This window comes from Burkholderia sp. Ac-20349 (assembly GCF_017104865.1).
Taxonomy (GTDB): domain Bacteria; phylum Pseudomonadota; class Gammaproteobacteria; order Burkholderiales; family Burkholderiaceae; genus Burkholderia; species Burkholderia aenigmatica.
In genome coordinates this window covers 1-55,657 of the sequence record NZ_JAAGPM010000003.1, presented here as the reverse complement: position 1 = coordinate 55,657, position 55,657 = coordinate 1, and the positions used below count along the sequence as shown (strand labels likewise).

The window sequence follows — 55,657 nt, the reverse complement described above, 5'->3', positions numbered from 1 at the left end:
CAGGCCCACGCCCATCGCACGCACACCTGCCGGGAACAATTCTGCCTTGAGCAGCCCGCTGATGGAGGTGTACAGGCTCATGCCGAGCAGGCTCACCAGAACCAGCCCGAATGCCTTCCACGGATCCGCATTCGCGCCGATGACGGTCATCAGCGGGACAGTCGCACCGATGAAGAACAGGCTGAATGCAATCATCTGCGGACGGCGGCCAATGCGGTCGGACAACATGCCGAACAGCGGCTGCACGCACATGAAGATGAAGAGTGCGCCAGTCATGACGCTACTGGCCGTCTTCGGGTTCATATGAGCCGTGTTGACCATGTATTTCTGCATGTACGAGGTGGTCGTGTAAAACAGCAGCGAGCCACCCCCTGTAAAACCCAGCACCATCAGCAACTCCCTGGGATGCTGCAGCATGCCTCGAATCGTGCCGGCCAGCGGATGGGCGCGATGCGCGCTGGAGCTGGATTCGTGCATGGCACGCCGCACGACCATCGCGACGACAGCACCAACGGCGCCGAGCGCAAACGGGACCCGCCAGCCCCAGTGGCGGAGTTCCTCCGTTGTCAGCAGCGACTGAAGAATCGCGACGACGAGCACCGCAAGCAACTGACCTGCGATGATCGTCGCGTAGTGGAAGGAGCCATAGAACCCCCGGCGCCCGGGCGTGGCGACTTCGCTCAGATAGGTCGCGCTGGTTCCGTATTCTCCGCCGACGGACAGGCCTTGGAGCAGACGGGCGAGCAACAGCAGCAGGGATGACCACGCGCCGATCTGCGCATAGGTCGGCAACACGGCGATCATGAGCGAACCGAAGCACATCATGAGCACCGAGATGACCATCGATTTCCTTCGCCCCCGCCGGTCTGCGATCCGGCCAAAGAGCCAGCCGCCGACGGGTCGCATCAGGAACCCGGCTGCGAAAATGCCGGCGGTATTCAGCAACTGCGATGTTGGATCGCCGGCGGGAAAGAACGCCGGCGCGAAATACAGCGCCGTGAACGCGTAGGCGAAGAAGTCGAACCACTCGACCACATTGCCTGAGCAAGCCACGAGGATGGCTTTCAAAGCAGGCTTGCGAGCGGAAATCGCGTCGGAGGGGAGTGGATTGGCCGAATCGGCCACGGTCGTGACGGGCATGCGTTGTCTCCAGGGTCGATCAGAGTCAGCGCTTCAGCGCTTACTCCGATTCCATGCTTCGCGGTCGATCGGAGCCGGCGCGTTAGCGCTGGCCCCGATCCCATGTGCAGCTCTTGAATGGAATGCCGTTCACCCGATGAAGGGTGCGGATTTTTGTTGTAGTAGTGCTGAGAGACGCGCCGATCGGCGCGAGGGTGCTCGTTCAGACCGCGCCGGTTTCGCGCAGCGCGCCAATCTGGTAGTCGTCGTAGCCGAGCTCGCGCAGGACGGCATCGGTATGCTGGCCAAGCGCGGGCACGGGATCCATGCGCGGCTCGTCTGCGAGGTCGAGTCCTGGCGGACAGAGGGCGGGAATGTCGCCCGCCGGCGTGCCGACCGTGGTCCAGCGGTTTCGTGCGATGAGCTGGGTATGCTCCCAGACGGCCTGCATGTCGTTCATGCGGGCGTTCGCGATACCGGCCTGCTCAAGCCGGTCGATCACGTCGGCGGCCGTCAGGGGCGAGAACGCACGAACGATGACGGCCATGAGTGCATCGCGATTCGCGACGCGACGGCTGTTCGAGATGAATCGCTCGTCCGTCGTCACTTCCGGCAGCCGAAGCACGATCTCGCAGAAGCTTTTCCATTCACGCTCGTTCTGCAGACCGAGCATCACGGTCTTGCCGTCGCCGGCCTTGAACGGGCCATAAGGGAAGATCGTCGCGTGCGACGCGCCGGTCTGGCGCGGTGCGGTCTGTCCGTCGATCGCGTAGTAGAGCGGATAGCTCATCCACTCGACCATGCTTTCGAGCATCGACACGTCGATGTGACGGCCTTTGCCGGTCCGCCCGCGTTCGATGAGTGCCGCGAGGATGTTCGTATAGCCGTACATGCCGGCGGCGATATCGGCGATCGAGCAGCCGGCTTTCGCCGGTTCGCCGTCGGAGCCGGTGATGCTCAGGAAGCCCGACTCGCTCTGAATCAGCAGGTCATACGCCTTCTTGTCGCGGAACGGACCGTCGAGCCCGTAACCCGAGATGTCGCAGACGATCAGCCTCGGATATCGATCGCGCAGCGTTTCGTAGCCGAGCCCCAGCCGCTGGGTTGCGCCGGGCGCGAGATTCTGCACGAACACGTCGGCATCGGCGAGCAGCTTGTGCACGACCTCGATCGCCGCGGGCTGCTTCACGTCGAGCGTGATGCTTTCCTTCGAGCGATTGGTCCACACGAAGTGCGACGCGAGCCCCGACACGCGCTCGTCGTAGTTGCGCGCGAAGTCGCCTACGCCCGGCCGCTCGACCTTGATGATGCGCGCGCCGAGATCCGCAAGCTGGCGCGTGCAGAACGGTGCCGCGATCGCGTGTTCGAACGTGACGACCTTGATGCCTTCCAGTGGGCGCATGACCGACGCTCCCCGTCAGAACGAACGCGGCAGGCCGAGGATATGCTCGGCGACATACGACAGGATCAGGTTCGTCGAGATCGGGGCGACCTGATACAGGCGCGTCTCGCGGAACTTGCGCTCGACGTCGTATTCGCTCGCGAAGCCGAAACCGCCGTGGAATTGCAGGCAGGCGTTCGCTGCTTCCCATGACGCATCGGCCGCGAGCAGCTTCGCCATGTTCGCCTGCGCGCCGCACGGCTGGTGCGCATCGAATCGCCGCGCAGCCTCGAAACGCATCAGGCTGGCCGCTTCGACGTTGATGAAGGAGCGGGCGATCGGGAACTGCACGCCCTGGTTCTGGCCGATCGGCCGGCCGAACACGACGCGATCCTTCACATACTGCGAGACCTTGTCGACGAACCAGTAGCCGTCGCCGATACACTCGGCCGCGATCAGCGTGCGCTCTGCGTTCAGGCCATCGAGGATGTACTTGAAGCCCTGGCCTTCCTCGCCGATCAGGTTCTCCGCGGGAATCTCGAGGTTGTCGAAGAACAGCTCGTTCGTCTCGTGGTTGACCATGTTCGGAATCGGGCGGACCGTCATCCCGTTGCCGATCGCGTGATGGAGATCGACGAGGAAGATCGACATGCCTTCGGATTTCTTCTTCACGTCGGACAGCGGTGTCGTGCGCGCGAGCAGGATCATCAGGTCGGAATGCTGGATCCGCGAGATCCATACCTTCTGGCCGTTGATCACGTAACGGTCGCCCTTGCGCACCGCGGTCGTCTTGATCTTCGTCGTGTCGGTGCCCGTCGTCGGCTCGGTGACGCCCATCGACTGCAGGCGCAGCGCGCCGCTCGCGATCTTCGGCAGATAGTGCTGCTTCTGCTCGGCGGAGCCGTGGCGCAGCAGCGTGCCCATGTTGTACATCTGGCCGTGGCAAGCCCCCGAGTTGCCGCCTGCGCGATTGATCTCCTCCATGATGATCGACGCCTCGGTGAGTCCGAGGCCCGAGCCGCCATATTCCTGCGGAATCAGCGCGGCAAGCCAGCCGGCTTTCGTCAGCGCGTCGACGAACGCTTCCGGATAGCCGCGTTCTTCATCGACCTTGCGGAAATATTCGGCGGAAAACTGGCTGCAGAGATCGCGAACGGCTTCGCGAATGTCCTGATAGGCGTCGGCATGGGTCATGGGGTGTCTCTTGGTCAATACGGGGGAGTCAGGCAAGGGTCGCGCGGGCAGACATCGTCAGCCAGCCGTCGTGGTCCTTGGCCCACAGGTCGATCGTGTTGCCGTCCTCCGCGACGCGTCCGCATACGCTGAACGTGTTGCCGAGGAACGTCGGCCGCACCGCGCGGTACGCATATTCGCGAACGGTGGCGCCCGGGAGCGAGCGCGGGACGAGATCCAGCAACAGGGTCGAGATCAGCGGTCCGTGCACGACGAGGTCCGGGTAACCTTCGATTTCGCGTGCGTAGGTGCGGTCGTAGTGGATCCGGTGGCCGTTGAACGTCAATGCCGAATAGCGGAAGAGCAGGACTTCGTCCGGTGTGATGTCGCGCTGCCACTGCGCGCCGTCCGGCGCGGCCTTCGGGGCGGGAGCGGCCGCACCGGGTTCTGCCGCGCCGCGATAGACGATGTCGTGTTCTTCGCGGATCGCGACGGCGCCGCCGCTTTCGATCAGGTGCTCGACCGTCACGAAGCCGAGCGGACCGCTGCGTCCTTCCTTGTGTTCGACGGACAGCACACGCGACGTGCGCACGGCGGTCTCGCCGATCGGCAGCGGGTTTTCGAATACGACGCGTCCGCCCGCCCACATGCGGCGCGGCAGGCCGAGATCGGGGAGAAAGCCGCCCTTGAGCGGATGTCCGTCGTGGCCGAGTTCGGACTGCCGAGCAACCGACCAGAAGTAGAGCCAGTGCCAGAGCGGCGGCAGCGCGTCGCCGGCTACGGGGTGCCGGTCAAGATCGAGTGTGGCGGCGAAGGCCGTGGCGCGATCGAGAGCGATCACATCTGCGGCGATCTGGGTGCCGTCATGGCCGACGCCGGGCTGCATTGCGTTCAATGTCGTCTCCATCGCCGGGGGACCCGGCTGTTCGAAGTGGGATGACGACGACTGTATTGGAAGCGCCTGTCCGGCGGAAATACCGTTTGAATGTACCGGTCATAGGGGTATCCTATGACCTGTCGACCCGATTCGAACCATCATGGACATCCGCCAGCTTCGTTACTTTGTCAGCATCGTCGAATACGGCAGCCTCGGGAAAGCGGCGGAAAAGCTCTACGTTGCGCAGCCGTCGCTCAGCCAGCAGATTGCAAAACTCGAAGACGATCTTGGCGTCGCGCTGCTGGTTCGCAGCCCTCAGGGCGTCAAGCCGACGGCCGCGGGGCAGGCACTTTACCGACACGCGCATCTCGTGCTCAGACAAATGGAGCAGTTGCGCCAGGAAGTGAAGGAGGGGGCGGGCAGCGAATCGGGCACGGTCGCGGTCGGTTTCCCGACGACGATGACATCGATTCTGGCGGTACCGGTGTTCGAACGCGTGCGTGCGCGGTACCCGGGCATTCGGCTGCAGTACGTCGAGAGCATGAGCGGATTCATCAACGAATTGCTTGCGAACGGACGGCTCGATCTCGCGATCCTGTTCCGGGAGTCGAACACGACCGGGATTACCGCCTTGCCGCTCTTCGACGAGATGCTGTGCCTGCTCGGCGAGCCGGGTGGCGCCATAGCGTCGCGTTCACGCACCTGCAGTCTCGCTGCGCTTGCCGGCGTGCCGCTCGTCGCGCCAGGCGCGCCCAATGGTCTGCGCTTGTTGCTCGAGCGTACCTTCGCACGCGAGGAGGTCCCGCTCAACATCATCGCGGATATCGATTCGTTGCCCACCTTGTTGTCGCTTGCGCAGTCGGGCGCTGCATGCACGATTCTGCCTGCGTCGGCGGTTGCGCTGCGTGACCCGTCAGGTCGCCCGAAGATGCGCCGGATCGTCGATCCGGAGATCCAGCGTCCCGCCAGCCTGTGCTGGTCGAATACGTCGCCGGTGAATTCGGCCGCCCTCGCGGTGCGTCAGACGATCGTCGAACTGGTGCAGGAACTGGCCGCCAGCGGTGCGTGGACCGGCATTACGTTGCGCGCGGCCGACGCCCCGCCGGCGTGAGCCCGGTGGGGTCAGTCGGCGAGCCAGTGTGCGGCCGGCCAGTCGCCGCGCTCGACGGCGCGCTTCATTTCGAGCACCAGGATCGACGAGACCGCGCGCACGGCCGTCGCGATCCGGCGCGTATTCGGCAGCGCAAGCACGATCGTTCGCTGCAGTGCCTGGTCGGTGAGCGGCGCCGCACGAAGCTGCTTGCGCGCGACCTCTTCGGTGACGGCGATGCTCGGCAGGATCGTGAAGCCATGCCCACCGGCGACCAGGTTTTTCTGCACGCTCATGGCATTCGTTTCGACGACCACGTTGAGCTTCATCCCGGTACCGGGGCACGCCTGTTCCAGCAGGTTGCGTATGCCATGCGGCGCACTCGGCAGGATCATCGGCCACGATGTGAGGTCGGCAAGCGCGACCGGGCGTTTGGCTGACAACCGCGACGATGGCGGTCCGACGACGCACAGACTCTCGCTGAGCAACGGTTGAACCTGAACGGTCGGTGTGGCCTTCGGGTTGTAAAGCAGCGCCGCGTCGACTTCGCCCGATTCGAGCCAGTCGCGCATATGTCCGGCATAGCCCACGGCAATCCGGAGGTTCACGGCGGGGTAGCGATCCCTGACTTCGCTCAGGAGTGGTCCGGCGAGCAGATCCGATGTGCTCGGCAACAGCCCGATCGTCACGATGCCGGAAATCCTGGCGTCGGACGGCTGGATTTCGGCGCGTGCCCGGTCGAGTTCGAGCAGCGCACGCCGGGCGTGCTCGGCGAGGATCTCGCCCGACTCCGTCAGTTCCATCCCATATCTGCCTCGCTCGAAGAGCGCCATCCCGACGTCTTCCTCGAGCAGCTTCAGTTGCCGGGAGACGGCAGGTTGAACGATGTGCAGCACGTCGGCCGCACGTGTGACGCTGCCCGTTTCAGCGACGGCCAGCAGCGCGCGCAGTTGCTTGAGGTCCATGCCGATTCGTGATCCTTCAATCAGAAATTTCTATTTCTGGATGAGTGAAATCGCATTTTATTATGCCTGAAACCACTTCATGAAGGAGCACGTCACATGAGCACCGCAGCGGGCCAAACGCCGGTCTGGCAGGAGTCCATATTTTCTGTCCTGAAGGCCGGCGGCACCCGGCAAATCGCTTACGTACCGGATGCGGGACATACGGAGGTGATTCGCCGGGCGATTGCCGACGACGAGATCGAGGCGATCGCCCTGACGACCGAGGAAGAAGGCGTCGCACTGACGAGCGGGGCGTGGCTCGGCGGGCAGCGTGCGGTGTTGCTGATGCAGAGCAGCGGTGTCGGCAATTGCGTGAACATGTTTTCGCTGCTGCGCAGCTGCAACTTTCCATTCTTCACGCTCGTGACGATGCGTGGCGAGTATGCGGAGTTCAACCCGTGGCAAGGGCCGATGGGGAAGGCGACCCAGGCTGCGCTCGAGCTGATGGGAATCACGGTGTTGCGCGCCGATCGTCCCGAGGATGTCGAGGAAATCGTCAGTGCGGGCTTCGATGCTGCGTTCGAAGCGGGCGAGCAAGTCGCGGTCCTGCTGTCGCAAAGCCTCATCGGTCGCAAGAAATGGGAGAGACAGCAATGAGCGGGCAGAACACGAAGACGATCGAGCGGCGCGCATTCGTCGCGAGCCTGCTGGCCGGTGTACCGGACGCACTGGTCGTGACGGGCCTCGGATCGGCGTCCTATGACGTATTCGCCGCCGGCGATCGCGTCGGCAACTTCCATTTGTGGGGGGCGATGGGCGGGGCCGCCGCGCTGGGCCTCGGTCTCGCGCTCGCGCAACCGGAAAGGCAGGTCGTCGTCGTCACCGGCGACGGCGAACAGCTGATGGGAATCGGTGTGCTCGGCACGATCGGCGCGAAGCAACCGAAGAACCTCACGATCGTCGTACTCGACAACGGGCACTACGGCGAAACCGGCATGCAGCAAAGCCATTCGAGCCTCGGCACGGATCTCGTCGCGGTCGCGAAGGGTTTTGGCCTGGCCGATTCGTTCGCGATTCACGACGAACGTGAAGTCACCCACGTCGTCGAGCGCGTGAAGGTGGGCAGCGGCCCGGTGTTCGCGCAGGTCCATATCCGTGCTGACGAACCGCCGCGCGCGCTTCCGCCCCGGGACGGCGTCTATATCAAGAACCGCTTCCGAGAAGGTCTCGGTTTCGCGCCGTTCTGACGCACGTCCTCCGCGTGCGCCGGATGCGCGGGTATCCGGCGCACGCTTTTTTGTTCCGTGGGCTGTTGCATGGCTTGATCGTGCGCCGGCACGGAACGCAATCATCGACATCAGCGAGCCGGTCATGCAACGCTACTTTCATTTTGTCGACGGCGAGCGGCGCGAGCCCGCAAGCGGTCAGTGGTTCAACAGCGACAACCCGTTCACCGGCCAGCCGTGGGCCGAAATCGCACGCGGCAATGAAGCCGACGCCGATCTCGCGGTGCGGGCCGCGCATCGTGCGTTCGTTGCCGGCGCGTGGCGAGGCTTGTCCGCCAGCGCGCGTGGGCAGTTGCTCTGCCGGTTCGCCGATCGCCTGGCCGGCGATGCAGCCCGTCTTGCCGAAGTCGAGGTGCGCGACAATGGCAAGCTGTATGCGGAGATGCATGCGCAGCTCCAGTACTTGCCGCAGTGGTACCGCTACTACGGCGGGCTGGCGGACAAGATCCAGGGCGACGTGATACCGCTCGACAAGAAGGACTACTTCAATTTCACGCGGCGCGAACCGCTCGGTGTCGTCGCGATCATCACGCCCTGGAACTCGCCGCTGATGCTGCTGGCATGGAAGCTCGCGCCCGCGCTCGCCGCCGGGTGCACGGCGGTCGTCAAGCCGTCGGAATTCACGTCGGCCTCAACGCTCGAATTCGTCGAACTGCTGCACGAGGTCGGATTCCCGCGTGGTGTCGTGAATGTCGTGACCGGCTTCGGCAACGAAGTCGGCAGCGCACTCGTATCGCATCCGCTCGTGCGCAAGGTCACGTTTACCGGTGCGGATTCGACCGGGCGCCGGATCAACGAGCAGGCCGCTCGCGATTTCAAGCACGTGAGCCTCGAGCTGGGCGGAAAGTCGCCGAACATCGTATTTGACGATGCGAATCTCGACGACGCGGTCAATGGCGCGGTATCCGGCATTTTCGCGGCGACGGGGCAGACCTGTATCGCCGGATCGCGGCTGCTCGTGCAGTCGAAGGTGCATGACGAGGTGGTCGAGCGCGTGGTCGCGCTCGCGCGTACCGCGCGCATGGGCAATCCGATGGATGCCGGCACGCAGGTCGGGCCGATCACGACCCGCCCGCAATACGACAAGGTACTCCACTATATCGACGTCGCACGGCGCGAAGGTGCCAGGCTTGCGCTCGGCGGGCAGGCCGCGACACGCGCCGAGTGCGGCGGCGGCTGGTTCGTCGAGCCGACGATCTTCACCGGCGTCAGCAACGATATGCGAATCGCACAGGAAGAGGTATTCGGTCCCGTGCTCTCCGTGATCCGCTTCGATACGGAGGACGAAGCAGTCGAGATCGCGAACGATGTGCGTTTCGGCCTCGGCGCCGGCGTATGGACGAGCGACATCGGCCGCGCATTCCGGATGGCGGAGCGCATCGAATCGGGCACGGTCTGGGTGAATACCTATCGCGCGGTCAGCTACATGTCCCCGTTCGGCGGGTACAAGGATTCCGGGTTGGGCCGTGAGAACGGCATCGACGCCGTAAGCGAATACCTGCAGACGAAAAGCGTGTGGATCAACACGGGCGCGTCGACCGGCAATCCGTTCGTGCTGCGCTAGTCAACCGAAGCGGGCGCGCTTGCTTGCGCGCCCACCGAGTCGCATGTTCCCGTATGCCGCCAGTATCCGGCCCGAATTCGAGCCACGTCCTGATCGCGCCATTTCATCGTCACGGGGGACATGGAGACGGTCGATCGCCCGCTGCAATGTTCATCGCGATCAACTCATCCGCTCCTTCAGCCACGCCACCGCTTCGTCGACCATCGGGTGATGGCGGCGCGTGTTCCAGAGCAGTGCCGCAGTAACTATCTTCACTTTCTCCGTCAACGGGCGGACGACGACATTCTCTGGCGCCAGCTTCCGCATCGACGCGGGGACGAGCGCAACGCCCTGTTCAGATTTCGTTCGCGATACGCCGCTGGTGGTTGTCTACCGGCGACGTTGTCCTCTATTGTCCACCAAAATGAGACAGCGAATCATATCTAGACAGATTGATGATTCCTGGGGAGACAGTAGACTGCACCCGTGCTTCGCCAGAACCGATCCGGAGCGTGCCAGGAACGGCGCGACCAGACGGATTCTTCGGCGGCGGGCCAGCCGGCTTGCTGTCCGATTGTGCGAGGAGTAGTTCGTTGCCAACCTGGCGCGCCGATTCGGCGCGTATCGGCACCGGATGCATCAAACCGTCAATTCAAGGGTGATTGCTATGCGTTACGTTTCGCTGGAGTCGAAGAAGGACGAGCTGCTGCTGGCGGCTCGCGTATTGTTGATGATCCTGTTCGTGCTGTTCGGCTGGCAGAAGCTGAGCGGCTTCTCGGGCACGGTCGCGTACATGGCGTCGACGGGGAACCCGGCGCCCGAGCTGGCGGCCGCAATTGCGGTGGCGGTCGAGCTGGTCGGCGGCCTGCTGATCGCGGTCGGCTTCTATACGCGTCCGCTGGCACTGGCGTTCGCTGCCTATACGCTCGCGACCGCGCTGATCGGCCATCGCTACTGGGCGCTGCAGGGGATGGATCAATACATGGCGATGATCAACTTCTACAAGAACGTGAGCATCATGGGCGGGCTGCTGTTGCTCGCGCTGACCGGGCCGGGGCGCTATTCGCTCGACCGTAAGTAAGCCGGCACGGCGTGTCCGTTCGGGTTCGCAAGCCCGGTGCACGAAAGTGCACCGGGCTTTGTTTTTGTTGGCGGGGCTGGCCGCGCGGGCAATGCGTTGCCAAACGAACAGGTTCCGGACATGATGGCGCGTGCGCAGCGGCGCGGTTCACGCCGCGTTGCGCGCCGTGCTTGCGCATTGCGTTTCGTTTTCAAGGGTGGCAGACGAGCCAGTTTCAATAGAGAGAATCGGAGAAGACGGTGAAGGTTGCAGCCCATGAGCGGGTGTTGACCGCGGGCGAAATTGAAATGGCCTGGACGGTCTTCAAGGACGGCATCGACTACGACAAGGTGCGGGTGCACAAAGGGAGCTACTTCTGGTTCAACCTGCAAAGCAAGCACACCGCCGTCACGCCGAACGGGAAGATGTATTTCCTTGATGACCTGTACGTCGACGACTTCTCGGCAATGAACGGCCCGCACATCTGGAAAAGAAGCTTTTTCATGCACGAGATGACCCATGTCTGGCAGTACCAGCGTGGGTATGCGGTGCGATGGCATGCGCTGACCGTCACGATTCGCGGACAGCGCGCATACAAATACACCATCGCGCCCGGTGCGGTATTTCACGATTACAACATGGAGCAGCAGGGCAACCTGGTCGCGGATTACTACGCGGTGCAGGTGCTGAAGGCGCCTTTCGCCGTCTTCCATCGTGGCTACGTCGGCACGCCGGACGAGCTCGATCGTGTCCTTGCGCCGTTGCTGGAGGATCCCGGGAATGCAGACAATCTTCCGCGGTAGCGTGTTGGGTATGCTCGCATGCGTGTTGTGCCTGTCGCGTGCGATGGCAACGTCGGAGGCGCCCGTCGAACTGGAAATCAGGCAGGTCGACGGGAACCCTGCCGCGTGCCTGCCCGTGAACGACGAACGGGCCGAGCCCGTCATCCGGATCCGCACGGTCGGTGTCGCCAGGCCAACCGGCCCGGCGAGCCCCGACGTCACTTACTGGTGGTTCGAGATGCCGGCGGAGGCCACGCCTGTCTACCTGAAGCGTGGCGAGTGCCTCGTGTATGGGCAGAGCGTGAAAGGCGCCATCGTCCGCACGCCGCCCAAGCCGCTGGAACTCAACCGGACCTACACCATCTCGATCATTCCGGACGGGGACGCCGGCCCGGTCTACAGTGCGGCGTTCTGTACGCTCGAGCGGCCCGGTGGCGGCATGCAGATCGCAGTGCCGCGGAACGACCGGAATCCCTGTGCGGCCCATCCCTGACCGGCGCATGCCGGACTGGTTGGCATGACTGATTGATTCGTGTGGTGTCGAGGTTGCGATGAATGGAGTCGAAGCATGAGGAGCATGTTGCGAAGCTGTGCAATGGCTTGCCTGTCCTGCTGCCTGTTCGTCTCCCGTGCGGACGCCATGTCGCATGGCCCGATCCGCCTGGACGTCCGGCAGGTCGATGGAAAACCGGCTGCTTGCCTGCCCATGAGCGACGATACCGGCTCGGAGCCGATCCGGATCAGCTCGATCGGTGTGAGCCGACAAACGGGGCCCGTCAGTCCCGTCGTGATGTACTGGGCGCTGGAGATCCCGGAGCGTGCGCCGCCGGTGTATCTGCAGCGAGGCGAATGTCTCGTCTATGGTCAGGCCATCGCCGGTGCAATCGTGCGTACCCCGCCGAGGACGCTGGACCTCGACAAGTTCTACAGCATTTCGATCGTACCGGCGGGGAATGAGGGGCCCGTGTACGGCTCGGCGTTTTGCGTGATCGGGCAAGCGGGCGGCGGTATCCGCATCGCGACGCCGGGGCAGCAGGGGGAACCGTGTGCGGTCGCCGGACACTGAACCGCGCAACGGGCGTGCTCGCGTGGCTGCCGACGTGGCAGGGGAGTCGACATCGGCTGCCTGTTCTTGTATAGATTGGGGGATTCCCGTTCCCTTTCATAGATGGCTACCGTGCCGCACTCGACCGTCCTCCTCATCGGCGCCGCCGGCCTGCTCGGCCGCGCGGTTGCCGCGTCCCTGTCCCGCGAATCGTCGTTGAATCTCGTCGCGACCATTCGAACCCCGCAAAGCGCAGGCGCAAAACGCCTGGCGCTGCCCCCGGAAAACATCGCCGAACTCGACGTCCTCGACGAGCCGGCCCTCGAACACCTCTTCGCCACCCGCCAGCCGGCCGCCGTGATCATCTGCGCGGCCGAACGTCGCCCGGACGTCTGCGAGCGCGACCCTGCCGGCGCACGCGCGATCAACGTCACCGCCCAGGCCCGCATCGGCGCGCTCGCCGCGCGCCATGGTGCGTGGACACTCGGCATCTCCACCGACTACGTGTTCGACGGCAAGGCTGCCCCGTACCGTGAAGACGCCGCCCCGAATCCGCTGAACATCTACGGCCGCACGAAGCTGGAAGGCGAGGCGGCACTGCTCGCCGCGTCGCCGCTGTCGTGCGTGCTGCGCCTGCCGCTGCTCTACGGCCCGATCGTCGACTGGAGCGAGTCGGCCGTCACGAGCCTCGTGCCGGCGATCGTCGCCTCCGCGCGCCCGGGTGCCGACGCGGTCGGCATGGACGCCTGGGCGATCCGTTACCCGACCTATACGCCGGACGTCGCGGACGTCATCCGCGATCTCACGCTGCGGCATCTCGCGGGCGCATCGATCACGGGCATCCGTCACTGGTCGGGCGAGGAGCCGATGACGAAGTACGACATTGCGCAGCGGATCGCGGCCGCGCTCGGCATCGACGCCGCGCTCAAGCGGATCGACCAGCCGACCGACGCGACGCCGCGCCCGTACGATTGCCATCTGGACGCATCGCGCGTGCGGGCAGCCGGGATCGATCACGCGACGCCTTTCGATATTGCGCTGCGCGCCGTGCTGCGCGCAGCGCCGCAGGTGCTGTAGGATCGGGCGCCACGCGCGGCCCCGCGCCGCATGAGCCGCATCTGCCCATGTTGGCGGCCGCGCCACGCATGCAGTTCGCGAGCGAACACCGGCCAGCACCTCATCGCCCACCCAGGAGCCCAGCCATGCAACTGAAATGGCTCGAAGACTTCGTCGAACTCGCGCGCACGCGCAGCTTCACACGCGCAGCGGAGAACCGCTTCGTCACGCATCCGGCGTTCGGCCGCCGCATCCGGTCGCTCGAGGAATGGGTCGGCACGCGCCTGATCGCGCGCACGAAGCCGCTCGAACTGACGGCGGCCGGCACCGTCTTCCTCGATGCCGCGTCGAACGCGCTCGACATCCTGCACGGCGCCCGCACGCAGCTTCAGGAAGCGGCGCCGGTGCTGGAGAACAACCTCCGGATCGCGACCGGTCGCACGCTCTCGGCCACCTTCTTCCCCGACTGGTACGACGAGACGGTTGCGCGCGCAGGCTTCTTCACGGCGACCGTGGCGACCGGCAGCGCGGAGGAAGCGATCCTGCAGCTCACGGCCGGCGAAGCCGACATGCTGATCGTCTATTCGAGCCCGCATACGCGGCTGCTGATCGATCGCGACCGCTTCGACTGGCTGTCCGTCGCGCGCGAGGTGCTGGTGCCGGTCAGCGCGTTCGATGCGCGCGGCAGCGTGCGCTACCGGCTGCCGGCCGGGCAGGCCCCGGTGCCGTGGCTCGCGTTCGCGCGCACGCTGACGCTGCGTGCGGTGCTCGCGCGGCATCTCGCCGAAATGCCGAACCGCCCGACGCTGCGGCCCGTGTACCAGGCCGACTCGTACGAAGCGATCCTCGCGATGGCGCGTCGCGGGCTCGGCCTCGCGTGGCTGCCGCAGCGGCTCGTCGCCGATGATGTCCGGCGCGGCGAGCTTGCGATCGTCGGCGGCGCCGACTGGCAGATCGGCTTCGACATCGCGCTGTACCGGCGCCGGAACGACCCGCACCCGGTACTGGACGCGATCTGGCGCACCGCGCCGTCACGCGACGACGGCGCGGCATAGCCGCCGTGCGCAACGGCGCCGGCGCTGGCGCGCCGATCGGCACGATTGCGTGCCGAAACGGCACGAACGCCTGCCCCGCGTTGCCTACACTCCGCGCTTGACTGGCCCGAACGGCCGCCGGCAAAGCCGCGCGCCGTCTTTCAAAATCCTGACGGCCAGCATTACCGGAGGAGCACAGGGATGACCCACAACACGCACGCCGCGACGCCGGCCCCGCACAATCCGTGGCGCGAGATCTGCGCCGCGAGCATCGGCAACGCGCTGGAGTTCTACGATCTGCTGATCTACGGCTATTTCGCGATCGTCATCGGCCAGCTGTTCTTTCCCACGCACGACGCGGCAACCTCGCTGCTGCTGTCGGTGGGCACGTTCGGCATTTCGTTCGTCACGCGTCCGCTCGGCTCGATCGTGCTCGGCAGCTATGCGGACCGCGCAGGCCGCAAGGCGTCGCTGACGATTTCGATCGGGCTGATGATGCTCGGCACCGCGATGATCGCGTTCGCGCCGACGTATGCGCAGATCGGCATCGCGTCGCCGCTGCTGATCATCGTTGCGCGGATGCTGCAGGGCTTCTCGACGGGCGGCGAATTCGGCGCGGCCACCGCGTTCATGGTCGAGCAGGCCGATGCGAAGCGGCGCGGCTTCTTCGCGAGCTGGCAGATGTCGACGCAGGGGCTCGCGACGGTGCTCGCGGCCGGCGTGTCCGCCCTGCTGAGCCTGCTGCTGACGACCGACCAGCTGCATGCGTGGGGCTGGCGCGTCGCGTTCTCGGTCGGGCTGCTGATCGGCCCGGTCGGGCTCTACATTCGCCGCAACATCGACGAACCGGCCGATTTCCGCCGGCTCGGCGAGCAAGGGCGCGCGAAGTCGCCGCTGCGCGACGTGTTCGTCCGCGACCGTGCGAACCTGCTGCTCGGCGCCGGTGTCGTCGCGACGGCCACGGCGTTCAACTACGTGCACAAGCTGTACATGCCGACGTATGCGGTCAAGCAGCTGCATATCCCGGCCACGTCGTCGTATCTCGGCGCGGTCGTCACGGGCGCGATGCTGATGATCGCCGCGCCGGTCGTCGGGCACCTGTCGGATCGCTTCGGCCGCATCCGCGTGATGCTGGTCGCGCTGATCCTGGTCGGCGTGACGACGTGGCCGCTGTTCGTGATGCTGAACCGCTATCCGACGGTCGAGACGCTGCTCGCGGTGCAGGCGCTGGTCGGCCTGCTGATCGCGGTGAGCCTCGCGCCGCTGCCGGCGCTGCTTGCGGACATCTTCCCGACGAGCACGCGCGGCACGGGCCTCGCGCTGTCGTACAACTTCTCGGTGACGCTGTTCGGCGGTTTCGCGCCGCTGATCGTGACCTGGCTGATCGACGCGACGCACAACAAGCTGGCGCCGAGTTTCTACGTGATGGCGACGGCCGTGCTCGGGATCACGTCGGTGATCTCGCTCGGCCGCCGGATGCGCGGCGCTGCTGCCGCCGCCGCGACGCCGTCGACGCGCGCGACCGAGGCGTGACGCGCCGGCCCCGATCCCGGCGCAGCCGGCACCAGCCGGCTGCGCCTCTCCCGAACCCTGTTGAGCCTTTCCGACATGACCACGCTTGAAGCCATCCGCGCCGCATTGCCGGCCTATCCGATCGAAGTGGCCTTCCCCGACATTTCGCGCTGGCGCGCGGGCAATACGGGTATCGACTATCTGCATACGTTCGACAGCGGCCGGCCCGGCAAGCACGTGATGATCCTCGCGCTGACGCACGGCAACGAAGTCAGCGGCGCGATCGCGGTGGACGCGTTGCTGGCCGCGGGCCTGCGTCCGGTGGCGGGCCGCCTGTCGCTCGGCTTCGGCAACGTTGGCGCATACGAGCATTTCAGTGCGGAGAACGCCGATGCGACGCGCTACCTCGACGAGGACATGAATCGCGTGTGGACGCCGGCCGCGCTCGACGGCACGCGCGACAGCCGTGAGCTTGTGCGTGCGCGCGCGATGCGTCCGCTGCTCGATACGGTCGACCTGCTGCTCGACATTCATTCGATGCACGAAGCGTCCGCGCCGCTGATGATGACCGGCTCGCTTGAAAAGGCGATCGCGCTGGCGGCCGCGATCGGCACGCCGGAGCACGTGATCATCGATCGCGGCCATGCGAACGGCACGCGGCTGCGCGACTACGGCGGCTTCGGCGATTCGGCGAGCGCGAAAAATGCGCTGCTGATCGAGACGGGCCAGCACTTCGCCGCGAGCGCACGCGATGTCGCGCTCGACAGTGCGGCGCGCTTCCTGCTGCATGCGGGTGTCGTTGCGCGCGACGACGTCGCGGCCTTCCTCACGCAAGCCGCGCCGATGCGGCAGAAGTTCGTCGAGATCACGGAGCCGGTCGTCGCGCGTTCGATGGACTTCCGGTTCTCGCAACCGTTCACGGGGCTCGAGGTGATCGAGCAGGCCGGCACCGAGATCGCGCGCGACGGCGACGACGTGATCGTCACGCCGTATGACAACTGCGTGATCGTGCAACCGTCGATGCGGCATCTCGGCGTGAACGTCACGATGATGCGGTTGGGGCGATTGCTGGATCGGTGATGCCGCGCGATGGCCGCCGTGATGCGGTCCGTCATTTGACTTGCCGAACGCGATAAACGCCTGCCCCGCGATGGGCGGAGAGCCTGCTTCATTCATGCCAGGACGGGACAGACAGCGGGCATGTAGGTGTCATGTTGCTTCGTATCGACACCGCAGCCCGCGATGGCGCCGGATTCAGAATGTCAATCCAGCTCCGAGCTCAACGTACCGGTAATCGTCGAGCGTTCCCAGGTTGATTAGCGAATGGCAAAGCGGGTCGCCGGCGAGCCATTCGCACAATTATTTCCATAGATAAACAGATTCCTGTTTTCTGAATATACCTGATAAATAATTGGATAAACTTCCTTGGCGCTGAACGAGTAGACGCCGTCGTTAATGGTCACCAGCAGGTTGCCGGTGGTGTCGGTTTCGATCTTGTCGATCTTGCCGGCCTTGCAAAGTGCCTGGGCGGACGCGCACGTGGAGGCAAGCATCAGTGCTGAAAGCAGCACGGTTGCAATCTTCTTCATGACTTTCCTTTGGTATTGAATGAATTAATGCGATTTGACGACGTCGGTCACGTCCGGAAAGACGTGTCTGTCTTTCCGGATTGCTGATTCACAAGTGCCTGGAATTCAACGGGGACCTGATAAGACGGAAGCTTTGCGACAAGACACGAATGAAATGATTCGTGCTGCGCCTCTGTATTTCTTTGATCTTTGAATCGTGGTGTTGCGGCGCACAACACAGACTATTTATTTGATTTTGATGATGCCAATCGAATTAATTTATCGTTAATCAAATTCGATAATTTTTTGTTTGAATGTGATTTCATTGAATTCTGCGTGTGGTTGTTTTCGTTTTTGATTGTTTCGATATTTCGATAATCGGCGATGAATGTTGATTCGTTGGTTGATGAAGTGGCGGGCGCGGCAGGCGAAGCGCGCGGGCGTTCATCGCGGCTCCAGCGTTTGTGAGCGGGATGAATCCACGGGCGAGAAACCGGACGGGTTCTTGCCCGAAGGTCGGGCGCGTGGTTCGTCCGGTGCGCAAACTGCGCAGCGCGCATCCGTCGATGTTGAATTCGGCGTCGGCCGAGTTGACTGGTGCCCATCCGGAAAGGCGATACACTGCGCGGGTTTCCGAACACGTTGGAACCGTCGGAACACCGTGCACACGTGTCAAGATCCGGCAACGCATGCTGTCGCGTCCCGCCGCAGCGCCCGTGTGCTTTCCCGCGTCGCAGGCCGCCTCCTTCATCACTGGAGCGGACCTTCTGGTCGATGGAGGCTAGGTTGCGAAATGAATCGATCGATCACGCGTTCGGGCCGGCACGGTCCGGCGTGACGGGCTTCCTTGCCGCACCCGCCGGCCGCTTCGTGGCGGCGCTGACAGCGACTTGCCTGTGGGGCAGCGCGTTTCCGGTCGTGAAGGTCGGATACGGGATGCTGGGCATACGCCGCGACGACACATTCCAGCAGATCGAATTCGCGGGCTATCGCTTCGTCCTGGCGGCACTGCTGCTGTTCGCGCTGATGGCCGCCGCACGCGCCCCTCGGCCGCCGTTGAACCGGGCAACGATCGTGGCGATCGTGCGCGTGGGCGTCGTACAGACCTTCCTGCAATACGTGTTCTTCTACGCGGGGATTGCGCTCAGCAGCGGCATGGAAGGCGCGATCATCGCCGGCACCCTCACGTTCTTTCAACTGGGCCTTGCACACGTGATGCATGCCGACGACCGCATGACCGCGACCAAGGTCGTTGCCGCCGTTCTGGGTTTTGCCGGCATCGTCTTCTACCACGTGATGGCCAACGGCTACGCATTCACGATCGGCAGCGGCGAGGCACTGATGCTGTCGGCGATGTTTTTTTCCGCGTTGGGCAACATGCTGAGCAAGCAGGCGGCCCCCGCGATCCTGCCCGTCCTGCCGCTCACCGCAATGCAGATGTTGCTCGGAGGGGTTGCCCTGATCGCGGTCGGCGGCGCGAAAGCAGGCGTCGCGCCATTCGACTTCTCGCTCGGGTCGGTACTCGTGCTGGCGTATCTGGCGTTCGTATCCGCCGCCAGTTTCCTGCTGTGGAACAGCCTGATGTCCTACAACAAGGCGGGCGCGGTATCGATCTACCTGTTCCTCGTGCCGATCTTCGGCGTCCTGTTGTCGTCGGCACTGCTGGGGGAGCCGTTGCGGTGGTACGTGGTGCCGGCGCTCGTGCTGGTCGTGATCGGGATCGCACTGACGCACGCCGGTACGGCGGGCCGCGCAATCGTGCCGAGCGGCGCCGGGCAGGGCGATCGATCGTGACACGGCGCCCGGTCCCGGGCCTTCCGGTCGGGCGCGTTCATCTTGACGTAAATGGAAAAGCGCTACACTGCGCGAGTTCCCGAACACACCGGGAGCATCAGGACACCGGGCCCGCGTATTGCAAACACGTGGCGATGTCGTTGCCCGCCCCCCTGACGCATTCGAACAAATCACGAGAGAAAGAGAGGGCCCATGCTGACACGTCTTCGTATCGGACTCGATCGCGCGCGCGACCTGCGCGAAGCGGGACGACCGTCTCCCATCCAGCCGCGCCCGCAGCCGAGCGAACTGGTCGACCTGAGCGCGAAGCGCGCGATGTGGCGCGTTGCCGTTCCGGGCCAGGCCGACTGCTACATGGCGGCGACGCCCGCCGAAACGGAGCGCTTCGTCGTGCATCTCGACGCTCAAACGTTCTACGGCCTGTGGCTCGGCACGAGCCCGAGATTTCCGCAACTGAACTCGCAGGACTGCGTGCCGCGCCGCGTCATGCCGCTCGACAGCAAGTACGCGTCGGCCACCGCCGCGTTCCGGGCCGGCCGACTCGAACCGGTGGAACTGCCGCCGGTCGGCTACTGGCTCGAGGGAAGCGGGTACGAAGTCGCGATGAGCAACGGCATGACGCGCACCTTCTGGCTGCTCGCCAACCGCGCGCGGTCGTTTCCGGTCAGCGTCGACAACGCGACCTGGGCGACGATGCTGAACAACATGGCCGGCGTCGGCGTCGCGCCGATCGCGTACCGCGAACTGTTTTCCCGGCACGCGTAGGGTGCGCATCGCGATCCGGCGCGCCCCGCGGCGGCACCGGATCGCCATCAGGTTTGACACGCCGCGCTCGCGGCCATTAAAGTCGCATCGCGGGCCGGTGGGTCAAGCACACGCCCGGAACAGGCAGTCGATGTTCCAGGACTACGGGGCTACCCCGTGGATCAGATCGACACCCCGATGCGTCGCAAGGAGCGCCGTTGCGCGTTGCGCAACATGACTCCTCGCAGCACCAGTCACGTTGACTCATCGTCCCGCCCATCGATTCCCATGCACGGCTCCCTGTTCGATACCGTCCGCACGATTGCCGAAGCGATGCTGGCCGGCGCCCCCGAACCTGCCGGCGTCCTTTCCCGGATGGCGGCCGTGCTCGGCGGCGCGCCGCCGTGGACGCACGAAGTCGCGAATGCCGCGCTCGCACGCTTCGGCGCGCGTTGGGCCGACGTCGACATCGATACGCTCGCGGCGGATCTCGCCGAAGCGCCGGCTTTCGTGCTCGCGTGGTATGGCAGCGATCGGCCCGCGCCGATCCGTGTCGTGCGCCGGCCGCTGGTCCAGCAACCGTTGCCGGCGCCGCTCGCGGGCTGCGACGTGCCGCAATGGGCGACGCCCGGCGATCTGGCCGGCTGGCTCGGCGTGAGCGCGCCGGAACTCGACTGGCTGTCCGACCACTGGCGCGTCGACGCGCGCAGCAGCGCCACGCCGTTGCATCACTACACATACGTGGCGCACGACAAGCGCAGCGGCGGGTGTCGCCTGGTCGAGATCCCGAAGGGCCGGCTGCGCGAAGCGCAGCGCCGCATCCTGCACGGGCTGCTCGATCGCATCGCGCCGCACGGCGCGGTGCACGGGTTTCGCAAGGGGCACGGGATCGTCTCGTTCGCGGCGCCGCATGCGGATCGCGATGTCGTCGTCCGTTTCGATCTTGCGGATTTCTTCGTATCGGTACGCGCCGCACGCGTTCACGCGCTGTTCGTCACGCTCGGGTATCCGGCCGAAGTCGCGCGCACGCTCACGGGGCTGTGCACCAACCGCGTACCGTCCGCGCGACTGCTCGCGCCGGACCTGCGCGACCGGTTCGACTGGATCGGCCGCCAGCGCTATCGCGAACGGCATCTGCCGCAGGGGGCGCCGACCTCGCCGGCGCTGGCGAACCTGTGCGCGTTCCGGTTCGACATGCGGCTCGCCGCGCTCGCGCGTTCGCTCGGCGCAACCTACACGCGCTACGCGGACGATCTCGCCTTTTCCGGCGGCGGCACGCTGGCGCGCGACGTCGAGCGGCTGCAACTGCGGGTCGCCGCGATCGCACTCGAGGAAGGCTTTGCGCTGCAACTGCGCAAGACGCGCGTGATGCGACGCGGCAGCCGGCAGCACCTGGCCGGCGTGGTCGTCAATCGTCATCCGAACCTGGCGCGCGATGAGTTCGATCTCCTGAAGGCCATCCTGACCAACTGCATCCGGAGCGGGCCGGCATCGCAGAATCGCGATGCACATCCGGACTTCCGCGCACATCTCGCCGGGCGTGTCGCGCATGCGGCCGCGCTGAACGCGGCGCGCGGCGCGAAGCTGCGCGCGCTGTTCGACCGGATCGCGTGGGAAGCGCGCGACGTCGGCCGGTAAATGGCCGGATTCGCATCGACGCCGGTCGACGACTTATGTAGTGCGGTGCCGCGCACTGCTATCATTCGCGCCATGCCGCGCCAGTGCCATGGTGCGGCGCCGACTTGCCGCAGCCGTTCGCCGTGCCTTCGTCGCTGGCGCGTTGCGCGTTGCCGGCCCGGCTGTGTCTGTCATTGATTGACGCGCGACGTCGTTTAGTGCGTATCGCGTAAGCCGTGCCGGCTCAGGCAAACGATTCACACATTTGACAGCCCCTATTGGCGGAACTTCATGGTAGGTTCCGCCATCGGAGTTTTTTGCAAAAACATGCCCAAAGAGGATGAATACATGACCCAGGCCCTGCAGGAACTCGAAGCACAACTTCGGGACCTGAACATCAAGCTGTCGGACGCGAAGCAGAAGGAGAAGCAGGCCGCGCTCGCGGCATTCAAGGAACAGGTCGAGCTTTTGGGAATCTCGCAGCAGGAAGTGCTGAGCGCGCTCGGCTATATCGTCCAGCGAAAACGCAAGGCACCTGCCAAGTACTACGACCCGACGTCCGGCCGTTCATGGTCGGGCCGCGGCCCTCGGCCGAAATGGCTCGAAGGCAAGGATCTCGATACGCTCGCCGTCGACCGTGAGGCCAAGACCTGGTGGCCCGGAGACGACGAAAGCTGAAGCCGGCCAGGCCGCCAGGCCACCCGGCGCCGTCCGGTTCGCGCCAGCGGGCCGGCCGGCAACACCCCGCCAGCATGCTGCTTTTCATCCGGTGTCCGGCCTGACCGCGACATCGCCGGTTTCGCCGCCGACACCGGATCGCCGTTTTTCCCTCCCGTTCATTGCCCGCAGATTCCCGCCTGCCGTCCCGCAAGCGGGCGCCGCCGCATGCGCGAACCGCCGCCGCCGACACGCGCGCCGGGGCTTTGCTCGCGGGCACAGGCCTTAGAATGTCGCCGGACAATCGTGGCAGGACACCATGGCAGCAAACATGAAATCTTCGACGCTCGGCGGCCCGTCGGCCCCGCGCGTGGAGCAGGTCGGCGCGTACGCGTGGAAAGCGCTGGCCGGATCGGCGATCGGCTATGCGATGGACGGCTTCGACCTGCTGATCCTCGGCTTCATGCTGCCCGCGATCACGGCCGCGCTGCAACTGACACCCGGGCAGGGCGGCGCGCTGGTCACCTGGACGCTGATCGGCGCCGTCGCAGGCGGCATCCTGTTCGGTGCACTGAGCGACCGTTACGGGCGCGTGCGCGTGCTGACCTGGACGATCCTGCTGTTCGCGATCTTCACCGGGCTGTGCGCGTTCGCGCGCGGCTTCTGGGATCTGCTCGTCTACCGCACCATCGCGGGCATCGGGCTGGGCGGCGAGTTCGGGATCGGCATGGCGCTCGCGGCGGAAGCGTGGCCGGCCAGCAAACGCGCCCGCGTGTCGTGCTACGTCGCGCTCGGCTGGCAGGCCGGCGTACTGCTGGCCGCGTTGCTGACGCCGTTCCTGCTGCTGCACATCGGCTGGCGCGGGATGTTCCTGGTCGGCGTGCTGCCCGCGCTGCTCGCCTGGGCGATGCGCAACAAGCTGCACGAGCCGGAGGCGTTCGTGCAGCGCGCGACGCAGCCGAAGGCCAATGCCTTCCGCCTGCTCGTCGCGGACGGGCGCACCGCGCGCACGAGCCTCGGCATCGTGATCCTGTGTTCGGTCCAGAACTTCGGCTACTACGGGATCATGATCTGGCTGCCGACCTTCCTGTCGAAACAGATGGGCTTCTCGCTGACGAAGTCGGGGTTGTGGACGGCGGCAACCGTCGTCGGGATGATGATCGGCGTCTGGGTGTTCGGGCAGCTGGCCGACCGCATCGGGCGCAAGCCGACGTTCTTGCTGTACCAGCTCGGCTCGGTCGTGACGGTCATCGCGTACGCGCGGTTGTCGGACCCGACCGCGATGCTGTGGGCCGGTGCGCTGATGGGCATGTTCGTCAACGGGATGGTCGGCGGCTACGGGACGCTGATGTCGGAGGGCTATCCGACGGTCGCGCGCGCAACCGCGCAGAACGTGTTGTGGAATATCGGTCGCGCGGTCGGCGGCTTCGGCCCGGTCGCAGTCGGCGCGCTGGCCGCGCACTACTCGTTCCAGACGGCCATCGCGCTGCTCGCCGGCCTCTACGTGCTCGACATGGTCGCGACGCTGTTCCTGATTCCCGAGCTCAAGGGTGTCGAGCTCGAATGAGCGCGGCGCTCGCGCACAACCCAACGATTTCACCGGAAACCACGATGCAACAGAAGAACAGGACGATCGGCGTGATGGGCTCGGGCAAGGAGCCGTGGCTCGCGCTTTCGGCGCCGCTCGGCGAATGGATCGCGCAGGCCGGCTTCAACCTGCTGACGGGGGGCGGGCAGGGTGTGATGCTGGCGGTCGCGCGCGCGTTCGCCGGCGTGCCCGGACGGGCCGGCCGATCGATCGGCATCCTGCCGACGCAGGCCGATCCGCTCGCGGGCTTCGTGCCGCTCGACGGCTATCCGCATCCGTTCGTCGACATCCCGATCCTCACGCCGCTGCCGCGCCGCGAGCCGGATGCGGATCCGCACACGATCAACCGCAACTACGTGAACGTGCTGAGCAGCGACCTGATCGTCGCGCTGCCGGGCGGGCACGGCACGGCCGAGGAGATTGCGCTCGCGCAGCGCTGGCGCAAGCCGCTCGTCTGCTTCGGGCCGGACGGCGCGTTTCGCGAACTCGCGGCGGGGGCCGCGTGCACGTCGTCGCTCGATGACGTGATCCGCTTCGTGGAAGACGCTTTTTCGGCGGAGCAGGTGCAGGTGCAGGTGCAGGTGCAGGTGCAGACGCAGCGATAGTTCACGCAGCCCGCGCCCTCGCGCGCACCATCACCGCTTTTGAAGCAACCGTGCCGCCGGCGCGAGCAAGGCGTCGGCGGCACGATCCGTTACTTCGGTGCGCGGCTTAGCGCCCGGTCTTCAACTGCGCCCACAGCCGGTTCTGCAGCCGGCGAATCTCGGGCGGCATCGGCTTGAGCAGCGTCATCTTGCTCAACACCTCGTCGCCCGGATACACCGACGGGTCACGCGCGATCGCGGGCTTCACGTACTGGCGCGCGGCCTTGTTCGCGGTCGGGTAGAACACCGCGTTGGTGATGCCCGCATTGACCTTCGGATCCTGAACGTAGTTGATCCACTTCAGTGCCGCGTCGCGGTTCGGCGCGTCCTTCGGGATCACCATCATGTCGAACCACAGCAGCCCGCCTTCCTTCGGATTCGCGAAGCGGATCTCGTACGGGCGCTTCGCTTCGGCGGTGCGGCGGTGTGCGATGCCGATGTCGCCCGAGTAGCCGAGCGACACGCACAGGTCGTTGTTCGCGAGATCGTTGATGTAGCCCGACGAGTTGAACTGCGTGATGTACGGGCGCACCTTCTTCAGCACCTCGAACGCGGCATGATAGTCGGCCGGGTTCGTGCTGTTCGGATCCTTGCCCATGTACTGCAGCGTGGCCGCGAACACGTCGACGGCCTGGTCGAGGAACGACACGCCGCAGCTCTTCAGCTTGGCCATGTTGGCCGGATCGAACACCAGCGCCCAGCTGTCGACCGGCGCCTTGTCGCCGAGCGCCTTCTTCACGGCCTGCACGTTGTAGCCGATGCCGTCGGTGCCGTATGCCCACGGCACGCCGTACTGGTTGCCCGGATCGGCATCGGCGACCATCTTCATCAGCAGCGGATCGAGGTTCGACAGGTTCGGCAGCTTCGACTTGTCGAGTGGCTGGTAGACGCTCGCCTGGATCTGCTTGGCCATGTAGTTCGACGTCGGCACGACGATGTCGTAGCCGGAATTCCCCGACAGCAGTTTCGCCTGCAGCGTGTCGTCGTTGTCGTAGTTGTCGTAGCGGACGTGGAGGCCCGTCTGCTTCTGGAAGTTCGGGATCGTGTCCGGCGCGATGTAGTCGGACCAGTTGTAGATGTTCAGTTCGCCGGCCGCGTGGGCGGCCGTGCCGGCGGCCGCGGCGACCGACAGGATGGCGGCGGTTGCAAGGGCGCGGCGAAGCGTGCGGATTCGCATGAAGAAGTCTTCCATTTCGGTGCGCGTGTCGAGCCGCGAGGCGCGGGTCGTTGCGCGATGGTTCATCGGATGAAGCAGGCGTGCGCGACCGCCGCGCGCCGTGAGCGAATGCGGTGCGCGACGATCAGGAGTCCGTTCGATCTCGGGCCGGGCTGCGCGAAAGCAAAGCGCGGGACGATCCCGTCACCGGTCGGGCGACACGGCGAGCAGGTCGAACGGATACAGGGAAAGGGGGCGAGCGCTAAGGCAGCAACGATGCCACGTCGTCGGTATGGATCGCGACGTAGGCACGCGCGGCGACGGCGTTGTGGCGGCGAACGGAACGGCGGGACAGGATGGTGTAGATCGACAGGGACAGGCGAGGACTTTGCCCGCCGTCACTGTCGTCGGAGGACGCGATCGCGGCGCGCAGGTGTCGCGCATCGCCTCGTCTCCACCGCACCAGCGGGCCACGGAATCTCACGATTACTCTCGACCGGGTTGTTGAAAGTATTGAACACCTGGCGGTTTGCCAGCGACTGCCGTTTCGGGCTTCGGTCATCGCGTTTGCCGCAGGGCGGCATCGGCTTCGTGACACGCGTTGAAAGCTTGGCGAACCGCCGAATCGCCGAAACATGACGCTTCCGTGAATCATCAGGTAAATCGCTGTAAGGATGTCTCCGGATTTTCCCTAGTGATTCGAAGGCCGATGGATGCGCGTGGCGTGAGGGTGATGACGGGCGAATCGTGCAGGCGAGGCTGTCTTGCCGGTCAGGATGGGCGCGAAGTGATGAGAATATTCGACGGCTTGCTGCCCGGGTTGCGCCTCGACACGATATTGCTCAGGCTGTCGCGGCCCGGTTGGCGAGCCGAAAACCGGGCGACGGGAAGTCGTTGATAACGGCAGCCATCGCACGGCGTCCCTGACTTACTTCATCGTGTCTTCCGCGGCGCGCGCGACCACGACCTTGCCGGTCATGCCGCCGCCCTCCACCAGACGATGCGCCTCCCGCAACTGCGCCGCGTCGAGCGGATACAGCACGCGGTTGAGGGTCGAACGCAGCACACCCGCATCCACCAGGGCAGCCACTTCGTCGAGGATGCGGTGCTGGGCGATCATGTCCGGCGTACCGAACAGCGGGCGCGTGAACACCATCTCCCAATGCAGCGACACGCTCTTGGCCTTGAACGGCACGGCATCGAGTGTGTCGTGGTCGTCGATGATGGCCAGCCGGCCCTGGGGGGCGATCAGTTCGGCCAGCTCCGCCCAGTGTTCGGTCGTATTCGACAACGCCGCGATGTGCGTAATCGGTAGCACCGGCAACGCGCTGACTTGTGCCGGCAGGGGCTGGCGATGGTCGATGACGTGATGGGCGCCCAGGCCCAGGCACCAGTCGCGGCTCTGCGCGCGCGAGGCCGTCGCGACCACCGTTAGTCCGGTCAGGCGGCGCGCGAGCTGGATCAGCATCGAGCCGACGCCACCGGCACCCCCCAGCACCAGCAGGCTGCCCGCACCGGCCGGCTTGCCGGGCGGCACGCCCAGACGATCGAACAGCAGTTGCCAGGCCGTCAGCGCGGTCAGGGGCAGTGCCGCCGCTTCGGCAAAGCTCAGGCTCCCGGGTGCACGTCCGACGATGCGTTCATCGACCAGGTGCGAGTGCGCGTTGCTGCCGGTCCGGTCGAAAGACCCGGCGTAATACACCGCATCGCCAGGCCGGAACAGCGTGACGGCCTCGCCCACGGCTTCCACGATCCCGGCGGCATCCCAGCCCAGGCAACGGACGCTATCGGGCGCGGCCACCTGTCCCGCGCGAATCTTGGTGTCCACGGGATTGACGGAAACGGCCCGGACGGCAACGCGCAGATCGTGGGGGCCGGGCGCCGGACATGCGATCTCGACATCGACCAGGCAGTCGGGATCGGCCAGCGTGGATTGCTGGCGAAATGCGATGGCGGCGACGTTCGAAGAAGTCGTTGTCATCACTGTTTCCAGTCGGCGACGGGGCCGTTCCAGCGCAGGAGGGATGACTGGCTGGCGTTGCACGAGATGGCGTGCAGGCGACGCGCGTGGAGGCGGGGGGGAACAGGGTGAGAAATCACGGATCGTCCTTTCGTGGCGGGTCAAAGCAGGGATCTTAGGGGTGCCGTGATTAAAGAAAAAGTAGGCTATAGTTCCGCTTTATGCGGAACTTTCTGTCCGTAATCGAGGGTTGGAATGGACAGCTTGAGCGGCTTCGTGGTGTTCGTGCAGGTCGCGGAAACGCGGAGCTTCGTGGCGGCGGGGCGGCTGCTCGGCGTTTCCGCCTCTGCCGTCGGCAAGAGCGTGGCGCGGCTGGAGGAAAAGCTGGGTGTGTCGCTGTTCCACCGCAGCACGCGCAGCGTCACGCTGACGGCCGAAGGCTCGCTCTTTCTGGAACGCAGCCGCCGCATCCTCGCCGAGGTCGAAGCTGCGGAAATGGAGCTCTCCGAAGCGATGGCCGCGTCACGCGGCCGCTTGCGCGTCAGCCTGCCTATGATGAGTTCGCTGATGCTGCCGGTACTGGGGCAGTTCATGCGCGAATACCCCGAGATCGAGCTGGATCTGGATTTCACCGATCGGCTGGTCGATGTGGTCGACGAAGGTTTCGATGTCGTGATCCGGGCGGGCGAGCCGACCGACTCGCGCCTCGTCGCCCGCAAACTCGGTTCCTTCCGCTCGGTGCTGGTGGCATCCCCCGACTACCTGGCGCAGCACGGCACGCCCAAGGTTCCTGCCGATCTGCTGGCGCACGCCTGTCTGCACTATCGCTTTCCTCGCACCGGCAAGCTGGAGCTGTGGGAGCTGCGTCGCGCTGCGGGCGAGCCTGAACTGCAGTTGCCCACGTCGATGATCTGCAACAACATCGAGACGCGCGTGGGCTTTGCGCTGCAAGGCCTGGGAATCGCGTATCTGCCGGCATTCGCCATCGAGGAGCCGCTGTCGGACGGGCGCCTGTGCGAGGTGCTGGCCAAATATGCGCAGCGCACCGGCGTCTTCTACGTGCTCTGGCCGGCGAGCAAGCACCCGTCGCCGAAGGTCCGGGCCTTGGTGGATTTTCTCGGCGAGCGGGTCTTCCCGGCCGCTGAAGCCAAGCGAAGAAAGCCGGCCAGTCGATAGGCCGGTATCGCGGGGGGCACTCGTCGCGTCGGTGGTCGTGCTTCGCCCGCCTCGCGCAACGCCGGGCGGGAAGGTCGTGTCGACAGACGCAAGGGCATTCGCCGCGACGACAGAGACGCCCCGTCGAACCTCAGCCGCCGGATGGCCCGGGCCGGCTGAAGCGCTGTTCGACCACCTCGGTGCCCCATTGCGTGCCCGCGGATTCACTGGTCAGCGTGAAGCCGAACGACTCGTACAGATGGCGCGCCGAATCCAGGCCCTTGAACGTCCACAGGTAGGTTTCGCGAAAGCGCTGCGCGTCGACGAAGCGCATGGCTTCCGTCATGAGCCGGCGCCCGATGCCGGACCCGCGCAACGCGTCGTTCACGATGAACCAGCGCAGGTGCGCGACGCCCGTTGCCGGGTCGCCGTCGATCGCGAGCGACGCGAGGGTCCGTCCGTCTTCCTGGCACAGCCAAAGCGCCTTGCCATCGGCCGGCAGCGCACCGGCGAACTCGGCCAGCTCGGTCGCCACCCGCTTTTCGAAAAAGGCGCCGAAGCCCCAGTGTTCGGAATAAAAGCGCGCGTGAAGGCTCGCAATATCGCCGATGCAGCCCGGCCGGTAGCCTTCGCGGATCGAGGGCGCATCGGGTGCGGCGGCGGGCGCCTTGGCGGCGTTGTCCTGCGCGAGCGCATCGGCATACAGCGCGAGCGAGCGCAGCAGCGCCTGCTGGTCGGCGGGCACCATGCGCCGCAGCGCATTCGACACCTGGTCGGTCGCGAAGGTGTCGATTCTTTTCTGGAGCTTTTTCCCCTCGGCGGTCAGGTACAGCTCGGTCGCGCGCGCATCGTCGCTCGACACGCGCCGCTCCACGACTCCGGCCGCTTCGAGCCGCGCGAGTTGCCGGCTCGTGTTCGATTTGTCCAGCCGCAGGATGTTGCCCAGATCGCGGGCATTGATGCCGGGCGCCGTCCCGATCTCGAGGATCGCGTGAACGGCCGAGGGCGCCCAGTCGCTGTCGGCCAACGTCGCGCGCATGAAGCCGAGCTCGCGAACCAGTTTGCGGGAGAAGTCGCGCAGCTCGAGGATGGTCGCTTCGCGAGGCTTGGCGGGAGCGTCGATGAGGTCCATGGTTGCCCTGAAAAGGTTGCGGATCGCAATCAATAATAGTTGCGGGTCGCAACTTGATCAAGGGAGAATTTCATGTGAACGGGCTGTGCCGAGGAGGTACTTCCGAAGAGCCGTGTCGGCGCGGATCAAGGGGGAGCAGAGGGGCGGGCAGCAAGTGGTACTGGCGCGGATGGCGGTGTGCCGCGAACTGGACGCATACTCGATGCATCCGGCCTGCCAGCCATGCGAGCACGGGCGTCGGCCGGTCATCGATCCGCGGCCGCGGACAACGGAGCGCACCATGAACAATCTGAAGCCGATGACGATTGCGTTGCTTGCCGGATGCGGCATCAGCGCCGGCGCGGCCTACGCTGCCGGCAGCATGGATGCGCTGCCCTGTAGCGCGGCGCATGCGGCGGATCAGGGCGGGATCGCCGCGATGCCGGGCACGTCGGTCCGCAGCTTTTCGACCGCTGGTTGCTCGGGCGCGGTGCTGCAGGGCGAACAGGCCACCGCGACGGTCAACGGCGACCGGGTCGAGCTGCGGGACGGCACCGTCTATGTAAACGGCCGTTCGTACGGTGCGGTCACGCCCGCGCAGACGGTCGAATACGAAGCCGCGCACGACCGGCGCACGTTGAAGGTCGACGGGAAAGTCCGCACGCCGGTGCGCTGAGCCGCGCGTCGCGGCTCAGGCACGCGGCGCCGCGCCTATTCGACCAGCGTCAGCCGGCCGTCGCAGAGCCGCACCTCGCGCCCGATCCACGTCGCATCGACGCGCGGCAGCACGGCCGACGGCTTGCGCAGTTCGCGCAGCAGCGTCGCGCCGTGCGACAGCCGACCGCCCATCCGCGCGATCACGGCGCGCGCGGCCTGGTACTGCGCATGCCGGCCCGGGTCGAGCGTGTCTTCCAGCAGGATGTCGTGGCCGAGCACACCCTGGGTGTGGCCCGGATAGATCATGAAGCCGGCCGCCTCGTCGGTGCCTTCGCTGCCGTCCTGCCAGAAGCTGCCGTTGCGTTCGCGGCGCTCGGGATGCGGCGCGAACCACGCGTCGCGGTCGGCGGCCGGCATCGCGTGATGCAGGCGGAAGAACACCCGCATCAGGTTGTCGCGATACCACTCGCGCACCTGCAGATACCAGCCGCGCATGCCGGGCGCGCCGAGCGTGTGGAGCACGCGGACCGGCAGCGGCCAGTCGGGAAATGCCTGCAGCGGCAGGCTGACGGGCGCGGGCCGCGTGGTGCCCGGATCGGTTTCCCACGGCAGGCGATGCGGGCTGTCGTCGAGCTGGCCGTATGCGGTTGGCGGACGGCCCCACAGTGCGCCGCCGCTGCTGGCCAGCGATGACGCGATGCACAGGTTGCCCTGCACGACGAACACGTAGAAGCGCGTGAACCAGTCGGCCAGTTGCTGGCCGTCGGCGCGTCGCTCGACGAGCGTCGCGAGTTCCCGGTCGAAGCGCTGCAAGCCGCGCTCGAGCGTCGGCAGATGCCCGCGCGCGACGCGCAGCATGCGCCAGAACACCGGCAGCGAACGCAGCAGCCGCAGCGGTCGCCAGCGCAGCGGCGGTGTCGCGCCGCCGATCTCGCCGCTGTAGTTGCCGGCCGACACGCCCCAGTCGGCGAGGCGGGCGAGGAACAGGTCGTTGTTGATGTACGACGCACCGCCGTAGAGCGCCGTAAATGGTTCGTTATCCTGCAGTACGCGCGCATCCCAGCGCGCCATGATGGCCGGGATGCTGCCGGCCGCGCGCCGTTGCGCATACTCGACCAGCCGGCTCGGCTGCGGCGGCAGGATCTCGGCGATGTTCGCGGCGGTCAGGTGCCGGTGCCAGCCGTAGCTGCTGATCGGGCGGTACTGCAGCAGCCACAGCTGCTGGCCGTCCCACGCCCATTCGACATCGCCCGGCACGTAGTGGAACGCGCGCAGCACGCGCTGCAGGAAGTCCCACAACTGCGTCGCGCTCAGGCCGTGCGCGGTCGGGAACGTGCCGCGTTGCCAGGGCTCGCCGAGCCGCGACAGGATCGCGCGCTGCGGGCTGGCTTGTCCGTCGGCGAGCGTTTCGAGGTGGCCTTCCACCCATTCGACTTCGACCGCGAGATGGCGCACGAACGCGATACCCGACAGCACGGGCGTGATGAAGCGCTGCACGACCGTTTCCTCGAGGCCGCCGTCGAGCAGCTCGGCTACGCGCGCGGCCGCTTGCGCTGCCGGTACGCGCAGGAATGTGGTGTGCAGGCCGGCGTTGGCCGCATCGGCCTGGTCTTCTCCGTGGCTCGACGAGCGGATCGCCCACTCGGCGTCGGGCTGGCTCGCGAGAAAGCCGGGCAGGCGCGGATCGTCGGCACGGGTCAGCGACAGCGCGGGCGGCACGGGCAGGCCGGCCATCGTGGCCAGCGCCAGGCGCCCGCCCTTGGTGTGCGCGACGAAGCCGGCGTCGCCCGCTTCGAGCCACTGCGCGAACGCCGCCGGCGTGTCGATCCACGGATAGTGTCCCCAGCCGGCCTGCAGCGTGACGGTGAGGTCGGCGCGCGCGAGGATGGCCGACCACGCGGCGGCCTGGCGCACGCCGAGCACGTTGTCCTGGTCGCCCCACACGAGTTCGATGCGATCGGTGACCCACTCGAGCAGCGGCAGTGCGGTATCGGCGCGCACGAGATCCCAGTGCGGCAGGAACGCACGGCAACGCGCATAGCCGGCGCCCATGCGGCGGTACTGGGCGCGCGTCCAGGTCAGGTTCGAGAACTTGCGGGCGAACAGCGCCGGGTAGTGCGCGAGCAGCCAGTGGATGGTCTTGCGCAGCGGTTTCGGCGCCATCAGTTTCGGCAGGCGCCGTTCCCACAGGAACGCACCGACGGGCGCGAGCAGCACGCTGCGGCTGAAGTGGCCGGGGCGCCGCTGCAGCGCGTGCAGCACCAGCAGCGCATTCACGCCGACGGCCATGATCGCGTGGCCCGGTTCGGTCGCATCCAGCAGCGCTTGCGCATACGCGGCGAGATCTTCGCAGGGCGGCGCGGGGTGGTCGCCGAAGCCCGGCAGTTCCAGCGGTACGGGCCGGTAATGCCGGAAGTGGGGCAGCGCATCGTCCCACCAGTCGGCCGCGCTGCCGTTGCCGGCGAGGAGGTACAGGATCGGTTTGCTCATGGAGGCTGGATCGGCGGGCGATCGTCGCGATGGCGCGCGCCCGGGCAGGGCGATGCCATCGGCGGATGCCGCGGGTCTTGTTCGTGTCGTTTTGTTCGTGTTGCGCCGGTGCGAGTGGAATGGAAGGGCGGCCCGCTCGGCTTGATGGTTGCGGGCATTCTACGCGAACGACGTATGCAGGAAATCCGGATGACGGAAATGGCGTGTGCTCGCCGGTCTGGATTTGACGGGTGTCAGTTGAAGGCGGGTCAAGCAGCGTTTTATCGCCGAACGTAGCCGCACGCTTTCGCCAGCGCGCACGGCACCGATGCGCTTCCCGGCGCCGGTGCGATCGCGCACCGGCCCGGAGACGAATCAGTGCGTGGCGGTCGCAGCGGCCGCGTCGGCAGGACTGCCGGGCGGCTGGCCCGTCTGCCGGCGCGAGCGGCCCGAGCTGAGGTAAGCGGCGATCGAGTCCTGCGTGATCTCGCCGAGCCAGGCACCGTCGGGGTCGAGCACCGGCATCCACGACGCGCTGTACTGGTACATCTTCGACAGCACGATGCGCAGGTTGTCGTCCGCCGCGACGCCGGCCGGGAAGGGCGTCACGCGCTCGCCGCACACGCCGCCGCCGGTGCGGGCCGCGCGGCGCGTCACGTAGCCGAGCGCGCGGCCCGCATCGTCGAGCACGGTCAGGTAGCGGCAATCGGTTTCGTCCATCACGGCGAGCGCATGCGCGAGCGGCGTGTCGACCCGTGCCGTTTCGGGTTGCGTGGCGGCGTCGCCGGCCTTCACGAGCAGCAGACGCTTGAGCGTGCTGTCCTGGCCCACGAACTGCGCGACGAATTCGTCGCGCGGGCGGGCGAGCAGCGTGTCGGGGTGATCGTATTGCACGAGCTGGCCGCGCCGGAATACGGCGATGCGATCGCCCAGCTTGATCGCTTCGTCGATATCGTGGCTGACCATGATCACGGTCTTGTTCAGTTGCCGCTGCATCTGGAAAAACTCGTTCTGGATCGATTCGCGATTGATCGGATCGACCGCGCCGAACGGCTCGTCCATCAGCAGCACGGGCGGATCGGCGGCCAGCGCGCGGATCACGCCGATACGCTGCTGCTGCCCGCCCGAGAGCTCGCGCGGATAGCGTTTCAGGTACAGCTTCGGATCGAGCGCGACCATCGCCATCAGGTCGCGCGCGCGTTCGGCGCAGCGCTTCTTGTCCCAGCCCAGCAGGCGCGGCACGACGGTGATGTTTTCCTCGATCGTCATGTTCGGGAACAACCCGATCTGCTGGATCACGTAGCCGATGTGGCGCCGCAGGTCGACCTCATTCAGCTGCGCCGTATCCTCGCCGTTGATCAGCACGCGGCCGGACGTGGGGGCGATCAGCCGGTTGATCATCTTGAGCGTGGTGGTCTTGCCGCAGCCCGACGGGCCGAGGAACACGCAGATTTCCCCCTCGGCCACCGACAGGCTCACGGCGTCGACGGCGCGCACGGCCTGGCCGTCCTTGCGGGTGAAGGTCTTGGTCAGTTGGTCGAGTTCGATCATATTTTCTGCACTCCCTTCGGTGTCAATGCACGCTGCAGCATCTGCAGGAGCCGGTCGGCGACGATTGCGAGCAGGCTCACGAGCACCGCGCCCACCAGCAGTTTCATCATGCTGCTCTGGCCGATGGCGCGCAGGATCAGCGTGCCGAGCCCGCCCGCGCCGACCACGGCGGCGATCGTCATCACGCCGATGTTCATCACAACCGCGGTGCGCACGCCCGCGAGAATCACCGGCACCGCCAGCGGCAGGTCGACGAGCCGCAGGCGCTGCCACGCGGTCATGCCGATGCCGGTGCCGGCTTCCTTGATGCCCGCATCCACGTTGTGCAGCGCCAGGTAGGTGTTGCGCATGATCGGCAGCAGCGAATACAGGAACACGGCCGTGATCGCGGGGGCGGCGCCGATCCCCTGGCCGAAGCGCGAGAAGAACGGGATCATCAGGCCGAACAGCGCGATGGACGGCAGCGTGAGCACGATGGTCGCGACGCCGAGCAGCGGCCCGGCGAGCCAGTCGTGTCGGTTGATCAGGATGCCGAGCGGCACGCCGGCCACGATCGCGCAGCCTACGGCGATGCCGACCAGCCAGATGTGCTGCAGCGTGAGCTGCAGCAGTTCGGGCCAGCTCGACGCGAGATAGTCGAATACGCTCATCAGAATTTGCTCCGAGAAACTCCGCCATTGATGGCGGGAAGGACGGGAATGCTGTTGACAGGCAGCTTCTTCCACGGGTTAGGATCACCGGCATGATCCTTGTCTACCGCTACCGCGTGAAGTCGCTCAACGGACTGCTCAACAAGCAGAGCCGTGCGGTGAACTACGTCTGGAACTTCTGCAATGACACGCAGAAGCACGCGCTCAAGTGGAGCAAGAAGTGGCCGACGGGTTTTGACCTGAACATGCTCACCACTGGCAGCAGTAAGGAACTCGGCATTCACTCCGGCACGGTCAACGCAACGTGCGAGCAATATGCGAAGTCGCGCAGTCAGCACCGTCGCCCTTACCTGCGCTACCGCGGCAGGAAATCGCTGGGCTGGGTGCCGCTGAAGGGGCGTGACCTGAAGCGCGAGGGTGACGCGTTCCGTTTCGCCGGCAACACCTTCCGCGTATTCAACAGCCGACCGCTTCCCGAAGGCAAGATCAAGGACGGGACCAACTTTGCGCAGGATGCACGCGGCAACTGGTTTCTCAACATCGTGATCGAGATGCCCGATGTGCAGGCCCGTCCAATCCGTTCCGGCGTCGGCATCGATCTCGGCCTGAAAGATTTCGCCACACTTTCGACCGGCGAGAAGCTGCCCAATGACCAGTTCGGTCGACGAGCGGCGGAAAAGCTGGCGAAAGCGCAACGGGCGCGAAAGCACAGGCGGCATATCGCGAAGCTGCACGCCAAGGTCGCGAATGCCCGCGCCGACTTCCAGCACAAGCTCGCGCTCGATCTGGTGCGGCGTTTCGATTACATCGCGGTCGGCAACGTGTCGGCCGCGAAACTCGCCAGAACCAGGATGGCGAAGAGCGTCTACGACGCATCCTGGTCGTCCTTCCGGGACAAGCTCCGTTACAAGGCGATCGCGCGCGGAGCCACGTTCGAGGAAGTCGACGAAAGCGGTTCTACCCAGTCCTGTTCGGCGTGCGGGTCGCAAGACAGCACGACGCGGCCGAAAGGTATCGCGGGACTGCGAATAAGAGAGTGGGCCTGCAGTGGATGTGGTGTCGTGCATGATCGTGATATCAACGCTGCGCTGAACATTCTCCGATGCGGACGTGCATCGCCAGGCGTGGGAATCTTCCGCCTTTAGGCGGAGGAGGACGTCAACGGTTCTCCTTCACGGCAGCTTGTGCGTGCGCAGGAACGCGTCGGCGACGTCGCGCGGCGACTTGCCGTCGAGGTCGACCTCCTTGGCCATCGCCTGCATCACGTCGTTGTCGAGCGCGGCCGACAGCGCGTTGAGCTGCGTCGCGAGCTTAGGATTGCGATCGAGCGTGTCCTTGCGCACCACCGGCGTCGCGTTGTACGGCGGGAAGAAGTGCTTGTCGTCCTCGAGCGGCACGATGCCGAAGCCCTTCACGCGCCCGTCGGTCGTGTAGACGAGGCCGATCTTCAGCTGGTTGTTGTGCAGCGCCGTGTAGACCAGCCCCGGGTCCATCTGCTTCAACTGCGCGCGGCTGAACTGCATGCCGTAAGCGGCGAGCAGCGGCTTCAGCCCGTCGGGGCGATTCGCGAATTCCGCATCCATCCCGAACACGTAGTGCTTCGCGGCCGGATCGGTCTTCAGGTGCTCGGCGAGCTGCGACACCGTGCGGATGCCGGTGGCCTCCACGAGCTGGCTCGGCAGGCCGATCGCGTAGGTGTCGTTGAGCGGCGACGCGTCGAGCCAGACGAGCCCGCGCGGCACGTCGAGCGCCTTCACGCGCCGGTACATTTCTTCGGGCGACAGCTTGTCGTTGATCTTGTTGTAGACGAGCGCGGCGGTGCCCGTGTAGTCCCACATGAGATCGAACTGGCCGTTCTCCAGCGCGCTGCGCGCGAGCGTGCTGCCGAGACCCGAACGGACTTCCACGTCGTAGCCGCGCGAGCGCAGGTACTGCGCGGTGACTTCCGCCAGCACGTATTGCTCGGTGAAGTTCTTCGCGCCCAGCACGAGCTTCGTCGCGCATGCCGGTGCGCTCGCGGCCATGCACAACGCGGCCACGGCGCACAGGCGCGCGAGCGATCGAATGGTGCGGTGGAGTGTCATGCCGCACCTCCGTGGCGTGCGAGCCAATGGCGGCTGCCGGCCGCGACGAGGCCGTCCAGCACGAGCGCGAGGATCGCGGTGAGCGACGCGCCGAGCAGCAGCAGCGGCTGGTTGTCGAGATAGATGCCGGGGAAAATCAGCGAGCCGAGGCTGTCCGCGCCGATCAGGTATGCGAGCGGGGCCGTTCCGACGTTGATCGCGAGCGCGGTGCGCACGCCGCCGACGATGATCGGCAGCGCATCGGGCAACTCCACGCGCACGAGCGATTGCCAGCCCGTCATGCCGATGCCCTTGGCGGCTTCGCGTAGCGCGGCCGGCACGTTCTTCATGCCTTCGTAGGTATTGCGCGTGATGGGCAGCAGCGACGCGAGGAACAGCGCGACGATCGCGGGCACGTTGCCGATGCCGAAGATGCCGAGCGCGATGGCGAGCACGGCGAGCGACGGGATCGTGTTGCCGATGTTGAAGATCTGCATGAAGCGCTCGGCCTGATGCTGGAATCGTGGCCGGCTCAGCAGCACGCCGGCCGGCACGCCGACGGCGATCGCGAGCGTCATCGAATAGACGACCAGCAGCATGTGCTGGCCCGCGTAGTACGCGAGATCGTCCGCGCGCTGGCTGAACGTGTCGGCGCCGATGCCGCGCGCGAGCGCCCAGGCGATGGCGACGATGGCTATCAGGCTGCCCACCAGCTGGACAGTGCGTCGAGTCATGAAGATACACCCCCTCAATCTCGGTGCGGCACACGCGCAGGCGCGCGCCGCGTAGACGCCGGATGGCGCCGCGATGGAAGTTCGTGATCCCGGCATGGCCGCGATTTGAACTGACGGAAACAGTCCTGCCGGCCGCAACGATGTGCGACTGGCGGTCGAGTGAACGCAACGCTGCGTTCGTCTGATTGTCATGTTCAGCCCGGCGGCGCCGTAACGGCGAGGCGCGTTCGAGCAGGGCACCGTCGTGTGAAGACGGCATGGATGCGGCGGGCGTGAAGCCTGCCGCTGGAGCCGGAGGCCCCCTTGATGTGGCGAAACGGATGCATGCGCAACGAATTGCGAAATGACATCACGTTGCACACGAGATCATGCATTTTGTGATGAAGTTGGGCCGAGTATAGAGTAATCAAATGATCGCGTCTACCTTGGGGACGAACGCGATTGCGCACCGCCGATCGTGCGGCTGCGATGAAGCAGGGGAGGATCAAGCGTACAGAAAATGATTCGAATTCCGAATCGATAGGCGGGGCGGTAGTCTCGAAGTGGATTTCGCGAGCGGCCTCGCGTCATGCTCGACCGTCACGCGCCAGCGTGTATCCGCGCGAAAGTTATGGCGCGTCCGGTCTATTCGCTGACGTCCGGATCGGCGCGCGGCGTCCTGCCGGTCCAGCGTCGATACGCATGACGGAAGCTGCGCGGCTCGCTGTAGCCGAGACGTTCCGCAATCGCCGAGACCGTCAGCTCAGGGTCGTCGAGCATCCGCTGTGCCTCGTCGCGGCGCACGTCGTCGAGCAGCGTCTGAAATGTGAGGCCGTCCTTGTCGAGCCGCCTGCGCAGCGTGCGTTCCGTCAGGTGCAGCGCGTTCGCGAGCGACGTCATCGACTTGAAACGCGTGAGATCGCGCGCCATCAGCTCCTTTGCGCGATCGGCGAAACGCGTGCCGACCGACGCGGCCCACTGCCGTTCGAGCGCCTCGCACTGGCCGTGCAGCGCGTTGAAGCTGACTTCGTTCGCGAGCAGCGGCATCTCCGTACCGTTCACCGACGTGAACACGAGACGGTTGTCGCCCGCATTGAAGGCGACCTTGCAGCCGAAGTGGCGCGCGTAGTCGGCCGCATTGCGCGGCGTGCGGCGCGCGAGCTGCACCTGGGCGGGCCAGACCGGCTTGCCGACGAGATCGGACACGATCAGGCGCAGGCTCGACAGGCACATGTCGACCTGGAACACCTCGAGATCGGGCTCACCGTTGTAGCGGCTGATCGTCACGCTCATGCCGTCCGCGTGCCCATCGATACGCACATCGAAATACAGCCCCATGAACAGCGGAAACTGGCCCATGCACCGGAATGCCTGCATCACCGAGCCGCTGATCAGCATCGCGTAGCCGGCGAGGCCGAGCGTCGACACGTGCAACCGCGCGCCGATCGACAGCCCGATCGACGGCACGCCGCTGCGCTGCAGCAGGTTGTGGAAGCAGCGCTGCTCCTGGCCGCGATTCACGTGCAGGTTCGGCGATGCGACTTCGTCCGCGCCGAGCCCCGTGCCTTCGAGCAGCGCGGCGCCGTCGATATGCCGCACGCGGCACTCGTCCAGCGCGACCGCGATCGCGTGGACGGTGGCGGGAATGTCCTCCTGGCGGCAGGCCGGGCGCGCGAGGCCGAGCGACGAACGCAGGCTGCGCTCGGCCCGGCTCTGGTTTCGATGGGAACGGCTGTCCATGGTGCTGACGGGGCGACTGGGTCGCGTAGAACATAGCCGGAATGTCCGCAAAACGCCAGTGCGGCGCCGCACCATGCAAGCCGCGCCGGCGCCACGCATGGCGATGTGTCCGGAAATATCCCCTGATTACGTCCGCTTTTCTCATTCGTGGTCGATTTTTTGGCGCACCACACTTTCTGCCAGTCGTGCGCCGCCGGCCATGCCGGGCGAACGAGTGTTGGAGCCGTGAACGCCACCCACGTGAGGACAGCATGGACAACGACAGCCCTGGTCGATACGCATCGGCCGCCGCGACGCATGACTTCGGGACGCACGCGATTCGCAGCGATGGGGACGAACGCCGCAAGCCGCACCTGCTCGGACTCGCGACGCTGGTGATCTTCGGCCTCGCGTACATGCTGCCGATGACGGTGTTCACGACCTACGGGATCGTCACGAGCGAGACGAACGGGCATCTGACGGCCGCGTATGCGGTCACGCTGGTCGCGATGCTGTTCACCGCGCGCAGCTATGGCCACATGGCGCGGCTGATGCCGAGCGCCGGGTCGGCCTATACGTTCGCGAGCCGCAACTTCGGCACGTCGGCCGGCTTCATGGTCGGCTGGGCGTTGCTGATGGACTACCTGTTCATCCCGATGATCAGCTACCTCGCGATCGGCATCTACATGAAACAAATATTCCCTGGCGTGCCGGCCAGCGTGTGGATCGTCGGGAGCATCGCGCTGATCACCGGGCTGAACATCGTCGGCATCCGGCTCGTCAATCGCGTGAACCTGATCCTGATCGCGAGCCAGCTCGTGTTCATCGCGATCTTCTTCATCGCTTCCGCGCGGGTCGCGTCGGGCGAAGGGCTGTCGATGGCCGTCGCGCTGCCGTCGTCGGGCGATGCGCGAGCGATCTTCGCCGGCTCCGCGATCCTGTGCCTGTCGTTCCTCGGTTTCGATGCGGTCACCACGCTGTCGGAGGAAACGCGCGAGCCGAAGCGCACGGTGCCGCGCGCGATCCTGCTCTGCACGCTGGCAAGCGGTGTGCTGTTCATGCTGGTCGCCTACGTCGGGCAAGTGGTGTTTCCGGACTGGCACGCGTTCAAGGATCTCGATTCGGCCAGCCTCGAACTGATGCGGCGCATCGGCGGCGGCACGCTGTCGGCGTTCTTCGTCGCGGTGTACGTGGCCGGCTGTTTCGCGAGCGCGATGGCCGGGCAGGCGAGCGTGACCCGCGTGCTGTTCGCGATGGGCCGCGACCGGGTGCTGCCCGAACGCATCTTCGGCCACCTGCATGCGCGGCTGCGCACGCCGGTGCGCGCGACGCTCGCGGTCGGCATCGTGTCGCTGTCCGCGCTGTTCATCACGCTCGATCTCGCGTCGACGATGATCAGCTTCGGTGCGCTCGTCGCGTTCGCGGTCGTGAACCTGTGCGTGATGCGCAGCTATCTGTGCCGCCCCGAGCATCGCCGCTTCGCGGGCTGGATCACGTTCGGCGCGATGCCGGCAATCGGCTTCGCGATGAACGTGTGGCTGTGGTCGGGCCTGTCGCGCCAGACGTTCTACGTCGGCACCGGCTGGCTCGTGCTCGGACTCTGCCAGCTCGTGTGGCTGACGCGCGGCTTCACGCGCCCGGCGCCGACGCTGTCGATGAATTGAATGACCGGTGGCCGACTGCCGGCCGCCGGCTCTGAAACCCTGAAGGAGGAATCATCCATGAACGCTGTTGACGTCAATCTCGATGCGGACCTGCAGGCCATGGGCAAACGCCACCTGCTGATGCATTTCACGCACGCCGATGCGTATCGCGACCACGCGCTGACCGTGTTCGACCGCGGCGAAGGCTGCTGGCTCGTCGACCGCAACGGCAAGCGCTACTTCGATGGCCTGGCCGGGCTGTACTGCGTGCAGGTCGGCTACAGCCACGGCGCGGAAATCGGCGACGCGATCCGCGAGCAGATGGTGCGGCTGCCGTTCGCGACCAACTGGGGCTATGGCCACGAACCGGCGATCCGGCTCGCGCACAAGCTCGCGGCGCTCGCGCCGGAAGGGCTGAATCGCGTGTTCTTCACGTCGAGCGGCTCGGAGTCGAACGAATCGGCGATCAAGCTGGTGCGCCAGTATCACCAGTCGCGCGGCGAGCCGCAGCGGCGCAAGTTCATCGCGCGGCGCGTCGCGTATCACGGCACGTCGTTCGGCGCGCTCGCGCTGAACGGGATGACCAACTTCCGCAAGCATTTCGAGCCGCTGATGTCGGGCGTGCGGCACGTGGGCAACACGAAGCGCTACGGCCGCCCGGTGGGCGAGACGGAGGCGCAGTTCACGCGCCATCTGCTCGACGAGATCGAATCGCTGATCGTGCAGGAAGGGCCGGATACCGTCGCCGCGATCGTCGTCGAGCCGCTGCAGAACGCGGGCGGCAGCCTGACGCCGCCGGCCGGCTACGCGGCCGGGCTGCGCGACATCTGCGACCGGCACGGCGTGCTGCTCGTCGCGGACGAGGTGATCTGCGGATTCGGCCGGCTCGGCGAATATTTCGGCTCCGTGCGCTACGGGCTGAAGCCGGACATCATCACGTTCGCGAAAGGCATCGCGTCGGGCTACGTGCCGCTCGGCGGCGTGATCGCGAGCGACACGGTCGTCGACACGGTGCTCGACGGGCCGCAGCAGATGTTCCTGCACGGCGCGACCTACGGCGGCCACCCGGTCGCATGCACGGCCGCGCTCGCGAACCTCGCGATCATGGAGCGCGAAGGCGTGCTCGAAAATGTCCGCAGCAACGAAGCGGTGTTCCGCGAGACGCTCGATGGGCTGCTCGAACTGCCGTGCGTCGGCGACGTGCGCGGCGACGGCTACCACTACTCGCTCGAACTCGTGACCGACAAGGCCGCGCGCCGCTGGGCGGCCGGCATCAGCGCGCAGGCGTTCGTGTCGACGCTGCTCGCGCCCGCGATCTTCGACGCGGGGCTGCTGTGCCGCGCGGGCGTCGATCACGAAGGCACGCCGATCGTGCAGTTCTCGCCGCCGCTCGTGATGTCGCGCGACGAGATCGTGTGGTTCGTCGCGCAGATCCGCGACATCCTCGTCGACACCTATGCGCGGGCGACGCGCTGAACGCGGCGTCCTTCATTTCAGGAGCATTCGATGCGAACGTCACAACAGTCCTATATCGACGGCCAGTGGCTCGATCCGGCCGATGCGAAGCCGATCGACGTGATCGACCCGAGCACGGCGCGGCCGTATGCGCAGCTCAGGATCGGCGGTGCGGCCGACGTCGACCGCGCGGTCGGCGCTGCGAAGCGGGCCTTCGACACGTACTCGCGCTGGCCGGTGGACGAGCGCGTCGCGCTGCTGCGGCGCGTGCTCGAGATCTACCAGCGGCGCTACGAGGAGGTCGCGCAGACGATCAGCCAGGAGATGGGCGCGCCGATCGCCTTTGCGCGTGCGGCGCAGGCCGCGGTCGGCACCGCGCATCTCGAACAGACGATCCGCGCGCTGCAGTCGTTCCGCTTCAGCACGCAGACCGATTCGCTGCTGGTGTCGCACGAGCCGATCGGCGTGTGCGCGCTGATCACGCCGTGGAACTGGCCGATCAACCAGATCGTGTGCAAGGTCGCGCCGGCGCTCGCGGCCGGCTGCACGATGGTGCTCAAGCCGAGCGAGATCGCGCCGTTCAGCGCGATCCTGTTCGCGGAGATCCTGCACGAAGCGGGCGTGCCGCCCGGCGTGTTCAACCTCATGCACGGCTACGGGCATGAAGTGGGCGACGCGCTGTCGCGGCATCCGGAGGTCGACATGGTGTCGTTCACGGGGTCGACGCGCGCGGGCGTCGAGGTCGCGAAGGCGGCCGCCGATACCGTGAAGCGCGTGCACCAGGAGCTCGGCAGCAAGAGCCCGAACCTGATCCTGCCCGACGCGGATATCGAGGAGGCGGTCACGCGCGGCGTGCGCAGCTGTTTCAGCAACAGCGGCCAGTCGTGCAATGCGCCGACGCGCATGCTCGTGCATGCGGACCATCTGGCGCTGGCCGAGCAGGCCGCGCGCCGGGAGGCGGAGCGCACCGTTGTCGGCGATCCGCGTTCGACCGAAACCGGCATCGGGCCGGTGGTCAGCCGCACGCAGTTCGACCGCATCCAGCATTTCATCCGGCTCGGGATCGAAGAAGGCGCGACGCTCGTCGCGGGCGGCCCCGGGCGGCCGGACGGGCTCGGCGACGGCTTCTACGTGCGGCCCACGGTGTTCTCGAACGTCACGCCGGACATGACGATCGCGCGCGAGGAAATCTTCGGGCCGGTGCTCGCGATCATGACCTACCGCACCGAGGACGAGGCCGTCGCGCTCGCGAACGATTCGGTCTACGGGCTCGCGGCCTACGTGCAGTCGACGGATCCCGAGCGGGCGCGCCGGGTGGCGGCGCGGTTGCGGGTCGGCAATGTCCACATCAACTATCCGCCGTGGAATCCGGCCGCGCCGTTCGGCGGCTACAAGCGCTCGGGCAATGGCCGCGAGTATGCGGAGTTCGGTCTCGTCGAGTACCTGGAGACGAAGGGCACGACGGGGTACGCGTAAGCGACACGCACTGACGGCTCTGGTCGCCCCGGGTGACGCGCGAGGCGCCTGTGCCGTTGCGGATGCCGCTCGCGGCGTTCGGCCTTGACGACCCGGGGCGTCGCGGCCGAACACCGCGCGGTCGAGGCATTCAGGCCGCCGCGCAGCCTGCAACGGCGAGCCGATGCCGTGCGTGCCGACCCTCAGTCCTCGTCGGAATCCGTTGCGGCCGTATTGGGTCCCACAACGGAAACGGCGGGCCGCCTGCGGATCTCGGAATCGAGGATCAACCGCCCGCGCAGCTTGCCTTTCATCCGCTTCACATGCTTGGGCGCCTCGGTCATGTGCTCGACCATCAGCGCCCGGACGCGCTCGGCATCGCGCTCGCGCGCGGCCTGCAGGATCGCCTTGTGGATCGCGACGTTCGCTTCGCCGAAGCGCTTGTGCTCGGCGAGCGGCGTGTCGTTCCGGAACTCGATCAGCTGGCGGATCATCTCGTTGATCAACTCGCAGTTGTATCGCAGGAACGGGTTCGGGTTCGCGGCCGCGAGGATGTCGTGGAACGTCGTGTCCTCCTGCCGCTGGCGCAGCATGTGGCCGCGGTCGTGCACGCCCGACGCGCCGTCGCAGCACGCGATGTTCGCCTCCAGCGCCGCGAAGTCGCGCTCGGTCAGGTGCGGCACGGCACCGGCCGCCAGCTCGGGTTCGAGCAGCTTGCGCACGGTGTAGATGTCGTCGATCGTCACGTCCTTGAAAAACAGGTAGTTCTGCAAGAGCTGCAGCGTGCGGTCGAGCGGCACCTCGACGACCATCCCGCCGCCCGACGGCCCCGTCGTGACCTTGATGAGCCCCTGCACCTCGAGTGACTTCAGCGCCTCGCGGATCGTGCTCTTGCTCACCGCATAGAGCTGCTGCAGCTCGGCTTCGCGCGGCAGGCGGTCGCCCGGCTTCAGGTCCTTCTCGGTGATCAGCCGCTTGATCTCCTCGGCGACGAGGTCGGCCCGCTTCGGCTGCTTGATTTCGACCGCGAGGCCCGCCCTGGCTCGGTCCATGACCATCTTCACGACTCCTTTGTCTGACTGCGCGCCGCGTCATCGTCGACGATCCGTTCCGGCGCGAGTACGGAATTTTGCCTGATTGACACCAATTTTGATCAACTCTAGCATCAGGTTCATTCTATTTATCATGATAAATAGGATCAACCGGCGGCGCGCATCCTGCAGGGCGTGGGCACGGTTTGGCAGTCGGTCGCATTGCGTGTGTCCCCCCTTTATGAGGAGCGTCAACTTGAATCGCCGAGAACTGTTGAAACTGGCCGCGCTGTCGGCCGTGCCGGGCGCGCTCGGCAGCTTGTCGTCCCGCGCCGTGTTCGCACAAGGTTCATCCATCCAGCTGGCGTGCCCGGTGCCGATGTCGGGGCCGTTCGCCGCCAACGGCAAGTACGCCGATCTCGGCATGCAGCTCGTCGTCCAGCAATACGGCAAGGTGCTCGGCGCGCCGCTCGCCTACACGGCGCTCGACACCGAGGGCAAGCCCGCGACCGCCGTGCGGCGCGTGCAGGAGATCGCCCAGCAGAAAGGCGTGCGCTTCTTCGCGGGCGGCATCCTGTCGTCCGAATCGCTTGCGATGGGCAAGGAAGTCCAGAAGGCGGGCGGCGTGTTCATCACGACGGCCGGTGCGGACGAGATCACCGGCAAGGATTGCAACGCCGCGACGTTCCGCTGGTCGGTGCCGACCTTCGGCGCGATCGAGCAGACGGTGCGCCCGTTGACGCAGATGCTGCCGAAGGCGAAGCGCTGGTACACGATCACGCCGCAATACGTGTTCGGCGACGGCCTGCTGTCGGCCGCGAAGGCGATCTTCAAGGAGAAGGGCATCGAGCATGTCGGCAACAGCTACCACTCGCTCGCCGAGAAGGAGTTCAGCGGCTACCTGACGAACGCGGCGGCCGCGCAGCCTGACGTGCTGCTGATCCTGAACTTCGGCTCGCAATCGTCGGACACGCTGCGCCAGGCCGTGAGCTTCGGGATGAAGCGCAACTGCACGATCCTGCTTGCGTGGGCCTCGGGCCTCGAGCAGTTCGAGGCGCTCGGGCCCGACATCTGCGACGGCGTGTATTTCGGTGCGCAGTACTGGCACGGCATCGATTCGCCGCTGAATCGCGATCTGGTGAAGCGCACGAACGCCGCGTTCAAGGCGAACCCGAACTACAGCCTCGCGGGTTCGTACATCTGCTCGAAGATCCTGGTCGACGCGATGGTGAAGGCCGGCAGCGCCGATCCGAAGAAGGTCGTCGCGGCGATGGAAGGCATGAAGTACGACGGCCTCACGGGCCCGGAGGAAATCCGCAAGGGCGACCACCAGGTGCTGAAGAACTACTACCTGCTGAAGGGCAAGCCGAAGAGTCGCATGAAACATGCGGACGACTACGCGGACATCGTCAGCTCGGGCCAGTCGTTCCTGCCGCTCGACAAGACGAGCTGCAAGCTCGCGTGACGCAATGCGTGCGTCCGCGGCCGTCGTGCGCCGCGGACATCCGTTACCTTCCTTTCTGACACGGAAGCCATGAACGTCTATCTGCTGCAGATCGTCAATGGCATCGGCGTGGGCATGCTGTATTTCCTGCTCGCCGTCGGCCTTTCGATCGTGTTCGGCCTGCTGCGCTTCGTGAACTTCGCTCACGGCGCGTTCTACCTGCTCGGTGCGTATCTCTGCTACCAGGCGCTGCAATGGTCGGCGAATTTCTGGGTTGCGCTCGCGGTCGTGCCGCTCGTCGTCGGCGCGTTCGCGTGGGGCGTCGAAAAGCTCGTGCTCCGTCATGTCTACGCGCAGCAGCACGAATTCCACATCCTCGCGACCGTCGGGCTTGCGCTCGTGCTGCAGGAGTGCGCGATCCTCGCATGGGGCCCGCTCGGCGACAACGTGCCACCGCCCGACGCGCTGAACGGCGTCGTGATCTGGGGCGGTTTCGTCTACCCGAAATACCGGTTGTTCGTGATCGGCTTCACGGCCGTGCTCGCGGCGCTGCTGTGGTGGGTGCTCGAAGGCACACGGCTCGGCAGCACGGTGCGCGCGGGCAGCGAATCGTCGGAGATGGTGTCGCTGCTGGGCATCAACGTGACGCGGGTATTCAGCCTCGTGTTCGCGCTCGGGGCGGCGACGGCCGCGCTCGCCGGCGTGCTCGCCGCACCGATCCGGGGTGTCGATCCGTTCATGGGCATCGAGGCGCTCGGCGTGGCGTTCGTCGTGGTCGTCGTCGGCGGGATGGGGAATTTCCTCGGGGCGCTCGTCGGCGGGCTGCTGGTCGGCATCGTGCAGAGCCTGATGAGCACGCTGTGGCCGGAAGGGGCACGGCTGATGATCTATGTCGCGATGGCGGCCGTGCTGCTGCTGCGTCCGAACGGTTTGCTGGGGAGGGCCGCATGATTCAATCGTCCAAATCGCTGCCGCCCGGCGCGGCGGCCTCGCGGCGGGCGCAGTCCTGGCGCGCCGTATTGCAACGGCCGGAAGGCTGGCTGGCCGTGGCCGTCGCATGCCTCTTGCCGATCGTGCTGAGCTCGGGTTCGCTCGCCACCGAAGTGCTCGTGTTCGCGCTCGCCGCGCTCGGCTGCAATCTGCTCCTCGGCTATACGGGGCTCCTGTCGTTCGGGCAGGGGATCTTCTTCGGGCTCGGGAGCTATGCGGCGGGCCTCGTGCTCACGCATGGCGGCGCGTCGGTGAGCGTCGCGCTGCTCGCGGCCACCGGGCTCGGCGCGGTGGCGGCCGCGCTCGTCGGCTGGTTCTCGATCCGGCAGCGCGGCACCTATTTCGTGATGCTGACGCTTGCGTTCGGGCAACTGTTCTACTTCCTCGCTTATACGACGCCGGATGTCACGGGCGGCGACAACGGGCTGCTCGATATCCCGCGCCCCGCGTTGTCCGCTTTCGGGCATCCGCTCATCGTGCTCGATTCGCCGTGGCGCTATTACGGCTTCGTCGCGGTGCTGTTCGTCGCGGTGTTCTGGCTGCTGCTGCGCGTGTCGCGTTCGGTGTTCGGCCGCACGCTGCTCGCGATCCGCGACAACGAGGCGCGCGCGGCGGCGGCGGGCTACGACGTGAAACGCTTCAAGCTCGCGGCGTTCGTGATCTCGGGGGCGGTGACGGGGCTCGCGGGCGCGCTGCATGCACTGATGACCGGCATCGCGCCGCTGTCGAACATCGACTATCACACGAGCGAGATGATCCTCGTGATGACGGTGATCGGCGGCACGGGCAACCTGTTCGCGTCGGTGCTCGGCGCCGCGTTCTACGTGCTGTTCGCGGACTGGCTGTCGACGCTCTGGCCGCGCTGGCTGCTGCTGCTCGGCCTCGTGCTGATCGCGGTCAGCCTGTTCATGCAGCGCGGATTGTGGGGGCTCGGCGAACGCGTCATCGCATCGCTGCGGCGCACCGAAAGCACGGCGGCTACGACCAGGGAGCAGGCATGAGCGAAGCGATTCTCGAGGCGCGCGGTGTCGTCAAGCGCTACGGCAAATTCACGGCGCTCGGCGGCGTCGATCTGCGGATCATGCCGCGCACCGTGCATTCGGTGATCGGCCCGAACGGCGCGGGCAAGACGACGCTGTTCCATACGCTGACGGGCACGCTGCCGATCACCTCCGGCTCGATCGTGTTCGATGGCCACGACGTCACGCGCGAACCCGATTTCCGGCGCGTACGGCGCGGCATCGCGCGCTCGTTCCAGGTGACGAGCCTGTTCCCGAACCTGAGCGTGCGCGAGAACCTGCGCGTTGCCGCGCAGGGCGTCGACGCGCGCCGCGCGCTGAACCCGTGGACGCCGCCGCGCGGCCCGCTTGCGCACGACGGCATCGTCGACGACGTGCTCGAGCGGCTCGGCCTGCAGCGCTTTGCAGACACGGTGACCACCGCGCTGTCGCACGGCCAGCAGCGCCGGCTCGAGGTCGGGATGGCGTTGGCGGCGCGGCCGCGCGCGATTTTTCTCGACGAACCGACCTCCGGCATGGGGATCGACGATCTCGACGACATGAAGGAGCTGATCCGCGGATTGCGCAGCGACTACACGGTCGTGCTGATCGAGCACAACATGGGGATCGTGATGGACATCTCCGACACGATCACGGTGATGCAGCAGGGCCGCGTGCTGGTCGAAGGCAAGCCCGACGCGATTCGCGGCGACGAGCGTGTCCGTACCGCCTATCTCGGCAACATGATCACGGGAGGCCGCGCATGATGCTCGACATCACGGAGGTCCATGCCCATTACGGCAAGAGCCATGTGCTGCAGGGCGTCTCCCTGAACGTGAATGAAGGCGAGACGGTGACGCTGCTCGGCCGCAACGGCGCGGGCAAGTCGACGACGCTGAAGACGATCGCGGGCGCGGTCGCACCGACCAGCGGCTCGGTGAAGTTCCTGGGCCGCGAGGTCGCCGGGCAGCCTGTGCACCGGATCGCCGCGCGCGGCCTGTGCTTCGTGCCCGAGCATCGCGGGATTTTCCGGCTGCTGTCGGTCGAGGAGAACCTGCGGCTCGGCGCACGCCGCGATTCGCCGTGGCAGCTCGACGACATCTACCGGATCTTTCCGCGCCTGAAGGAACGCCGCCGCAACGGCGGCGCGCAGTTGTCGGGCGGCGAGCAGCAGATGCTCGCGATCGGCCGCGCGCTGATGAACCACCCTCGGCTGCTGATGCTCGACGAGCCGGTAGAAGGGCTGGCGCCGGTGATCGTCGAGGAGATCGTCGAGCAGCTGAAGCGGATCAAGGCGGCTGGCGTCGCGATCCTGCTCGTCGAACAGAACCTCGAAGTGTGCACGCAGCTCGCGGATCGCCACTTCGTGATCGAGCAGGGCGTGATCGTCTACGAAGGCAGCAACGCGGCGTTCATGGCCGATCACGAGATCAAGGACCGTTATCTGGGCGTCGGCGTCGCGTAAGCGCCGCACCCTTTCATTGCGAGGAATTCCATCGATGCAAGTTCTGGATTCGACATCGGGCGTCGCGGCGTCCGGCTTGCGCGTCGACGGCGCACGGCTGTGGGACAGCCTGATGCGTCTCGCGCGGATCGGCGCGACCGACAAAGGGGGCGTGTGCCGCCTCGCGCTCACCGAACTCGATCGCGAGGCGCGCGACCTGTTCACCGCGTGGGCGAAGGAAATCGGCTGCACGGTGCGGGTCGACGCGATCGGCAACATCTTCGCGCGGCGGGCGGGCGAACGCGACGACCTGCCGCCCGTGACGACGGGCAGCCATATCGACACGCAGCCGACCGGCGGCAAGTTCGACGGCAACTACGGCGTGCTCGCGGGCCTCGAAGTGCTGCGTACGCTCGACAACGCGGGCGTGCGCACGCGGGCGCCGCTGGAGGTCGCGGTCTGGACCAACGAGGAAGGCTCGCGTTTCGTGCCCGTGATGATGGGCTCCGGCGTGTTCGCGGGCGCGTTCACGCTCGATCATGCGCTCGCGCAGCGTGACCGCGACGGCATATCGGTGCGCGACGCGCTGGCCGCGATCGGCTATGCGGGCGACGCATGCGATGCGCATCCGGTCGGCGCGTATTTCGAAGCGCATATCGAGCAGGGGCCGGTGCTGGAGGCGCATGACACGACGATCGGTGTGGTCGAGGGGGCGCTCGGGCAACGCTGGTATGACGTGACCGTACACGGGATGGAGGCGCATGCGGGCCCGACGCCGATGGCGCTGCGGCGCGACGCGCTGCTGGTCGCGGCCGATCTGGTGCGCGCGGTCAATGGCATCGCTTGCGCGCATCCGCCACACGGACGCGGGACGGTGGGCTGGGTCGACGTCCACCCGAATTCGCGCAACGTGATTCCGGGACGCGTGACGCTGACCGTCGACCTGCGCGCGGCAGACGATGCAACGCTCTCTGCGATGGATGCGGCACTCCGCGCGGCGTGTACCGACCTGGGTACATCGGCCGGCATGCGGATCGATGTCGAGCAGGTCGTGTATTTTCCGCCGCAGCCCTTCGACGCGACGCTGGTCGAGCAGGTTCGCGCGGGCGCGGGTGCGCTGGGGTTGTCGTCGATGAACGTGATCAGCGGTGCGGGCCACGACGCCGTGTATCTTGCGCGCGTGGTGCCGACCGCGATGATCTTCGTGCCGTGCAAGGACGGGATCAGCCACAACGAGATCGAGGATGCCGATCCTGCGCATCTGGAAGCCGGCTGCAATGTGCTGCTGCAGGCGATGCTGGGCGCGGCCGGGATCGCGGAGGGCCGTGCGCGATGAAGATCCTGATCGCCCGGATGAATCACGAGACCAACACGTTCTCGCCGGTGCCGACGCCGCTCGCCGCGTTCGGCCGCAACGGCCCCGACTGGGGCGACGACGCGTATCGCGCGAATCGTGGAATGCGCACCGCGATGGCCGCGTTTCTCGACGCGGCCGAGCGTGAGGGCGCCGAGATCGTGACGCCCGTATCGGCGGCCGCGAACCCGAGCGGACCGGTCGCGGCCGACGCGTACACGGCGATCTGCGACGCGATCGTTGCGGCCGCACCGGGCTGCGACGCGGTGATGCTCGACCTGCATGGCGCGATGGTCGCCGAGCAGAGCGCGGACGGCGAGGGCGACCTGCTCGCGCGCGTGCGCGCAGCGCTGCCCGATGCGCCGATCGCGGTCGCGCTCGACCTGCACGCGAACGTCACGCAGAAGATGATCGATCATGCGGACGTGATCGTCAGCTTCAAGACCTACCCGCACGTCGACATGGTCGAGACCGGCGAGCATGCGGCGCGCGTGCTGTTCGACCGGCTCCACGGCCGTGCGCGGCCGGTGCTCGCGTGGCGGCAGCCGCCGCTGATGACGTCGACGTTGCTCAGCGCGAGCGCGGAAGGCGCGATGCGGCGCGCGGTGGAGGCCGCGCGTGCGGCCGAGGCCGACGGGATGCTCGCGGTATCGGTGCTGCCCGGCTTCTCGCTCGCGGACATCCCCGCGCCGTGCATCAGCGTCGTCGTGGTGGCCGATGGCGACCGGGACGCGGCCGATGCCGTGGCCGAGCGCATCGCGCGGCAGATCTGGGACGCGCGCGACGACTTCGTGTATCGGAGTGCGCCGCTCGCCGAATCGGTTGCGCAGGCCGCGGCGCTCGCGCACGGTGCGGATCGCCCGGTGCTGATGCTCGATCACGGCGACAACTGCATGTCGGGCGGCCCGTGCGACACGATGGACCTGCTCGAAGCCGCGCTCGCGGACGGGCTCGACGGCATCGTCAGCGGGCCGCTGTGCGACCCGCAAGCCGTCGCGGCGCTGATCGACGCGGGTGTCGGCGCGACCGTCACGGTGCCGGTCGGCAACCGCCTGCCGTCGCACGGCGGCGTGCGGCGCGAGCCGCTTCGCGCGACGGGCATCGTGCGCGCGCTCACCGACGGCGAATACGTGATCACGGGGCCGACCTACACGGGCCAGCGCGCGTACATGGGCCGCACGGCCGTGCTCGATATCGGCGCGGCCACGCTGGTCATCACCGAGCGCACGCAGGAGCCGTGGGATCTCGGCGTGTTCGAGAGCGTCGGCGTCGATCCGCGCCGCGCGCGCTTCCTGCTGCTGAAATCGCGGATGTATTGCCGGCCGGTGTTCGTACCGATCGCGGCTGCGCTGGTCGAGTGCGACAGCCGTGGCGTGACGGGCTCGGACTACGGGCTGTTCCGCTACGAGCGGCTGGCGCGGCCGGTGTATCCGCTCGACGACGTCGGCGAGTGGCCGGCTGGCGCGCGACGGACGGATTGACGGAAACAAACCGGGCGCGAGACGCCGGATTGGCCGGCTTTCGGGCATCATGCGATGGCATCGACCCGTCGAGCAGCAGGGTCGAGCCATCTATTGCGTCCGCAACCGACCCGGAGAACCGACCGCCATGCCTTCGAATCCCTTTCGCCCCCGCAGCGCGCGCCTGCTCGCCGCGCTGACCCTCGCCACGACGGCCGTTGCCGCGCACGCCGCCGACTGGATCGTGTCCGGCAACGACGGCAAGTACCAGCGCGTCGAGGGCCGCGACACCTATCTGGCCTCGCCGCCCGCCGACACGCTGACGCTGCTCGACGCCAGCACGTTCCCGCCGAAGGTCGCGCTGCAGGTCGACGTCGAGAATGGCATCCAGGGGCCGCCGCAGGCCGTCGCGATCACGCCCGACGCGAAGCTCGCGCTCGTCGGTGCACCGACGCGCTACGACACGGCCGCGAAGCAGCTCATGTACGACACGTTCCTGCAGGTCGTGAATCTCGACACCGCGCCGCCCGCGGTCACGCGCATCGAGCTGGGCGCGCATCCGCAAGGCATTGCGATCGACCGCTCGGGCAAGCTTGCGCTCGTCGCGAACGTCGACGGCAGCGTGTCGATCCTGCGCATCGACGGCACGCACGTGACGCTCGACGGCAGCCTGAAGATCGGCAAGAAGCGGCTGGCCGGGATCAGCTTCACCCACGACGGCAAGCATGCGCTCGTGTCGCTGCGCGACGAGCAGGGCGTCGCGGTGCTGAACATCGACGACGGCAAGGTGACCGACAGCGGGTCGCGCCTGAGCGCCGGCGTCGCGCCTTATACGATCGACGTGTCGAGCGACAACCGCTGGGCCGTCGTCAGCAACGTCGGGCTCGCGGGGCTGCCGGGGTATACGGGCACCCTGGCGGGCGACGCCGATTCGATCGCGCTGATCGACGTGTCGCGCGAGCCGTTCCGCACGGTCCAGTACCTGACGGTGCCGTCGCTGCCGGAAGGCGTTGCGATCTCGCCGAACGGCAAGTGGATCGCGGTGCAGGCGATGGACGGCTCGAACCTGACGCCCGACAATCCGGGCCGCCACAAGATCGGCAAGGTGCTGCTGTTCGAGATCCGCAACGGGCAGGCCGTGAAGGTGAGCGAGTTGCCGGGCGGCGAAGCCGCGCAGGGCATCGTGTTCACCGCCGACAGCCGGCACGTGATCGTGCAGTTCAACGTCGAACGGCAACTGGCGCTCTATGCGGTGGAAGGCGGCAAGCTGCGCGATACGGGCAAGCGGATCGCGCTGACGGGCGGCCCGTCTTCATTGCGGACCTTGCCGCGCTGACGCGCACGATCTGCGTTCGTTCAGTTCACGCAGATGACGGGCGGCGGTTCAGTCACCGCGCTGCGCATGCGCCAGGCCGGCGCGCGATGAATGCAACCGGGCACGCGCAGGGTTTCGCCCTGCGCGTCGCGTTCGTCGCATGCAGGATGGCCGGGGCAGCCGTTACGGATTGAGAAATCTGCCGAGCCAGCGCGGTGTCGCCGTGCGATCGAAGATGACGTGCAGCGACGGACTGAACGCGCCATATTCGAGCCCGTGGCGTTGGGCAAGCAGCGTCAGGGACTGGGGCGTGTAAAACGAGATGTGCCCGTTGCGCGGGATGCAATAACACCACTGATCGAGGCCGCGATCGATGATGTCCTGGGTGATCAGCGATGTCTGGAACAGCAGCGCGCCATCGGGCTTCCGATAACGCATGATCTGGTCGAAGAGGTCGAACGGCGCCGGATGATGCTCGAACACTTCGAACGACAGGATCGTATCGAACGTGCCTTCAGGGGGCACCGGATGCGAGAACGGGTCGTACGACGTCACGTCCGTGAAGCCGCGCGACGCCAGTTTTCGTTCCAGCAAGCCCAGCCCCGAGCCGAAATCGAGAATCCGGCCTTCCCGCATTTCCGGAAAACTGCTGCAGATCAGCTCGGCCTGCTGTTGCGGACGGATCTCGAGATACTCGGGGTCGTGGCGCGCATAGTCGGCGTTGTACACATGCTCCGAGAAATCGTCGTGCGTCCAACTGTCGAACGCGGGCGCCCACGTGAAGCCGCATTGCTCGCACGCGTGGTAGTAGATCGGGATTCCCGCATACGGGTCGACTTTTTTCCCGGTCATGAAGTCGGCGCCGCTGCGCGAGAAATCGACCAGGCCGCAGATGGGCGCGCGGGCCGAACACACCTTGCAGGCCATGGCCGACGGGTGGCGATTCAGGTGCTGATTCAACTCCCCTTCTCCTGTTCGCCGGCGAGGCGTGCGCGTGACGGATGGTGCGGGAGAGGCTATCACAGTCGCGTCAGCCGTCGCGACCGTGCGCGCCTACGGGCGCAGCAGGTCGAACCCGCCAAATACGACGACCCCGCTCAACGCGATCATCGCGACGGAGTGCTGGCCGAAGTAGAGAATCGCGGCGGCAAGCCACGTCGTGATGCAGAAGGCGCCGATGCGGGCCATCGTGTGTTCCTCGGATGCGTGATGAAGTGAGCGCGCGCCGCACGGCGTTCGCCGCTCGAATCGGCGAGCGGGGCACGCAGGCGGACGGAAAAGGCGACTCGTGCTGCCGCAGCCGCGGCGTCGACACGCGTGGCGTGCCGCGCCCGGCAGGGCGGGAGTCGA

At 66.4% G+C, this 55,657-nt stretch carries 51 protein-coding genes and 2 pseudogenes (1 of these 53 cut by a window edge); 32 read left to right on the top strand and 21 right to left on the bottom strand.

What is annotated here, in order from left to right:
• From G3N61_RS02000 to G3N61_RS01985, 4 genes are all read right to left on the bottom strand, one after another.
• Positions 1–1,140, bottom strand: partial view of an MFS family transporter gene (locus G3N61_RS02000; protein WP_205821268.1) — the 5' portion only. Its footprint begins 183 nt before the window's first position; only the first 1,140 of its 1,323 coding nucleotides appear in the window; it begins with the start codon at positions 1,138–1,140; its stop codon lies beyond the left edge, outside the window.
• Positions 1,141–1,342: 202 nt separating this feature from the next.
• A complete protein-coding gene (locus G3N61_RS01995; protein WP_205821267.1) occupies positions 1,343–2,521 on the bottom strand; it encodes a CaiB/BaiF CoA-transferase family protein in 1,179 nt (392 codons plus the stop codon).
• A 15-nt stretch (positions 2,522–2,536) separates the two neighbouring features.
• Positions 2,537–3,694 (bottom strand): acyl-CoA dehydrogenase family protein, encoded by a 1,158-nt coding sequence (locus G3N61_RS01990; RefSeq protein WP_205821266.1) that lies wholly within the window; start codon positions 3,692–3,694, stop codon positions 2,537–2,539.
• A 28-nt stretch (positions 3,695–3,722) separates the two neighbouring features.
• On the bottom strand, positions 3,723–4,559 hold the full coding sequence (locus G3N61_RS01985; protein WP_241017519.1) for a MaoC family dehydratase N-terminal domain-containing protein: 837 nt from the start codon (positions 4,557–4,559) through the stop codon (positions 3,723–3,725).
• Positions 4,560–4,710: 151 nt separating this feature from the next.
• Here G3N61_RS01985 and G3N61_RS01980 point away from each other — a divergent pair, with 151 nt between their 5' ends.
• The gene (locus tag G3N61_RS01980; RefSeq protein WP_205821261.1) at positions 4,711–5,661 is read left to right on the top strand and encodes a LysR substrate-binding domain-containing protein; all 951 of its coding nucleotides are present in this window, start codon (positions 4,711–4,713) and stop codon (positions 5,659–5,661) included.
• Between the two features lie 11 nt (positions 5,662–5,672).
• Here G3N61_RS01980 and G3N61_RS01975 read toward each other — a convergent pair whose 3' ends face one another.
• Positions 5,673–6,605 (bottom strand): LysR substrate-binding domain-containing protein, encoded by a 933-nt coding sequence (locus G3N61_RS01975; protein WP_089454542.1) that lies wholly within the window; start codon positions 6,603–6,605, stop codon positions 5,673–5,675.
• Between the two features lie 96 nt (positions 6,606–6,701).
• Between G3N61_RS01975 and G3N61_RS01970 the strand changes: the two genes are divergently transcribed.
• The 3 genes from G3N61_RS01970 to G3N61_RS01960 all read left to right on the top strand — a co-directional run bounded on the left by G3N61_RS01970 (position 6,702) and on the right by G3N61_RS01960 (position 9,434).
• Positions 6,702–7,241, top strand: coding sequence for a phosphonopyruvate decarboxylase (locus G3N61_RS01970; RefSeq protein WP_205821259.1), 540 nt, complete (start codon positions 6,702–6,704; stop codon positions 7,239–7,241).
• Positions 7,238–7,831: a thiamine pyrophosphate-dependent enzyme gene (locus G3N61_RS01965; RefSeq protein WP_089454540.1), complete on the top strand. Its 594-nt coding sequence runs from the start codon at positions 7,238–7,240 to the stop codon at positions 7,829–7,831. The genes G3N61_RS01970 and G3N61_RS01965 overlap by 4 nt, the downstream gene beginning before the upstream one ends.
• Before the next feature lie 124 nt (positions 7,832–7,955).
• The gene (locus tag G3N61_RS01960; protein WP_205821258.1) at positions 7,956–9,434 is read left to right on the top strand and encodes an aldehyde dehydrogenase; all 1,479 of its coding nucleotides are present in this window, start codon (positions 7,956–7,958) and stop codon (positions 9,432–9,434) included.
• Between the two features lie 159 nt (positions 9,435–9,593).
• Here G3N61_RS01960 and G3N61_RS40190 read toward each other — a convergent pair.
• A pseudogene (locus G3N61_RS40190) lies at positions 9,594–9,761 on the bottom strand (LysR family transcriptional regulator); the annotation flags it as partial.
• A gap of 319 nt (positions 9,762–10,080) precedes the next feature.
• Here G3N61_RS40190 and G3N61_RS01950 point away from each other — a divergent pair.
• The 8 genes and pseudogenes from G3N61_RS01950 (at position 10,081) to G3N61_RS01915 (ending at position 16,982) form a co-directional block, all read left to right on the top strand.
• A complete protein-coding gene (locus tag G3N61_RS01950) occupies positions 10,081–10,494 on the top strand; it encodes a DoxX family protein (protein WP_089454538.1) in 414 nt (137 codons plus the stop codon).
• Positions 10,495–10,721: 227 nt separating this feature from the next.
• A pseudogene (locus G3N61_RS01945) lies at positions 10,722–11,276 on the top strand (type VI secretion system tip protein VgrG); the annotation flags it as partial.
• Positions 11,254–11,748 carry a hypothetical protein gene (locus G3N61_RS01940; protein ID WP_205821254.1) on the top strand — a complete coding sequence of 165 codons (495 nt, stop codon included), beginning with the start codon at positions 11,254–11,256 and terminating at the stop codon, positions 11,746–11,748. The pseudogene G3N61_RS01945 and the gene G3N61_RS01940, both read left to right, overlap by 23 nt.
• A gap of 102 nt (positions 11,749–11,850) precedes the next feature.
• Positions 11,851–12,321: a hypothetical protein gene (locus tag G3N61_RS01935; protein WP_241017513.1), complete on the top strand. Its 471-nt coding sequence runs from the start codon at positions 11,851–11,853 to the stop codon at positions 12,319–12,321.
• Positions 12,322–12,423: 102 nt separating this feature from the next.
• A complete protein-coding gene (locus tag G3N61_RS01930; RefSeq protein ID WP_205821252.1) occupies positions 12,424–13,377 on the top strand; it encodes an SDR family oxidoreductase in 954 nt (317 codons plus the stop codon).
• 125 nt (positions 13,378–13,502) lie between these two features.
• Positions 13,503–14,411 (top strand): LysR substrate-binding domain-containing protein, encoded by a 909-nt coding sequence (locus G3N61_RS01925; protein ID WP_089454534.1) that lies wholly within the window; start codon positions 13,503–13,505, stop codon positions 14,409–14,411.
• A 180-nt stretch (positions 14,412–14,591) separates the two neighbouring features.
• Positions 14,592–15,923 (top strand): MFS transporter, encoded by a 1,332-nt coding sequence (locus G3N61_RS01920; RefSeq protein WP_089454533.1) that lies wholly within the window; start codon positions 14,592–14,594, stop codon positions 15,921–15,923.
• Between the two features lie 75 nt (positions 15,924–15,998).
• Positions 15,999–16,982, top strand: coding sequence for a succinylglutamate desuccinylase/aspartoacylase family protein (locus G3N61_RS01915; protein WP_205821251.1), 984 nt, complete (start codon positions 15,999–16,001; stop codon positions 16,980–16,982).
• A gap of 236 nt (positions 16,983–17,218) precedes the next feature.
• On the opposite strand, the gene G3N61_RS01910 is transcribed toward G3N61_RS01915, so the two are convergent.
• Positions 17,219–17,491 carry a hypothetical protein gene (locus tag G3N61_RS01910; protein WP_205821250.1) on the bottom strand — a complete coding sequence of 91 codons (273 nt, stop codon included), beginning with the start codon at positions 17,489–17,491 and terminating at the stop codon, positions 17,219–17,221.
• Between the two features lie 221 nt (positions 17,492–17,712).
• The gene (locus G3N61_RS01905) at positions 17,713–18,075 is read right to left on the bottom strand and encodes a hypothetical protein (RefSeq protein ID WP_205821249.1); all 363 of its coding nucleotides are present in this window, start codon (positions 18,073–18,075) and stop codon (positions 17,713–17,715) included.
• 181 nt (positions 18,076–18,256) lie between these two features.
• On the opposite strand from G3N61_RS01905, the gene G3N61_RS01900 reads away from it, so the two are divergent.
• The 6 genes from G3N61_RS01900 (at position 18,257) to G3N61_RS01875 (ending at position 24,475) form a co-directional block, all read left to right on the top strand.
• Positions 18,257–19,264: a DMT family transporter gene (locus G3N61_RS01900; protein WP_205821248.1), complete on the top strand. Its 1,008-nt coding sequence runs from the start codon at positions 18,257–18,259 to the stop codon at positions 19,262–19,264.
• 192 nt (positions 19,265–19,456) lie between these two features.
• Positions 19,457–20,029 (top strand): hypothetical protein, encoded by a 573-nt coding sequence (locus G3N61_RS01895; RefSeq protein ID WP_043184047.1) that lies wholly within the window; start codon positions 19,457–19,459, stop codon positions 20,027–20,029.
• A gap of 267 nt (positions 20,030–20,296) precedes the next feature.
• Positions 20,297–21,646, top strand: coding sequence for a reverse transcriptase family protein (locus G3N61_RS01890; protein ID WP_205821247.1), 1,350 nt, complete (start codon positions 20,297–20,299; stop codon positions 21,644–21,646).
• 327 nt (positions 21,647–21,973) lie between these two features.
• Positions 21,974–22,303: an H-NS histone family protein gene (locus G3N61_RS01885; RefSeq protein ID WP_043184049.1), complete on the top strand. Its 330-nt coding sequence runs from the start codon at positions 21,974–21,976 to the stop codon at positions 22,301–22,303.
• A gap of 298 nt (positions 22,304–22,601) precedes the next feature.
• Complete coding sequence (locus G3N61_RS01880) at positions 22,602–23,849, top strand: MFS transporter (protein WP_205821246.1); 1,248 nt, start codon at positions 22,602–22,604, stop codon at positions 23,847–23,849.
• Between the two features lie 44 nt (positions 23,850–23,893).
• Positions 23,894–24,475: a DNA-binding protein gene (locus G3N61_RS01875; RefSeq protein WP_205821245.1), complete on the top strand. Its 582-nt coding sequence runs from the start codon at positions 23,894–23,896 to the stop codon at positions 24,473–24,475.
• Between the two features lie 106 nt (positions 24,476–24,581).
• Here the strand turns inward: G3N61_RS01875 and G3N61_RS01870 are convergent, their stop codons facing one another.
• The 3 genes from G3N61_RS01870 to G3N61_RS01865 form a co-directional block, all read right to left on the bottom strand.
• On the bottom strand, positions 24,582–25,691 hold the full coding sequence (locus tag G3N61_RS01870; RefSeq protein WP_089454551.1) for a polyamine ABC transporter substrate-binding protein: 1,110 nt from the start codon (positions 25,689–25,691) through the stop codon (positions 24,582–24,584).
• A 241-nt stretch (positions 25,692–25,932) separates the two neighbouring features.
• Positions 25,933–26,154, bottom strand: coding sequence for a hypothetical protein (locus G3N61_RS39365; RefSeq protein ID WP_089454528.1), 222 nt, complete (start codon positions 26,152–26,154; stop codon positions 25,933–25,935).
• A gap of 444 nt (positions 26,155–26,598) precedes the next feature.
• On the bottom strand, positions 26,599–27,651 hold the full coding sequence (locus tag G3N61_RS01865) for a zinc-binding alcohol dehydrogenase family protein (RefSeq protein WP_205821243.1): 1,053 nt from the start codon (positions 27,649–27,651) through the stop codon (positions 26,599–26,601).
• Between the two features lie 234 nt (positions 27,652–27,885).
• On the opposite strand from G3N61_RS01865, the gene G3N61_RS01860 reads away from it, so the two are divergent.
• Positions 27,886–28,806 carry a LysR family transcriptional regulator gene (locus G3N61_RS01860; RefSeq protein WP_205821241.1) on the top strand — a complete coding sequence of 307 codons (921 nt, stop codon included), beginning with the start codon at positions 27,886–27,888 and terminating at the stop codon, positions 28,804–28,806.
• Between the two features lie 130 nt (positions 28,807–28,936).
• Here the strand turns inward: G3N61_RS01860 and G3N61_RS01855 are convergent, their stop codons facing one another.
• Complete coding sequence (locus G3N61_RS01855; RefSeq protein WP_205821356.1) at positions 28,937–29,917, bottom strand: helix-turn-helix domain-containing GNAT family N-acetyltransferase; 981 nt, start codon at positions 29,915–29,917, stop codon at positions 28,937–28,939.
• Positions 29,918–30,029: 112 nt separating this feature from the next.
• On the opposite strand from G3N61_RS01855, the gene G3N61_RS01850 reads away from it, so the two are divergent.
• Positions 30,030–30,572, top strand: a complete 543-nt coding sequence (locus G3N61_RS01850) for a hypothetical protein (RefSeq protein ID WP_346778534.1) — start codon at positions 30,030–30,032, stop codon at positions 30,570–30,572.
• 35 nt (positions 30,573–30,607) lie between these two features.
• On the opposite strand, the gene G3N61_RS01845 is transcribed toward G3N61_RS01850, so the two are convergent.
• The 3 genes from G3N61_RS01845 to G3N61_RS01835 all read right to left on the bottom strand — a co-directional run bounded on the left by G3N61_RS01845 (position 30,608) and on the right by G3N61_RS01835 (position 35,223).
• Positions 30,608–33,043: a PEP-utilizing enzyme gene (locus G3N61_RS01845; protein WP_205821239.1), complete on the bottom strand. Its 2,436-nt coding sequence runs from the start codon at positions 33,041–33,043 to the stop codon at positions 30,608–30,610.
• A gap of 354 nt (positions 33,044–33,397) precedes the next feature.
• Positions 33,398–34,573 carry an ABC transporter ATP-binding protein gene (locus G3N61_RS01840; protein ID WP_205821237.1) on the bottom strand — a complete coding sequence of 392 codons (1,176 nt, stop codon included), beginning with the start codon at positions 34,571–34,573 and terminating at the stop codon, positions 33,398–33,400.
• Positions 34,570–35,223 carry an ABC transporter permease gene (locus G3N61_RS01835; RefSeq protein WP_205821235.1) on the bottom strand — a complete coding sequence of 218 codons (654 nt, stop codon included), beginning with the start codon at positions 35,221–35,223 and terminating at the stop codon, positions 34,570–34,572. The genes G3N61_RS01840 and G3N61_RS01835 overlap by 4 nt, the downstream gene beginning before the upstream one ends.
• Positions 35,224–35,315: 92 nt before the next feature.
• Here G3N61_RS01835 and G3N61_RS01830 point away from each other — a divergent pair, with 92 nt between their 5' ends.
• Entirely contained in the window at positions 35,316–36,368 is a 1,053-nt protein-coding gene (locus G3N61_RS01830; RefSeq protein ID WP_089454522.1) for an RNA-guided endonuclease TnpB family protein, read from the top strand.
• Positions 36,369–36,395: 27 nt separating this feature from the next.
• Here G3N61_RS01830 and G3N61_RS01825 read toward each other — a convergent pair whose 3' ends face one another.
• The 3 genes from G3N61_RS01825 to G3N61_RS01815 form a co-directional block, all read right to left on the bottom strand.
• The gene (locus G3N61_RS01825; RefSeq protein ID WP_043184059.1) at positions 36,396–37,307 is read right to left on the bottom strand and encodes a glycine betaine ABC transporter substrate-binding protein; all 912 of its coding nucleotides are present in this window, start codon (positions 37,305–37,307) and stop codon (positions 36,396–36,398) included.
• A complete protein-coding gene (locus G3N61_RS01820; RefSeq protein WP_089454520.1) occupies positions 37,304–38,020 on the bottom strand; it encodes an ABC transporter permease in 717 nt (238 codons plus the stop codon). The genes G3N61_RS01825 and G3N61_RS01820 overlap by 4 nt, the downstream gene beginning before the upstream one ends.
• A 624-nt stretch (positions 38,021–38,644) precedes the next feature.
• Positions 38,645–39,739, bottom strand: a complete 1,095-nt coding sequence (locus G3N61_RS01815) for an AraC family transcriptional regulator (RefSeq protein WP_205821233.1) — start codon at positions 39,737–39,739, stop codon at positions 38,645–38,647.
• A gap of 251 nt (positions 39,740–39,990) precedes the next feature.
• Here G3N61_RS01815 and G3N61_RS01810 point away from each other — a divergent pair, with 251 nt between their 5' ends.
• From G3N61_RS01810 to G3N61_RS01800, 3 genes are read left to right on the top strand one after another with little or no spacing between them, the layout of a single operon-like run.
• Positions 39,991–41,382 (top strand): APC family permease, encoded by a 1,392-nt coding sequence (locus G3N61_RS01810; RefSeq protein WP_175020848.1) that lies wholly within the window; start codon positions 39,991–39,993, stop codon positions 41,380–41,382.
• A 57-nt stretch (positions 41,383–41,439) separates the two neighbouring features.
• Entirely contained in the window at positions 41,440–42,837 is a 1,398-nt protein-coding gene (locus G3N61_RS01805) for an aspartate aminotransferase family protein (protein ID WP_205821231.1), read from the top strand.
• A gap of 30 nt (positions 42,838–42,867) precedes the next feature.
• A complete protein-coding gene (locus tag G3N61_RS01800; protein ID WP_205821229.1) occupies positions 42,868–44,292 on the top strand; it encodes an aldehyde dehydrogenase family protein in 1,425 nt (474 codons plus the stop codon).
• Between the two features lie 182 nt (positions 44,293–44,474).
• Here the strand turns inward: G3N61_RS01800 and G3N61_RS01795 are convergent, their stop codons facing one another.
• Positions 44,475–45,329, bottom strand: a complete 855-nt coding sequence (locus G3N61_RS01795) for an FCD domain-containing protein (protein WP_089454516.1) — start codon at positions 45,327–45,329, stop codon at positions 44,475–44,477.
• Between the two features lie 229 nt (positions 45,330–45,558).
• Here G3N61_RS01795 and G3N61_RS01790 point away from each other — a divergent pair, with 229 nt between their 5' ends.
• The 8 genes from G3N61_RS01790 to G3N61_RS01755 all read left to right on the top strand — a co-directional run bounded on the left by G3N61_RS01790 (position 45,559) and on the right by G3N61_RS01755 (position 54,328).
• A complete protein-coding gene (locus G3N61_RS01790) occupies positions 45,559–46,767 on the top strand; it encodes an ABC transporter substrate-binding protein (protein WP_205821226.1) in 1,209 nt (402 codons plus the stop codon).
• 69 nt (positions 46,768–46,836) lie between these two features.
• Positions 46,837–47,697, top strand: a complete 861-nt coding sequence (locus tag G3N61_RS01785; RefSeq protein WP_089454514.1) for a branched-chain amino acid ABC transporter permease — start codon at positions 46,837–46,839, stop codon at positions 47,695–47,697.
• Positions 47,694–48,737, top strand: a complete 1,044-nt coding sequence (locus G3N61_RS01780; protein WP_205821224.1) for a branched-chain amino acid ABC transporter permease — start codon at positions 47,694–47,696, stop codon at positions 48,735–48,737. The genes G3N61_RS01785 and G3N61_RS01780 overlap by 4 nt, the downstream gene beginning before the upstream one ends.
• Positions 48,734–49,501, top strand: coding sequence for an ABC transporter ATP-binding protein (locus tag G3N61_RS01775; protein ID WP_205821222.1), 768 nt, complete (start codon positions 48,734–48,736; stop codon positions 49,499–49,501). Before G3N61_RS01780 ends, G3N61_RS01775 begins: the two co-directional genes overlap by 4 nt.
• The gene (locus G3N61_RS01770) at positions 49,498–50,199 is read left to right on the top strand and encodes an ABC transporter ATP-binding protein (RefSeq protein ID WP_089454511.1); all 702 of its coding nucleotides are present in this window, start codon (positions 49,498–49,500) and stop codon (positions 50,197–50,199) included. Before G3N61_RS01775 ends, G3N61_RS01770 begins: the two co-directional genes overlap by 4 nt.
• 34 nt (positions 50,200–50,233) lie before the next feature.
• Complete coding sequence (locus G3N61_RS01765; protein WP_205821221.1) at positions 50,234–51,514, top strand: Zn-dependent hydrolase; 1,281 nt, start codon at positions 50,234–50,236, stop codon at positions 51,512–51,514.
• On the top strand, positions 51,511–53,013 hold the full coding sequence (locus G3N61_RS01760) for a M81 family metallopeptidase (RefSeq protein ID WP_205821220.1): 1,503 nt from the start codon (positions 51,511–51,513) through the stop codon (positions 53,011–53,013). The genes G3N61_RS01765 and G3N61_RS01760 overlap by 4 nt, the downstream gene beginning before the upstream one ends.
• A 127-nt stretch (positions 53,014–53,140) precedes the next feature.
• On the top strand, positions 53,141–54,328 hold the full coding sequence (locus tag G3N61_RS01755; protein WP_043184073.1) for a YncE family protein: 1,188 nt from the start codon (positions 53,141–53,143) through the stop codon (positions 54,326–54,328).
• 162 nt (positions 54,329–54,490) lie between these two features.
• Here G3N61_RS01755 and G3N61_RS01750 read toward each other — a convergent pair whose 3' ends face one another.
• On the bottom strand, positions 54,491–55,267 hold the full coding sequence (locus G3N61_RS01750) for a class I SAM-dependent methyltransferase (RefSeq protein WP_241017512.1): 777 nt from the start codon (positions 55,265–55,267) through the stop codon (positions 54,491–54,493).
• A 93-nt stretch (positions 55,268–55,360) separates the two neighbouring features.
• Positions 55,361–55,495: a hypothetical protein gene (locus tag G3N61_RS40030; RefSeq protein ID WP_006405345.1), complete on the bottom strand. Its 135-nt coding sequence runs from the start codon at positions 55,493–55,495 to the stop codon at positions 55,361–55,363.
• Positions 55,496–55,657 lie beyond the last annotated feature (162 nt).

What these genes read in the sequence shown, in the direction of transcription:
- G3N61_RS01765 (WP_205821221.1), top strand. Translation starts at nt 50,234, where the DNA reads ATGCAAGTTCTGGATTCGACATCGGGCGTCGCGGCGTCCGGCTTGCGC.
- G3N61_RS01815 (WP_205821233.1), bottom strand. Translation starts at nt 39,739, where the DNA reads ATGGACAGCCGTTCCCATCGAAACCAGAGCCGGGCCGAGCGCAGCCTG.
- G3N61_RS01930 (WP_205821252.1), top strand. Translation starts at nt 12,424, where the DNA reads ATGGCTACCGTGCCGCACTCGACCGTCCTCCTCATCGGCGCCGCCGGC.
- G3N61_RS01860 (WP_205821241.1), top strand. Translation starts at nt 27,886, where the DNA reads ATGGACAGCTTGAGCGGCTTCGTGGTGTTCGTGCAGGTCGCGGAAACG.
- G3N61_RS01925 (WP_089454534.1), top strand. Translation starts at nt 13,503, where the DNA reads ATGCAACTGAAATGGCTCGAAGACTTCGTCGAACTCGCGCGCACGCGC.
- G3N61_RS01895 (WP_043184047.1), top strand. Translation starts at nt 19,457, where the DNA reads ATGCTGACACGTCTTCGTATCGGACTCGATCGCGCGCGCGACCTGCGC.
- G3N61_RS01825 (WP_043184059.1), bottom strand. Translation starts at nt 37,307, where the DNA reads ATGACACTCCACCGCACCATTCGATCGCTCGCGCGCCTGTGCGCCGTG.
- G3N61_RS01910 (WP_205821250.1), bottom strand. Translation starts at nt 17,491, where the DNA reads ATGAAGAAGATTGCAACCGTGCTGCTTTCAGCACTGATGCTTGCCTCC.
- G3N61_RS01800 (WP_205821229.1), top strand. Translation starts at nt 42,868, where the DNA reads ATGCGAACGTCACAACAGTCCTATATCGACGGCCAGTGGCTCGATCCG.
- G3N61_RS01870 (WP_089454551.1), bottom strand. Translation starts at nt 25,691, where the DNA reads ATGCGAATCCGCACGCTTCGCCGCGCCCTTGCAACCGCCGCCATCCTG.
- G3N61_RS01805 (WP_205821231.1), top strand. Translation starts at nt 41,440, where the DNA reads ATGAACGCTGTTGACGTCAATCTCGATGCGGACCTGCAGGCCATGGGC.
- G3N61_RS01785 (WP_089454514.1), top strand. Translation starts at nt 46,837, where the DNA reads ATGAACGTCTATCTGCTGCAGATCGTCAATGGCATCGGCGTGGGCATG.
- G3N61_RS01820 (WP_089454520.1), bottom strand. Translation starts at nt 38,020, where the DNA reads ATGACTCGACGCACTGTCCAGCTGGTGGGCAGCCTGATAGCCATCGTC.
- G3N61_RS01935 (WP_241017513.1), top strand. Translation starts at nt 11,851, where the DNA reads ATGGCTTGCCTGTCCTGCTGCCTGTTCGTCTCCCGTGCGGACGCCATG.
- G3N61_RS01890 (WP_205821247.1), top strand. Translation starts at nt 20,297, where the DNA reads ATGCACGGCTCCCTGTTCGATACCGTCCGCACGATTGCCGAAGCGATG.
- G3N61_RS01775 (WP_205821222.1), top strand. Translation starts at nt 48,734, where the DNA reads ATGAGCGAAGCGATTCTCGAGGCGCGCGGTGTCGTCAAGCGCTACGGC.
- G3N61_RS01780 (WP_205821224.1), top strand. Translation starts at nt 47,694, where the DNA reads ATGATTCAATCGTCCAAATCGCTGCCGCCCGGCGCGGCGGCCTCGCGG.
- G3N61_RS01760 (WP_205821220.1), top strand. Translation starts at nt 51,511, where the DNA reads ATGAAGATCCTGATCGCCCGGATGAATCACGAGACCAACACGTTCTCG.
- G3N61_RS01970 (WP_205821259.1), top strand. Translation starts at nt 6,702, where the DNA reads ATGAGCACCGCAGCGGGCCAAACGCCGGTCTGGCAGGAGTCCATATTT.
- G3N61_RS01960 (WP_205821258.1), top strand. Translation starts at nt 7,956, where the DNA reads ATGCAACGCTACTTTCATTTTGTCGACGGCGAGCGGCGCGAGCCCGCA.
- G3N61_RS01915 (WP_205821251.1), top strand. Translation starts at nt 15,999, where the DNA reads ATGACCACGCTTGAAGCCATCCGCGCCGCATTGCCGGCCTATCCGATC.
- G3N61_RS01795 (WP_089454516.1), bottom strand. Translation starts at nt 45,329, where the DNA reads ATGGTCATGGACCGAGCCAGGGCGGGCCTCGCGGTCGAAATCAAGCAG.
- G3N61_RS01885 (WP_043184049.1), top strand. Translation starts at nt 21,974, where the DNA reads ATGACCCAGGCCCTGCAGGAACTCGAAGCACAACTTCGGGACCTGAAC.
- G3N61_RS01880 (WP_205821246.1), top strand. Translation starts at nt 22,602, where the DNA reads ATGGCAGCAAACATGAAATCTTCGACGCTCGGCGGCCCGTCGGCCCCG.
- G3N61_RS01990 (WP_205821266.1), bottom strand. Translation starts at nt 3,694, where the DNA reads ATGACCCATGCCGACGCCTATCAGGACATTCGCGAAGCCGTTCGCGAT.
- G3N61_RS01965 (WP_089454540.1), top strand. Translation starts at nt 7,238, where the DNA reads ATGAGCGGGCAGAACACGAAGACGATCGAGCGGCGCGCATTCGTCGCG.
- G3N61_RS40030 (WP_006405345.1), bottom strand. Translation starts at nt 55,495, where the DNA reads ATGGCCCGCATCGGCGCCTTCTGCATCACGACGTGGCTTGCCGCCGCG.
- G3N61_RS01995 (WP_205821267.1), bottom strand. Translation starts at nt 2,521, where the DNA reads ATGCGCCCACTGGAAGGCATCAAGGTCGTCACGTTCGAACACGCGATC.
- G3N61_RS01940 (WP_205821254.1), top strand. Translation starts at nt 11,254, where the DNA reads ATGCAGACAATCTTCCGCGGTAGCGTGTTGGGTATGCTCGCATGCGTG.
- G3N61_RS01920 (WP_089454533.1), top strand. Translation starts at nt 14,592, where the DNA reads ATGACCCACAACACGCACGCCGCGACGCCGGCCCCGCACAATCCGTGG.
- G3N61_RS01835 (WP_205821235.1), bottom strand. Translation starts at nt 35,223, where the DNA reads ATGAGCGTATTCGACTATCTCGCGTCGAGCTGGCCCGAACTGCTGCAG.
- G3N61_RS01905 (WP_205821249.1), bottom strand. Translation starts at nt 18,075, where the DNA reads ATGGGCACCAGTCAACTCGGCCGACGCCGAATTCAACATCGACGGATG.
- G3N61_RS01855 (WP_205821356.1), bottom strand. Translation starts at nt 29,917, where the DNA reads ATGGACCTCATCGACGCTCCCGCCAAGCCTCGCGAAGCGACCATCCTC.
- G3N61_RS01980 (WP_205821261.1), top strand. Translation starts at nt 4,711, where the DNA reads ATGGACATCCGCCAGCTTCGTTACTTTGTCAGCATCGTCGAATACGGC.
- G3N61_RS01865 (WP_205821243.1), bottom strand. Translation starts at nt 27,651, where the DNA reads ATGACAACGACTTCTTCGAACGTCGCCGCCATCGCATTTCGCCAGCAA.
- G3N61_RS01985 (WP_241017519.1), bottom strand. Translation starts at nt 4,559, where the DNA reads ATGCAGCCCGGCGTCGGCCATGACGGCACCCAGATCGCCGCAGATGTG.
- G3N61_RS01845 (WP_205821239.1), bottom strand. Translation starts at nt 33,043, where the DNA reads ATGAGCAAACCGATCCTGTACCTCCTCGCCGGCAACGGCAGCGCGGCC.
- G3N61_RS01770 (WP_089454511.1), top strand. Translation starts at nt 49,498, where the DNA reads ATGATGCTCGACATCACGGAGGTCCATGCCCATTACGGCAAGAGCCAT.
- G3N61_RS01830 (WP_089454522.1), top strand. Translation starts at nt 35,316, where the DNA reads ATGATCCTTGTCTACCGCTACCGCGTGAAGTCGCTCAACGGACTGCTC.
- G3N61_RS01810 (WP_175020848.1), top strand. Translation starts at nt 39,991, where the DNA reads ATGGACAACGACAGCCCTGGTCGATACGCATCGGCCGCCGCGACGCAT.
- G3N61_RS01755 (WP_043184073.1), top strand. Translation starts at nt 53,141, where the DNA reads ATGCCTTCGAATCCCTTTCGCCCCCGCAGCGCGCGCCTGCTCGCCGCG.
- G3N61_RS01950 (WP_089454538.1), top strand. Translation starts at nt 10,081, where the DNA reads ATGCGTTACGTTTCGCTGGAGTCGAAGAAGGACGAGCTGCTGCTGGCG.
- G3N61_RS01975 (WP_089454542.1), bottom strand. Translation starts at nt 6,605, where the DNA reads ATGGACCTCAAGCAACTGCGCGCGCTGCTGGCCGTCGCTGAAACGGGC.
- G3N61_RS01875 (WP_205821245.1), top strand. Translation starts at nt 23,894, where the DNA reads ATGCAACAGAAGAACAGGACGATCGGCGTGATGGGCTCGGGCAAGGAG.
- G3N61_RS01840 (WP_205821237.1), bottom strand. Translation starts at nt 34,573, where the DNA reads ATGATCGAACTCGACCAACTGACCAAGACCTTCACCCGCAAGGACGGC.